Annotated in this window: 76 protein-coding genes and 2 pseudogenes (2 of these 78 only partly in view); 63 read left to right on the top strand and 15 right to left on the bottom strand. The window is 41.4% G+C overall.

Annotated features, from left to right (window positions below):
* Positions 1-105 carry the start of a hypothetical protein gene (locus OIK42_RS19475; RefSeq protein WP_273642841.1) on the bottom strand. It extends 393 nt beyond the left edge of the window, so 105 of the gene's 498 nt are visible here — the first part of the coding sequence; it begins with the start codon at positions 103-105; its stop codon lies beyond the left edge, outside the window.
* Between the two features lie 190 nt (positions 106-295).
* Between OIK42_RS19475 and OIK42_RS19470 the strand changes: the two genes are divergently transcribed.
* From OIK42_RS19470 to OIK42_RS19285, 40 genes and pseudogenes are all read left to right on the top strand, one after another.
* Entirely contained in the window at positions 296-487 is a 192-nt protein-coding gene (locus tag OIK42_RS19470; protein WP_273642840.1) for a hypothetical protein, read from the top strand.
* 506 nt (positions 488-993) lie between these two features.
* On the top strand, positions 994-1,143 hold the full coding sequence (locus OIK42_RS19465) for a hypothetical protein (RefSeq protein WP_273642839.1): 150 nt from the start codon (positions 994-996) through the stop codon (positions 1,141-1,143).
* A gap of 312 nt (positions 1,144-1,455) precedes the next feature.
* Positions 1,456-1,650, top strand: a complete 195-nt coding sequence (locus OIK42_RS19460) for a hypothetical protein (RefSeq protein ID WP_273642838.1) — start codon at positions 1,456-1,458, stop codon at positions 1,648-1,650.
* A 319-nt stretch (positions 1,651-1,969) separates the two neighbouring features.
* On the top strand, positions 1,970-2,506 hold the full coding sequence (locus tag OIK42_RS19455) for a hypothetical protein (protein WP_273642837.1): 537 nt from the start codon (positions 1,970-1,972) through the stop codon (positions 2,504-2,506).
* Between the two features lie 72 nt (positions 2,507-2,578).
* Positions 2,579-3,598, top strand: coding sequence for an AAA family ATPase (locus tag OIK42_RS19450; protein ID WP_273642836.1), 1,020 nt, complete (start codon positions 2,579-2,581; stop codon positions 3,596-3,598).
* Between the two features lie 176 nt (positions 3,599-3,774).
* Positions 3,775-4,131, top strand: coding sequence for a hypothetical protein (locus OIK42_RS19445; RefSeq protein ID WP_273642835.1), 357 nt, complete (start codon positions 3,775-3,777; stop codon positions 4,129-4,131).
* Between the two features lie 73 nt (positions 4,132-4,204).
* Positions 4,205-5,278: a DUF3150 domain-containing protein gene (locus OIK42_RS19440; RefSeq protein WP_273642834.1), complete on the top strand. Its 1,074-nt coding sequence runs from the start codon at positions 4,205-4,207 to the stop codon at positions 5,276-5,278.
* 174 nt (positions 5,279-5,452) lie between these two features.
* Entirely contained in the window at positions 5,453-6,550 is a 1,098-nt protein-coding gene (locus tag OIK42_RS19435) for a DUF7146 domain-containing protein (RefSeq protein ID WP_273642833.1), read from the top strand.
* Positions 6,551-6,552: 2 nt separating this feature from the next.
* A complete protein-coding gene (gene yfaE, locus OIK42_RS20430; RefSeq protein ID WP_374211885.1) occupies positions 6,553-6,801 on the top strand; it encodes a class I ribonucleotide reductase maintenance protein YfaE in 249 nt (82 codons plus the stop codon).
* Positions 6,802-7,103: 302 nt separating this feature from the next.
* On the top strand, positions 7,104-9,014 hold the full coding sequence (locus OIK42_RS19430) for a VWA domain-containing protein (RefSeq protein ID WP_273642832.1): 1,911 nt from the start codon (positions 7,104-7,106) through the stop codon (positions 9,012-9,014).
* A gap of 73 nt (positions 9,015-9,087) precedes the next feature.
* Positions 9,088-9,282, top strand: a complete 195-nt coding sequence (locus tag OIK42_RS19425) for a hypothetical protein (RefSeq protein WP_273642831.1) — start codon at positions 9,088-9,090, stop codon at positions 9,280-9,282.
* A 246-nt stretch (positions 9,283-9,528) separates the two neighbouring features.
* On the top strand, positions 9,529-9,783 hold the full coding sequence (locus OIK42_RS19420) for a hypothetical protein (protein WP_273642830.1): 255 nt from the start codon (positions 9,529-9,531) through the stop codon (positions 9,781-9,783).
* Between the two features lie 59 nt (positions 9,784-9,842).
* Entirely contained in the window at positions 9,843-10,235 is a 393-nt protein-coding gene (locus tag OIK42_RS19415; RefSeq protein WP_273642829.1) for a hypothetical protein, read from the top strand.
* 73 nt (positions 10,236-10,308) lie between these two features.
* The gene (locus tag OIK42_RS19410; RefSeq protein WP_273642828.1) at positions 10,309-10,563 is read left to right on the top strand and encodes a hypothetical protein; all 255 of its coding nucleotides are present in this window, start codon (positions 10,309-10,311) and stop codon (positions 10,561-10,563) included.
* A 100-nt stretch (positions 10,564-10,663) separates the two neighbouring features.
* Positions 10,664-10,993 carry a hypothetical protein gene (locus OIK42_RS19405; protein WP_273642827.1) on the top strand — a complete coding sequence of 110 codons (330 nt, stop codon included), beginning with the start codon at positions 10,664-10,666 and terminating at the stop codon, positions 10,991-10,993.
* A gap of 1 nt (position 10,994) precedes the next feature.
* Positions 10,995-11,228, top strand: coding sequence for a hypothetical protein (locus OIK42_RS19400; RefSeq protein ID WP_273642826.1), 234 nt, complete (start codon positions 10,995-10,997; stop codon positions 11,226-11,228).
* Positions 11,229-11,294: 66 nt separating this feature from the next.
* Positions 11,295-11,789: a hypothetical protein gene (locus OIK42_RS19395; RefSeq protein ID WP_273642825.1), complete on the top strand. Its 495-nt coding sequence runs from the start codon at positions 11,295-11,297 to the stop codon at positions 11,787-11,789.
* Complete coding sequence (locus OIK42_RS19390) at positions 11,789-11,941, top strand: hypothetical protein (protein WP_273642824.1); 153 nt, start codon at positions 11,789-11,791, stop codon at positions 11,939-11,941. Before OIK42_RS19395 ends, OIK42_RS19390 begins: the two co-directional genes overlap by 1 nt.
* Before the next feature lie 77 nt (positions 11,942-12,018).
* Positions 12,019-12,246, top strand: a complete 228-nt coding sequence (locus tag OIK42_RS19385; RefSeq protein ID WP_273642823.1) for a hypothetical protein — start codon at positions 12,019-12,021, stop codon at positions 12,244-12,246.
* A 5-nt stretch (positions 12,247-12,251) separates the two neighbouring features.
* A complete protein-coding gene (locus OIK42_RS19380) occupies positions 12,252-12,413 on the top strand; it encodes a hypothetical protein (protein WP_273642821.1) in 162 nt (53 codons plus the stop codon).
* A 109-nt stretch (positions 12,414-12,522) separates the two neighbouring features.
* A complete protein-coding gene (locus tag OIK42_RS19375; protein WP_273642820.1) occupies positions 12,523-12,876 on the top strand; it encodes a hypothetical protein in 354 nt (117 codons plus the stop codon).
* 129 nt (positions 12,877-13,005) lie between these two features.
* Positions 13,006-13,749, top strand: a complete 744-nt coding sequence (locus OIK42_RS19370) for a site-specific integrase (protein ID WP_273642819.1) — start codon at positions 13,006-13,008, stop codon at positions 13,747-13,749.
* Positions 13,746-14,084, top strand: a complete 339-nt coding sequence (locus OIK42_RS19365; protein ID WP_273642818.1) for a type II toxin-antitoxin system RelE/ParE family toxin — start codon at positions 13,746-13,748, stop codon at positions 14,082-14,084. Before OIK42_RS19370 ends, OIK42_RS19365 begins: the two co-directional genes overlap by 4 nt.
* Before the next feature lie 69 nt (positions 14,085-14,153).
* Positions 14,154-14,486 (top strand): helix-turn-helix domain-containing protein, encoded by a 333-nt coding sequence (locus OIK42_RS19360; protein WP_273642817.1) that lies wholly within the window; start codon positions 14,154-14,156, stop codon positions 14,484-14,486.
* Between the two features lie 20 nt (positions 14,487-14,506).
* Positions 14,507-14,908: a hypothetical protein gene (locus OIK42_RS19355; protein WP_273642816.1), complete on the top strand. Its 402-nt coding sequence runs from the start codon at positions 14,507-14,509 to the stop codon at positions 14,906-14,908.
* 61 nt (positions 14,909-14,969) lie between these two features.
* Entirely contained in the window at positions 14,970-15,296 is a 327-nt protein-coding gene (locus OIK42_RS19350; protein WP_273642814.1) for a hypothetical protein, read from the top strand.
* Positions 15,297-15,309: 13 nt separating this feature from the next.
* The gene (locus OIK42_RS19345) at positions 15,310-15,525 is read left to right on the top strand and encodes a hypothetical protein (protein ID WP_273642813.1); all 216 of its coding nucleotides are present in this window, start codon (positions 15,310-15,312) and stop codon (positions 15,523-15,525) included.
* Between the two features lie 16 nt (positions 15,526-15,541).
* Complete coding sequence (locus tag OIK42_RS19340; RefSeq protein ID WP_273642812.1) at positions 15,542-15,742, top strand: hypothetical protein; 201 nt, start codon at positions 15,542-15,544, stop codon at positions 15,740-15,742.
* 28 nt (positions 15,743-15,770) lie between these two features.
* Positions 15,771-15,851: pseudogene (locus OIK42_RS20425) on the top strand (DUF5763 domain-containing protein); the annotation flags it as partial.
* Positions 15,852-17,219, top strand: a complete 1,368-nt coding sequence (locus OIK42_RS19335) for a tetratricopeptide repeat protein (RefSeq protein WP_273642811.1) — start codon at positions 15,852-15,854, stop codon at positions 17,217-17,219.
* 16 nt (positions 17,220-17,235) lie between these two features.
* Positions 17,236-17,418 carry a hypothetical protein gene (locus OIK42_RS19330; protein WP_273642801.1) on the top strand — a complete coding sequence of 61 codons (183 nt, stop codon included), beginning with the start codon at positions 17,236-17,238 and terminating at the stop codon, positions 17,416-17,418.
* Positions 17,419-17,426: 8 nt separating this feature from the next.
* Complete coding sequence (locus OIK42_RS19325; protein WP_273642810.1) at positions 17,427-17,909, top strand: hypothetical protein; 483 nt, start codon at positions 17,427-17,429, stop codon at positions 17,907-17,909.
* Between the two features lie 8 nt (positions 17,910-17,917).
* Positions 17,918-18,181: a hypothetical protein gene (locus OIK42_RS19320; RefSeq protein WP_273642808.1), complete on the top strand. Its 264-nt coding sequence runs from the start codon at positions 17,918-17,920 to the stop codon at positions 18,179-18,181.
* Positions 18,182-18,197: 16 nt separating this feature from the next.
* Complete coding sequence (locus tag OIK42_RS19315) at positions 18,198-18,566, top strand: hypothetical protein (protein WP_273642806.1); 369 nt, start codon at positions 18,198-18,200, stop codon at positions 18,564-18,566.
* Between the two features lie 16 nt (positions 18,567-18,582).
* Complete coding sequence (locus OIK42_RS19310; protein WP_273642804.1) at positions 18,583-19,143, top strand: hypothetical protein; 561 nt, start codon at positions 18,583-18,585, stop codon at positions 19,141-19,143.
* A gap of 8 nt (positions 19,144-19,151) precedes the next feature.
* Positions 19,152-19,661, top strand: a complete 510-nt coding sequence (locus OIK42_RS19305; RefSeq protein WP_273642803.1) for a GNAT family N-acetyltransferase — start codon at positions 19,152-19,154, stop codon at positions 19,659-19,661.
* Between the two features lie 204 nt (positions 19,662-19,865).
* Positions 19,866-20,078, top strand: coding sequence for a hypothetical protein (locus OIK42_RS19300; RefSeq protein ID WP_273642802.1), 213 nt, complete (start codon positions 19,866-19,868; stop codon positions 20,076-20,078).
* A gap of 11 nt (positions 20,079-20,089) precedes the next feature.
* A complete protein-coding gene (locus OIK42_RS19295) occupies positions 20,090-20,272 on the top strand; it encodes a hypothetical protein (RefSeq protein WP_273642801.1) in 183 nt (60 codons plus the stop codon).
* Positions 20,273-20,519: 247 nt separating this feature from the next.
* Positions 20,520-20,750 carry a hypothetical protein gene (locus OIK42_RS19290; protein WP_273642800.1) on the top strand — a complete coding sequence of 77 codons (231 nt, stop codon included), beginning with the start codon at positions 20,520-20,522 and terminating at the stop codon, positions 20,748-20,750.
* 363 nt (positions 20,751-21,113) lie between these two features.
* Positions 21,114-21,422: a hypothetical protein gene (locus tag OIK42_RS19285; protein WP_273642799.1), complete on the top strand. Its 309-nt coding sequence runs from the start codon at positions 21,114-21,116 to the stop codon at positions 21,420-21,422.
* A 498-nt stretch (positions 21,423-21,920) separates the two neighbouring features.
* On the opposite strand, the gene OIK42_RS19280 is transcribed toward OIK42_RS19285, so the two are convergent.
* The 4 genes from OIK42_RS19280 to OIK42_RS19265 are packed head-to-tail and all read right to left on the bottom strand — an operon-like array spanning position 21,921 to position 25,727.
* Entirely contained in the window at positions 21,921-23,120 is a 1,200-nt protein-coding gene (locus tag OIK42_RS19280; RefSeq protein ID WP_273642798.1) for an ABC transporter permease, read from the bottom strand.
* Between the two features lie 16 nt (positions 23,121-23,136).
* Entirely contained in the window at positions 23,137-23,856 is a 720-nt protein-coding gene (locus tag OIK42_RS19275; protein WP_273642797.1) for an ABC transporter ATP-binding protein, read from the bottom strand.
* Positions 23,853-25,031 (bottom strand): efflux RND transporter periplasmic adaptor subunit, encoded by a 1,179-nt coding sequence (locus OIK42_RS19270; RefSeq protein WP_273642796.1) that lies wholly within the window; start codon positions 25,029-25,031, stop codon positions 23,853-23,855. The genes OIK42_RS19275 and OIK42_RS19270 overlap by 4 nt, the downstream gene beginning before the upstream one ends.
* A 6-nt stretch (positions 25,032-25,037) precedes the next feature.
* Positions 25,038-25,727: a YIP1 family protein gene (locus tag OIK42_RS19265; RefSeq protein WP_273642795.1), complete on the bottom strand. Its 690-nt coding sequence runs from the start codon at positions 25,725-25,727 to the stop codon at positions 25,038-25,040.
* A gap of 396 nt (positions 25,728-26,123) precedes the next feature.
* Here OIK42_RS19265 and OIK42_RS19260 point away from each other — a divergent pair, with 396 nt between their 5' ends.
* From OIK42_RS19260 to OIK42_RS19220, 9 genes and pseudogenes are all read left to right on the top strand, one after another.
* Positions 26,124-26,303 (top strand): hypothetical protein, encoded by a 180-nt coding sequence (locus tag OIK42_RS19260; RefSeq protein WP_273642794.1) that lies wholly within the window; start codon positions 26,124-26,126, stop codon positions 26,301-26,303.
* A 66-nt stretch (positions 26,304-26,369) separates the two neighbouring features.
* A complete protein-coding gene (locus tag OIK42_RS19255; RefSeq protein WP_273642793.1) occupies positions 26,370-27,332 on the top strand; it encodes a HEAT repeat domain-containing protein in 963 nt (320 codons plus the stop codon).
* Positions 27,322-28,215, top strand: coding sequence for a hypothetical protein (locus OIK42_RS19250; RefSeq protein ID WP_273642792.1), 894 nt, complete (start codon positions 27,322-27,324; stop codon positions 28,213-28,215). Before OIK42_RS19255 ends, OIK42_RS19250 begins: the two co-directional genes overlap by 11 nt.
* Entirely contained in the window at positions 28,209-28,964 is a 756-nt protein-coding gene (locus OIK42_RS19245) for an ABC transporter ATP-binding protein (protein WP_273642791.1), read from the top strand. The genes OIK42_RS19250 and OIK42_RS19245 overlap by 7 nt, the downstream gene beginning before the upstream one ends.
* Positions 28,965-28,973: 9 nt before the next feature.
* Positions 28,974-30,245, top strand: coding sequence for an ABC transporter permease (locus OIK42_RS19240; RefSeq protein ID WP_273642790.1), 1,272 nt, complete (start codon positions 28,974-28,976; stop codon positions 30,243-30,245).
* Positions 30,245-31,102, top strand: coding sequence for an SDR family NAD(P)-dependent oxidoreductase (locus OIK42_RS19235; RefSeq protein WP_273642789.1), 858 nt, complete (start codon positions 30,245-30,247; stop codon positions 31,100-31,102). The genes OIK42_RS19240 and OIK42_RS19235 overlap by 1 nt, the downstream gene beginning before the upstream one ends.
* A 103-nt stretch (positions 31,103-31,205) precedes the next feature.
* Positions 31,206-32,314 (top strand): IS3 family transposase gene (locus OIK42_RS19230; protein ID WP_273642788.1). Its coding sequence is split into 2 segments (ribosomal slippage): positions 31,206-31,458 and positions 31,458-32,314, totalling 1,110 coding nucleotides; the frame shifts between segments, so codons are not numbered across the junction.
* Between the two features lie 345 nt (positions 32,315-32,659).
* Complete coding sequence (locus OIK42_RS19225) at positions 32,660-33,073, top strand: helix-turn-helix domain-containing protein (RefSeq protein WP_273642787.1); 414 nt, start codon at positions 32,660-32,662, stop codon at positions 33,071-33,073.
* Positions 33,074-33,141: 68 nt separating this feature from the next.
* Positions 33,142-33,243: pseudogene (locus OIK42_RS19220) on the top strand (transposase); the annotation flags it as partial.
* A 152-nt stretch (positions 33,244-33,395) separates the two neighbouring features.
* Here OIK42_RS19220 and OIK42_RS19215 read toward each other — a convergent pair.
* Positions 33,396-34,355: a tyrosine-type recombinase/integrase gene (locus tag OIK42_RS19215; protein ID WP_273642786.1), complete on the bottom strand. Its 960-nt coding sequence runs from the start codon at positions 34,353-34,355 to the stop codon at positions 33,396-33,398.
* A 234-nt stretch (positions 34,356-34,589) separates the two neighbouring features.
* On the opposite strand from OIK42_RS19215, the gene OIK42_RS19210 reads away from it, so the two are divergent.
* The 4 genes from OIK42_RS19210 (at position 34,590) to OIK42_RS19195 (ending at position 37,744) form a co-directional block, all read left to right on the top strand.
* A complete protein-coding gene (locus tag OIK42_RS19210; protein ID WP_273642785.1) occupies positions 34,590-35,198 on the top strand; it encodes a hypothetical protein in 609 nt (202 codons plus the stop codon).
* Positions 35,199-35,254: 56 nt separating this feature from the next.
* Positions 35,255-35,977 (top strand): ankyrin repeat domain-containing protein, encoded by a 723-nt coding sequence (locus OIK42_RS19205; protein ID WP_273642783.1) that lies wholly within the window; start codon positions 35,255-35,257, stop codon positions 35,975-35,977.
* A gap of 59 nt (positions 35,978-36,036) precedes the next feature.
* Positions 36,037-36,429 (top strand): hypothetical protein, encoded by a 393-nt coding sequence (locus OIK42_RS19200; protein WP_273642782.1) that lies wholly within the window; start codon positions 36,037-36,039, stop codon positions 36,427-36,429.
* A 274-nt stretch (positions 36,430-36,703) separates the two neighbouring features.
* Positions 36,704-37,744: a hypothetical protein gene (locus OIK42_RS19195; RefSeq protein ID WP_273642781.1), complete on the top strand. Its 1,041-nt coding sequence runs from the start codon at positions 36,704-36,706 to the stop codon at positions 37,742-37,744.
* A gap of 165 nt (positions 37,745-37,909) precedes the next feature.
* Here OIK42_RS19195 and OIK42_RS19190 read toward each other — a convergent pair whose 3' ends face one another.
* Together OIK42_RS19190 and OIK42_RS19185 are read right to left on the bottom strand one after the other, a co-directional pair.
* Positions 37,910-38,536, bottom strand: coding sequence for a hypothetical protein (locus tag OIK42_RS19190; protein ID WP_273642780.1), 627 nt, complete (start codon positions 38,534-38,536; stop codon positions 37,910-37,912).
* A 430-nt stretch (positions 38,537-38,966) separates the two neighbouring features.
* Complete coding sequence (locus OIK42_RS19185) at positions 38,967-39,242, bottom strand: hypothetical protein (RefSeq protein WP_273642779.1); 276 nt, start codon at positions 39,240-39,242, stop codon at positions 38,967-38,969.
* Positions 39,243-39,506: 264 nt separating this feature from the next.
* On the opposite strand from OIK42_RS19185, the gene OIK42_RS19180 reads away from it, so the two are divergent.
* The 5 genes from OIK42_RS19180 to OIK42_RS19160 all read left to right on the top strand — a co-directional run bounded on the left by OIK42_RS19180 (position 39,507) and on the right by OIK42_RS19160 (position 43,415).
* Positions 39,507-39,944 carry an OmpA family protein gene (locus OIK42_RS19180; protein WP_273642778.1) on the top strand — a complete coding sequence of 146 codons (438 nt, stop codon included), beginning with the start codon at positions 39,507-39,509 and terminating at the stop codon, positions 39,942-39,944.
* Positions 39,945-39,957: 13 nt separating this feature from the next.
* Entirely contained in the window at positions 39,958-40,242 is a 285-nt protein-coding gene (locus OIK42_RS19175; RefSeq protein WP_273642777.1) for a hypothetical protein, read from the top strand.
* A gap of 44 nt (positions 40,243-40,286) precedes the next feature.
* Positions 40,287-41,216 (top strand): hypothetical protein, encoded by a 930-nt coding sequence (locus OIK42_RS19170; RefSeq protein WP_273642776.1) that lies wholly within the window; start codon positions 40,287-40,289, stop codon positions 41,214-41,216.
* A gap of 103 nt (positions 41,217-41,319) precedes the next feature.
* On the top strand, positions 41,320-41,955 hold the full coding sequence (locus OIK42_RS19165; RefSeq protein WP_273642775.1) for a hypothetical protein: 636 nt from the start codon (positions 41,320-41,322) through the stop codon (positions 41,953-41,955).
* Positions 41,956-42,188: 233 nt separating this feature from the next.
* Positions 42,189-43,415, top strand: coding sequence for a pentapeptide repeat-containing protein (locus tag OIK42_RS19160; protein WP_273642774.1), 1,227 nt, complete (start codon positions 42,189-42,191; stop codon positions 43,413-43,415).
* Positions 43,416-43,460: 45 nt separating this feature from the next.
* Here OIK42_RS19160 and OIK42_RS19155 read toward each other — a convergent pair whose 3' ends face one another.
* Both OIK42_RS19155 and OIK42_RS19150 read right to left on the bottom strand, forming a co-directional pair.
* Positions 43,461-43,976: a hypothetical protein gene (locus OIK42_RS19155; protein ID WP_273642773.1), complete on the bottom strand. Its 516-nt coding sequence runs from the start codon at positions 43,974-43,976 to the stop codon at positions 43,461-43,463.
* A 170-nt stretch (positions 43,977-44,146) separates the two neighbouring features.
* Entirely contained in the window at positions 44,147-44,809 is a 663-nt protein-coding gene (locus tag OIK42_RS19150; protein ID WP_273642772.1) for a hypothetical protein, read from the bottom strand.
* 559 nt (positions 44,810-45,368) lie between these two features.
* On the opposite strand from OIK42_RS19150, the gene OIK42_RS19145 reads away from it, so the two are divergent.
* From OIK42_RS19145 to OIK42_RS19135, 3 genes are all read left to right on the top strand, one after another.
* Complete coding sequence (locus OIK42_RS19145) at positions 45,369-46,268, top strand: DNA replication terminus site-binding protein (protein ID WP_273642771.1); 900 nt, start codon at positions 45,369-45,371, stop codon at positions 46,266-46,268.
* Between the two features lie 105 nt (positions 46,269-46,373).
* Positions 46,374-46,919, top strand: a complete 546-nt coding sequence (locus tag OIK42_RS19140; RefSeq protein WP_273642769.1) for a hypothetical protein — start codon at positions 46,374-46,376, stop codon at positions 46,917-46,919.
* Between the two features lie 124 nt (positions 46,920-47,043).
* Positions 47,044-47,340, top strand: a complete 297-nt coding sequence (locus OIK42_RS19135; RefSeq protein ID WP_273642768.1) for a hypothetical protein — start codon at positions 47,044-47,046, stop codon at positions 47,338-47,340.
* 46 nt (positions 47,341-47,386) lie between these two features.
* Here OIK42_RS19135 and OIK42_RS19130 read toward each other — a convergent pair whose 3' ends face one another.
* The 4 genes from OIK42_RS19130 to OIK42_RS19115 form a co-directional block, all read right to left on the bottom strand.
* Positions 47,387-48,280 carry a PrkA family serine protein kinase gene (locus tag OIK42_RS19130; RefSeq protein ID WP_273642766.1) on the bottom strand — a complete coding sequence of 298 codons (894 nt, stop codon included), beginning with the start codon at positions 48,278-48,280 and terminating at the stop codon, positions 47,387-47,389.
* A gap of 396 nt (positions 48,281-48,676) precedes the next feature.
* Entirely contained in the window at positions 48,677-49,435 is a 759-nt protein-coding gene (locus OIK42_RS19125; protein ID WP_273642764.1) for an EAL domain-containing protein, read from the bottom strand.
* 94 nt (positions 49,436-49,529) lie between these two features.
* Positions 49,530-49,970: a hypothetical protein gene (locus tag OIK42_RS19120; protein WP_273642762.1), complete on the bottom strand. Its 441-nt coding sequence runs from the start codon at positions 49,968-49,970 to the stop codon at positions 49,530-49,532.
* Between the two features lies 1 nt (position 49,971).
* Complete coding sequence (locus OIK42_RS19115; RefSeq protein ID WP_273642761.1) at positions 49,972-50,433, bottom strand: hypothetical protein; 462 nt, start codon at positions 50,431-50,433, stop codon at positions 49,972-49,974.
* Between the two features lie 184 nt (positions 50,434-50,617).
* Here OIK42_RS19115 and OIK42_RS19110 point away from each other — a divergent pair, with 184 nt between their 5' ends.
* On the top strand, positions 50,618-51,235 hold the full coding sequence (locus tag OIK42_RS19110) for a hypothetical protein (protein WP_273642759.1): 618 nt from the start codon (positions 50,618-50,620) through the stop codon (positions 51,233-51,235).
* A gap of 80 nt (positions 51,236-51,315) precedes the next feature.
* Positions 51,316-51,582, top strand: coding sequence for a hypothetical protein (locus OIK42_RS19105; RefSeq protein WP_273642757.1), 267 nt, complete (start codon positions 51,316-51,318; stop codon positions 51,580-51,582).
* A 69-nt stretch (positions 51,583-51,651) separates the two neighbouring features.
* Here OIK42_RS19105 and OIK42_RS19100 read toward each other — a convergent pair whose 3' ends face one another.
* Positions 51,652-54,849 carry the 3' portion of a conjugal transfer protein TraG N-terminal domain-containing protein gene (locus OIK42_RS19100; protein ID WP_273642756.1) on the bottom strand. The gene runs 438 nt beyond the window's last position, so the window shows 3,198 of its 3,636 coding nt (coding positions 439-3,636); its start codon lies beyond the right edge, outside the window — the gene reads right to left on this strand; the stop codon is at positions 51,652-51,654.

The raw sequence follows: 54,849 nt of genomic DNA, 5'->3' as shown, positions 1-54,849 counted from the left end.
GATACATGCTTCCGTCGTTTTATCGTCTTGAAGTCCCTCCTCTGAATGAGAAAATCCTGAATAGATTGATAGAACTCCAATAACTATAAAGATTGATGATTTCATTTGTACTTCCCTTAAGATTATGAGTTAGCTTCTAGTCTCTACCGATTTTGCATTGCTAAGGTTGAACTGACAACTTCGTATTTCCGTTTCCAAGCTTTATTATTAAATCAATTTAATAGTTCCCTTGTACAGGTTCCTTCTGGGTAATCATTCTTTATGATGGTACCCATATTTATTAGAGGGTGAGCCGATGACTACGGAATTGTTTTTACTGCTAAGAGAAATAAATACGACCTTGCCACCAAATCGATTTTTGGCTTATCAGGGGCAGGAAATTTTAGATTTTCATTTTGAGCCTGTTCTGTGTTTCGAGCTCAATAATGAAAAGTACGTAGGCACAAGCAGTATTGCGGTCCAGGATATTCAGTTGTTCACTGAGTAAATAATTTTGTACCGTAGGCAAGGCCAAAAAGGTAGCTCTATTGTCACTCAGTAACAATGCAGTGAATTAATATATAAGAGTCCAGAAATGGCAGCGCGATCTATCAGTGCTATGGCGAAAGCCTTCAATTAAATACGCGAAAGCGTCCAATCAAGTACAGCCAGGCTTAACTCTATTTAGTTAAGCGGTTCTTTTCCTTAAAGGGGATAGGTGCCACGGCTGATTTTTTCGATCCTGAAATATGTAGACTTAGCTATGGGCTTTATGAAGAGTTCATAGCTAAGTCTGTTCTTAGGCTAGTCGTTTTTTTAACTGATGGTTTTTTAACTATCGACCGCTTGCAAGCGGTATACAAACCTAGCGAGTTACATTCCCGTGTAACTGACAGCGATTGTTGCCTTCTGGTTTCAACGCTCTATTGCGAAAGCACCATTAACCCATAGTGGGGATATGTATTTATCCCCCGGGGAGATCTGCATGTTCCTGCGTCACTCTCAGGAGTAAACATGCAAACCATCAAAAAAAATACTTCAGCGATTGTAATCTCATCATTCATGGCTTTCAGCCTTGTTTTAATGGGAATGTATTGTGCGAAGATTATTGAGCCTAATAAGCATCATGAACAAGTTGCTTTTATCAAGGCTACGTATCAGTAATCAGCTGATTCGAATTTTAACCCAACCGGGACACAACATATCCCGTGTGGGTAGTCGTGTCCCTTTAACATTTAGGAACACGATTATGTCTATGATTATTTTTGCTTGCTGCGTTTTGGCCGGTTTACCTATCTATAAAACGATGGTTCGTCCATTTTGTGTTGTAGTAGGGATTGTTGATTAAATTCAAGTGCAGGGGTGCTTAGGCACCTCTTCTCCTTTTCATGTTGATGCTTGGGCATCACCACTTAAATGCATTTTCAATAATGCATTTAAGGGTGGTGCCCTTAACTAATCTTTAGAGGAAATAACATGAATACAACCGTTCACTTTTACGACCAATTTACTGCCCAACTGTACTTAGACAATGGTTGCGTTTTGCAAATTGGAGATCCAGACAAGTTCGAACATCATAACCATGACGCTGAGATCGCTAAGCTTGAAAGAGTATTAAAGGCGACTGGGCAAATTGGTTGTGAAGATTCAATCATGACATCGCTGCACTAATAGTGAAGCGTTTTGGAAGCGGGAGGTAAGCTGGCAACCCCAGTAAGCCCTTCCGCGTGCATATAATCAGTTTTGCTATGTGTGGAATTGCTACCTATAGCAAAGCATGATTTTTAGGTTTTTTAACTGATGGTTTTTTAACTATCGACCGCTTGCATGCGGTATACAAACTTAGCGGGTCATATTTCCGTATGACTGACAGCGCGTTCGTATTCTTCGTTCACGCTCCATAAACCATGCGAAAGCATATTTAACCCACAGGGGAATAACATTATTCCCTGTAGGGATTGGTGTTGTTCCCCATTCGAGGATCAACATCATGCAAACTATTACTCCACACCATAAGCGTGTGCAGATAGCTTATTACGCTCTGGAAAATGGTCAATTGACTCATAAGTACTTGGCAAAGAAATTTGGCACAACTGAGAAGGAAGTTTCCCTCGCGGTTGACCGGCTTTCTAAAGGCAGTCTGTTAAGTAAAAAAGGTAAGACTTGGAACCCTATTTGGGGTACTGAGGATTTCGTTTTCCATCCAACTGACAATTACATTAATCGGGATATCGAGAAAGGTGAAAAGGACTCTGTACTAACGTATGGCGTTTTTGACCCAGACTACGATCCGGTGAATGGTGGTTATCATTTGCGATGGACTGAAGATGAAGTCAACCAGTTGCTCTGCGACTTACCATATCGCGTACTTGAACTGATTAGAGACAGTGACCCTGGCTCTGAGATTTATCAGGAATGCATCTTATTTCTTGAGTCACCTTTGTTTCTTGCTATTTGCAAGAAGTGGGGGATGGACCAGGAAGAAATTTTGAAATCTGTTTTGGAAATCACCAAGGCAGAAATTTAACCCACCCGGGACACACGCATTGCTCCCGGTTGGGGCAGTGTGTTTGTCCTTTTTGAATTGAAGGTACACAACATGACACAGCTTAACGTTGTAGATAACACTGCAAATTTAGAGAAATTAATTGAAATAGATGCTTCCACTGTTTTTCCAGATGTTTTTTCACCTGGAGAGTCAAAAGTGAGGCAGCGGTATAGCCGTCATCCTGACTGTATTGTATCTAATCCGAACTATGTTCCGGATGAGGTCGTATTGCGCAGGGTTTTGGCATGGTGGCACGCTCCGCAGCGTCAGGCTTTGGGGTTGCATGGTGAGACTGGTACGGGCAAAACTGAGTTGTTGCTTTATATAGCGGATAAGCTCAATGAGCCTGTTTACATAGTCAAAACTCACGCAGCTCTGATGCCTGAAGAGTTAGAAGGTTCGAAAGAGCTGGAAAATGAAAATGGAAGTGTGATTACTAAAAGCCGTTTAGGGTTGGCTGCGAAAGCATACCAGCACGGTGGTTTGCTGATCTTGGATGAGGTGGATAAAGCGAATGAGGCTTTACAGTCTAGTTTGCACCCTCTTGTCGAAGGTAAGCCCTGGCCGATTGAACAGTTTGGAATGATCGTTAATAAGCATGCTATGTGCCGAATTAGCGCAACTGCCAACACAACCGGTGAAGGTGGCTCTGAGCGTTATCATACCAGTCAGAAGATGGACTCCGCTTTGCGTAGTCGATTTGGATGGCTGGAACTTGGTTACCCAGATCCTGCCACTGAAATTGAAATCATGACTCGCAACTATCCAAAGTTACCCCGCAATCTTCTTCATGAGATGGTGGGTTTTGGTGCGGCTATTCGAGAGCAAGTTTACGCTCCGGATGCTGATATGCAAGCCGTGTTTTCTACCCGAACCCTTGTGAACTGGGGCCACTATATGATGGCTTTTGGTTTGAAGGCTAAAGCGGTTGAATCTTTGAACTTTGCCTTTATGGGTTCCGTTGATCCGGAATCTAAAGATAAGGTGGATGATACGATTCAAAGACTATTTGATAAAAAGTTAGAGCAGCCACTTCAGGCGCTTTTAGCGGATTATCAGGTAAAAAAGTAGCTCCCCAAGCGCAGACGCTAACCAGCAAGCTTTCGAGCTATGTAGGGAAGACGTTTGAGGTTTGGGATACCACCAAAGGCAATGAAGTCATAAAAGTAGCTTATCCGGTTGGTCGGATAGCTGGCTTAAGAACCGTTCAAATTCTCGACTCGGTAAAACTGTTTGACACTCAGGATGTGTCTGCATCAGAGGTTAAATCCCCCGATGCGGAAAGTTATTTCCATGCAGTACTTACTTGCGATGAAAATGAACGTTATGAACTGGAAGTCATGCCTTATAGACCTGCTCCTTATCCCGAAACGGATATTAGCTCGCTTGTTTATTTAAAAAACAAAGCGGAAAACAAAGTATGGGCAATCAGCCAATGTGGCAAGTACTCATTTTATTCAAATGAGAATACGGGTCACATCTTGGTTTGCTCGGCGCTAACAGGCAATAAGTCTGTTCATCAGCGCATAATAGATAAAAAATCTAAAGGATACGAAGACGAAGGTTTCCGTGATTATGACGCGAGATCTAAATCACTTCGTTAATTCTCTTAACCCATAGGGGCAACAATAACCCCTTATGGGAGTTGTTGCCTCATTTTCCTTTTAAGGATAAATCATGAGTAACAACATAGCACATGCAAACCAAGCATCAGCCGACTTGGTAAACACTAACCCTTCATTGAAAGAGGGAGCGTGTTTATTGGCAGTAGAAGTTAAGGGAAGTTGTGGCGAAGCTACACTACCTAAAACACGTACAGTATTCGATGGTAATGAATTGAGCAGTGAACTTTTGAAGGGCACTACTTTGCAGTGGTTCCCCCGGGAGCATCTGCGATTCGTTAACAAGACTGTTCAGCGTGTTTCACGACTATTGAATAAGGAAGGCGTATCGTTTGGCAGAGGGCTCACCATGGTTCCTTTGGCGCAAATTGACGAAATACAGACCGAATTGGACAAAATGAAAATGGAGTTCACTGAGGAAGTAGAATCAATTTGTTCCGACTTTGAGAGCATTATTAATGCACACAAGGTGGACAACCATGAAGTAGCTCACTTGATTGAACGTTTCAAATTGGAGTGTGATGCATTTAAAGGTCGATTCATTTTCAAAGCTATACCGCCTATGGCAGTGCAGCCACTATTTGAAGATGATGAAGAAGATCTTAAAAATCAGATCACTTTGACGCTATGGGATGAAATTGCAGCTGACGCCGCCGCTCTAGCCAAGAACTCGTTTGTTGGCAAGGAGAAGTGTGGTCAGCGCGTTATTACGGCGATTAAAAAGCTTCGACGCAAGCTAGTTAATTTGTCGTTCCTGGATAAAGGTATTCTTTCGGTAGTTGACTCATTTGATGCAGCTCTGAATGGCCTTCCTAAAACTGGTGATGTGACAGGTGGTGAATTCCATCGTTTAGCTCACTATGTTGGGGATATATCTGACCCGGAAAACCTAAAAGGCATTGCCTCTGGTGAATTCGTAGAAGATGAACAGGAAGCAATTGAAACCGAAACACCTCAATCCCAACCGCTGGAAGGCACTGAGTCATTGAATGACTTGGAAGAAGTTGAGAAGACTGAATCGCAAGCGCCTGTCGCGACCGATGACGCTCAACAATATATTCCAGCGAACACCCACACACCAGAAATCGTTAGCCCTTCTATAGGGGAACTGGATTTTGGTGGTTTTTAACCCATAGGGGCGATGCATAGCAAATCCTCTAGGGGTTTTGTTGTTGTATTGCTCCGTTTAGAAACGGGCTGCCATTTGGCGGCCTGTTTTGCATCAGGGGGTTGTGGGTTCACCAATGTATCTGCGACCTGCGGGTGCATTGGGAACTCACAATTCCCATCTAGGAGAAAGATAATGCAACACAATAAAATTGCACAAGTAAAAGGTTTGGTCGCTCAAAGCGGTGGCTGGCCTGCAATATTTTGCCAATTCTCAGGGCTCAACGATGCTCTGACCAAAGGCACATCTCAACAGCCGTGCCCACTAAGTGGTGATGGCAAAACTAAATTCAGATTCTTTCGAGACTTTAAAGATACAGGAGGTGCATATCATAACGATGTAGGCGCAATGCCTGATGGTATTGAGTTGCTTTCATGGTATTTGAGTAAGTCAAAATCGGAAGTTCTGGATGAGATTGTCAGTATTTGTGGTGGAAAGTCGATGTTACATCAGGCTAAGCCCCTTCAAAGAAAGCAGTCAGAAAACTCCATATCTCAAAAAGAAGCTGAGCGTCGACAGGCTTCAATTAAACGAGTGTGGGATGGTTCGCAACCGATTGTAGATACCATTGCTGAAACGTATTTGCGTAACAGAGGGATAAAGTCGGACCTATCGCATCTTGGCAACAATTTGCGATTTCACCCCAAGCTTTCCTATAAAGAAAGCAAGGATAGTCCCTGGGTGCATTTCCCGGCACTGGTAGCAGTATATCGTGATAAACACGGTAAGCCGCTTACCCTTCATCGTACTTTTCTAAAGCCTGATGGCAGTGGGAAAGCGGATGTAAGTAATCCCAAAATGGTAATGGCTCCACCACGCGATATGCGAGGCGGGTACATTCTTTTGGATAAGCCAATAGATGCTCCTTTTGGTAAATATATAGGCATTGCTGAAGGAATCGAAAATGCACTTTCTGTGCGTGAAGGTGCTGGCGTAGCAATGTGGGTAGGGTATTCAGATCGTCTTATGGAGATGGTTGAGTATCCGAGTGACATACGTTCTTTATTGGTGTACGCAGATATTGAGCCTTCTGGTGCAGGTATGCGTGCGGCTGAAGCAATTAAAGCTAAGCATAAAGATAAAGATGTATTGATCATGAAGCCCAATAGCACAAAGGATAAAGTTGACTGGAACGATGTTTATAGAGAACACGGTCCTGACGCTTTTGAATTTGCTATGAAGCCTGAATACCAGGTACAGGGTATTGACGCAATTCCAGTGGAAGGGGAGTGATTATGATTACTGTCCACACCGCTGGTGTTCAACATCTTATACCGGTTGCTGGTTCTTTACTGGAGTCACTTGAGAAATCGAGTGTTCCGGTAGAGAGTCACTGTCGTTCAGGTTTTTGTGGCGCTTGTCGCGTGAAAGTCAAGAAAGGCTCTGTCGAATATTTCGACACTCCTCTTGGCTTTTGCGACGATGATGAGGTGCTACCTTGCGTTTGCAAACCAAGTAACAAGCTTGAGATAGAAGTTCGATAGGCCCGTGGCCTATCGGGCTTCGCCTCATTTTAATCAGTTGCGCTAACTGTAAGCCGTATTATCTTTGTCTTTGTTTTAAGGGCAAAGCTAAAACGGTTTTTTTAACTGATGGTTTTTTAACTATCGACCGCTTGCAAGCGGTATACAAACCTAGCGAGTTACATTCCCGTGTAACTGACAGCGATTCCGTATTCTTCGGATTTGCTACTAAAACTGCGAAAGCAAACTCAACCCATAGGGCATCAATTCATCGTATTCCCTTTGGGAGTAGTGCGTTGATGCCCGTTTCTTAGGAGATGGATATGAACGCACGTTCATTTATACAACGCGCCAAGGCACTCGCTACGCTTATGACTTCTCGTCAGGGAGTAGAGGTGACCATTGGTGGTAATCAAGCATTTAGCCAAGGCGGCAGAATCAATCTGCCAAATGGTGATTTCACTGACCCGGAATGGGTTGCCATGATTCAAGGTTGGATAGACCACGAGTTAGGGCATGAAAAACACACAGACCACAACATTTTTGCATCTTCCGGAACGATTGATCCTGCTTTACAGCGGATACTCAATCAGTTGGAAGATGCTCGAATGGAAAAGTGCGTAGGTGATGAATTTCCCGGTGCAAAAACCAACCTTAGCCAGCTGGTGGGATTGGCCATTAAGCGAGAGCTGTTTGGTAAACCTTCGGCTGAAAATGCTTCGCATGCACTTTCATGCTTTATTCTCTATCACGCAAGGCGTTATGTCGTAGGACAACATGCTTTGAATGATTATGCGAATGAAGCAGAGCGCATCTGTCGAGAGGTTATGGGTGATGATTTAGTGGATGCCATCAAGGCTGAAATTGAATCGACGGCGAAAGCTAAGAACACTCATGATGCATTTGAGATTTCCAAACGAATCTATGACTTGATCAAAGAGGAAGAGGAAAAGCCAGAAGACGATAGCGACGAATCTGACCAGCAGGACGACTCTAACGAGTCTGATAGCGATTCTGAAGATCAGGAAGGCTCGGATGAGTCTGAAGGTGATTCTGAAGGTCAGGGCGATTCTGGCGATTCTGGCGAGTCCGATGAGAACGAAGATGATACTGCATCCGGTGACGGTAGCGGCAAATCTGAGGAAGGTTCGGATGAGCAGGAAAGCGACAGTGGCTCTGGTGAGAATGAAGAAGGTGACAATGAGTCTGAAGAAACGGATACCGGCAACGGCGAAGCTTCTTCAGGTGATGAGTTAAATTCTGAAGAATCACAGGCTCCTGGTGACAGCGAAACGAGTGATGAGGGGCAATCTGGCCAAAAGTCAGAAGGTACAATGCAGCAACTTAAAGCAGCTCTGAAAGGGTTTCTGGAAGATACATCTACGGATGACTTTCATGAAAAACTGGCCGAGTTACTTGAAGTGGAAGCGAGTGAGGCAAGCGAAGAATGTAGAGAGTACGACGGATTTAATGTCGACGTGCGCAAGCAACTTCTTCCTTGCAACAACTACCCGCTACCGAAGGAACATAAGCAACTGGCAAATCGTTTTTATCAGACTTTGTACAAAGTCATCTTTGATAATAAGCGCTCTTTACCGGTTACTCGCACAGTGGGCTCTAAGCTCTTAAACAATAAATTGTCAGGCATTCCAGCCGGCAATTTAAGTGTGTTTAAGCAAGGTGCTTACCAGCGGGTTAAATCCTCTGCAATTTCTATATTGGTTGATGCTTCGGGCTCTATGAATACGAAGTTCACTGATAAGGAAAATATGTATCACGCAAACACTTCCGCACTTGCGTTGGCTACCACGTTCTCTCGGATGCAGATTGACTGCGAAGTCAATTATTTTGGCGTTTGGGATGAAAGTGACTATGCAAACTACATCTATAAGGCAAAGCCATTTGGTCAGCCTTTGACAGCCAAAAGATTTGGTGTGGCCCCAACCGGTGGTACCCCAACTCATGAAGGTATGTTGCATGCAATTCAGAGTCTTGCTCTCAAACGAGATGAACGCAAGATTTTGTTCATTATTACTGATGGCCAGGCGAACTCATCACGTCAAGTAGAAAAGATGGTTGAGGTTGCTAAACAGCTCAATATCAAGCTTATACCTATTGGTCTGGGTCAGACCAGTATAAGGGGGTTTGATGTTGAAGATTTTGTATCAGCGAGTGATATGAATGAAGTTAATGAGGCCTTGCGTAACGCGATAAAGCAAAAGCTTTTCGCATAATAAAACTTAACCCATAGGGGAAACATTATCCCCTATGGGGTTGGTGTTTCCCTATTTTTAGTAGGAAATACCAATGAAAAAAAATACCTTTGTTGAACTTAAGCTCAACAAGCAAGTGATTGTACGTGAAATAAACGTAAAGCGGGTGCAATACAAGTTGAAGCAATTACGTGTTGCTCACTTGTATAACCATCCAATGTCTAAGGTTTGTCACGTAGTCACAAATATGGATTTGGCAGTCGGAAACATATTTGAGGCTTCATTATGATGGAGTTACAAGTAGAACAGACTCGCCATTTCTCCCTTCTCATGTCAGAAATGGCAGGTGTTGGGGAGTCCATTCGGCATTTCAAAACGATTCAGAAAAACAGTCGTGAGGAAACGAAAGTATTCTATACGTCCACGAAGCTTTTTCTGGTCAGAATGAAAGACAATCAGCAAGTTGGCTTTGAGGTAAGGGAGCGTAGGTTAACCTCATCCCTTCTTGGAGCTACAGCCCATTTGGAGCATTGATATGAATTATATTCTAACAATGTTCCAGGGAAGCAAGATTGTCTATGACACTAAGGTAATTGGTAGCTATGACTTTGTTCACAAAGTTCAAAGCAACTGTGCGCCTGGTGTTTGTGCCTGGGCCGTATCGTATGCATATTTTGAAGGCCGCTTTGAGGATTATCCAAATCCTTACCCGGTTGGTTCTGAAGAGCATGCACACTTTGAAACAGGCAAACACCCAGAGCGCAAGCTAATGGAAGAATGTCGAATTTAACCCCCTTGAGCGGTCCTTCCATCCTGGGGGTTGCTCTATAACCCAAGTTAGGAGCATTTATGCTTAAAAAATACATATTGGTACCCTTGAGGCAAGCGCTTGCTGGAGTAATCCCTGCGGCATTTATAGTCGGTTTAATTGAACCAGAGAAGTTTGATGCAGCCATTGTAGCTGTGATTTTCGCATTTTTTATCGCGTGTGTTATTTGGGAGCGTTTTACTTCCAGTGCCACAGATAAAAAGGCGGAGCATATGAAGTTCTTTGATGAAGTGACGATGACCATAATCATTGGCTTTGCTACTACGGCTTTTGTTAGCCTCTTTGTAGACGACTCAAAAATGGTGTTGGTTGCTTGTGTATCAGCGTTGATAGTTGCGATTCCTTCCATCCCGTTGTTTCGGTATGGACTGGGAAAGTGGCTAGACAAATCATTGAGTGACCAAAACCAATAAAGCAATACTTAACCCAGTAGGGAGAATCACTCCCTGCTTGGGATGTTTCCCTCATTTAAACGGAGAGAAACGTATGAAAAATTTTGTTGTTAAATTGAATATTCAGACCGGCGAGTATGAGAAAAACTGTACCAAGCTTATTGTTGCTGACAATCAGGAGGATGCAGGTAATCAAGCTATGCTGAGTGAATGCCATGGTGATTTAGGTGAAAGTGCTGAATGGACTGAGTCTGGGATTTCCGATTTATTTTGGGAGTTTCACTACTCTGTTTATTCAGTAACTGAAGTGAAACCTGAGCATTATGAGATATTGAAGTTGTATATTTAACACATATCTACAGGCGCCCATGGCGCCATTATTTTTAACCCTATCGGGGAAATCTATTCCCGGTAAGGGTAGGTTTCCCTCATTAATTTGAGAGAACATTATGATGTTTAACTGTTGTACAGGTGGAGTTCTGCCTGATATGTCGGCTTTTGCCAATCTGGAAATCTCTGCAGTTTACGCTTATGACGCACCAGTTGGTGACGGTACCTTTTGCGAATCGTTACCTGGTGTTGCATCTGGCCAAGAGACTTTAGAAAACGCCCTGACTGATGGTGAAGATCCTGCAAAGGTCTTCTACACAGTGTATGGTCGTGACCAGCAAGGCTTTGCCGAGGCACTGCATGACGCAGATACTCTGGAAGATGCTAAAAAAATTGCTGATTTAATTATCAGTAAACAAAAACATCTATCAGAAACGGCGGTCATTTAAGATGGGAATTCAATTCGATCCATCACAACTGGCCACGGTTTCTCCAATACCCACTGATTATGAAATAGGTGACGAGGTTATCTTCACCAATGAATTCGGTGTGGTATTCGATGAGGGCTTCAGGGTTATTGGTTTTAGCAAGAAAGAAGATGTCTTTAATGGCAGATTCATTCATCTAGATACCGATGCACCTTGGTTCCCGGCTCGACCAGAAATGCTAACCAAGAAACATTAAATTAACCCCAAGGGGATATCTATTCCCTTACGGGGTAGGTATCTCCATTTTATTAGGAATATTAAGATGAGTTACTTACTCCCACGTATCCAGGGTTGTCAGGATATGACTTCAGCCGAGGCCATTCTTGCTACCTTGAATCTAAACCAGTTAGAGCACCTTGATGGTGAAATCTATGCCCATGAACATTGGTTCAGTATGGGTGCCAGCTTTATGCGTGATACTACGCAGGAGCAGGTGGATTTCTATCTTCTGGTGAGTGGCAAAATAAAAAACATGATCGCTAGCGATAATGTGACTCAGGAAGTGAATGAAAATGGCGTTGTTGTTCGACGCTCTACGTTCATCGGTGGTATGGGTGATTTTGAGCGCCTTATGCTAAACGATGAATATTGCTCATTCATTACTTTGGATTTTTGTCATGGCTATTGGGTAAATCGTGAATCTCTGAAAATTGTCTCGTTTTGCGAAGGTGACGTTGTTGAACGTTCCGCTGCGGATGCCGACATGCTTCAGCGTGATATTGACGGAATTACCACCTGGTATAAGGAGAACTACTGATGAGCAATCAAAATAAAACGTTTCGCATCGTCTATGACGATGGTTCATTGGTAGACGATACCTTAAAAGGCCTATCCCTTTTCCAAGCGGAAACAGCCCTGTGCAGACAGCTTAATCTTGATGTGGATTGTTACCTTCAAGAAGAAGACTGATTGCATCTAATTTAACCCACGGGGGAGTAAGAGCCCCTATGGGTTACTGCTCCCTATTTCATATAAGGAGCATTCTTATGAAAAAGAAGCTGTCAGACGTTGTACTTCTGCTTATGGAAGTACTTCTCCTGGCATTTGGAACCTCCCTCTTTCCAGGGGGATTGTTCTCACTGGTCTTTGGTGCTGGTTTATCTCCAGCTCAATTCTCATTTGCTGTAGTAGCGCTGGTGGTCGGATTCTTTATGATCCTGACCGGTGCTGTTCTTGCGGTGGTGAGGTTTGTTAAGTACACTAATACGAGGTAAATAATATGAGTGACATTATGTCGAAGTATGAAATCTGGTACGCAATAGGAGTGGTGGTTCCCATCGTTCTGGTCGTCGGGTTGAGTGCATTCTTCATGTTTGCTGATTTAGATGCTTTAGCGGAGAAATACTTTCCGGGTGTATTTGACACTAAGGCCAAACATTAAATAAAACCGGCAGCTCGATGAGCTGCCTACAACATGAACCCAAAGGGGCAATATCATTGTCCCGATTGGGAAGTGGTTTGCCCTTTTTTATGAAAGAGGAAACCACATTATGAGTGCTTCACATGTAGAAGCTATATCAGCTAAAATTTCGTTCAATTTTCCTTACAACGTCTTTGTTGATAATGATGAAATAAAGGAAGAAGTGTTTCAGGAAGAAAAAGTAAATTGGAAGCTGATAGATTTAGACGACTTTATTGATGATTTACTTGATTGGATTGGTGAGGCTGATAGAAATAGTTCTGACAGAACCCTTATGAAACAAGATCTCTTTATGTTGAACGAATGGGAAGACCAATTTATTTGGTCGAGTATAGAAACAAATGATTATGTTTCTCCTTCGCTTCATCCTGAAAGGTTTAATGATATTTGTAAGCAAGTTCTTGAAGCTAATTCAGCTCATTAAATGACATAAAAAACCGTCCTTGTGGCGGTTTTTTTATGTCTGGACGTTTCCCATTTGATAGGCAAAAGACCTTAATACATTTGTGCTACTGCGTTTTTAGGTTGCTGTATTAAAAATAAACTGTCACTATTGACGCAATTATTACTAAAAATTGCGTTAAAAGTGGAAGGTAGACCTTTATCAAATAGCGAGTTGTGGGATCAGCTTGTAAGCAGAAATTGTGGGCGAAACACGGAACTTAGGCACAGAAATAAATTATTGATTTTACTCGCAGCGGTTGCTGGCCTCAGAGAGATTGAATTAACGTTTGTGACAAATAGGTTGTTCATATCACCAGAGGGAGAATTAAACGAAATAGTGGTATTGCCCGAACAGATAGCAAGAGATGGTTTCGAGCGGCCAATTGTCCTTAGTCATCCAGAGTTGATGAAAGCCTTTGAAGCATACTTTAGGTGGTTGATTAAGAATAAAATTAACTGCTATCCACATAAGCATTACAACGGATTAGATCCAAATGCGCCTTTGTTTGTAGATGATAGTTTGAAGGCATTCAATACACAAAGTCGCGGAAATTCTATTAGCCCTCACTCGATGAATAAGCTACTTGATTCGTTTATCAAGAAAGCAAATCTTTGGGACAACGGAGTAAGGCGCATATCGCTCATAAGAACGTGTGTTGTTGAGATGTACCGCAATGGAGCTAGTACAACTGACATTATGATTATTACTGGTTTCAGTGAAGAGTCTATAAAGCATATCCTGACAATGGACTATGTTCAGTTAAGCCCTATATACGATTGGTTTGAGCAACGTGCAGAACTCAAGCTCAAGCGGTTAGAGAGCTTCAAGAAGAGAAGAAGATTTATGCTATGACGAAGAAGTTTAAATTTATTAATAACCAGTCAAAAAAAGAATTTCTTGCCTTGCCTGAAATTATTCAAAAACGTTTTGCCAACGACCTAAACGCTATTTGTCAGGATAAAGAGCCGTTCAGTAAATTTAAGCATTTGAAAGACAGCGTAGGGATTGGTGCTGTAGAGCTAATTGAAAATGGCAGGCCAGCTTACCGAACTGTCTATGTTGCTAAATTCGCTGATACAGTGTTCATACTTCATTCATTCACCAAGACCACCAACGGCGTTGATCGGAAGGCAATGGATACTGCCAAAAAACGCTACAAGCTAATGATGAAAGAAATTAACGGCTAATATATCAGAGCTTGTATAAATATCAGTATTGATATAAGCTGTTTATTAGTTAACCAAAGAGATCTAAACATGGCATTAGAATACAGCAATATTTTTGACGCCCTTACGGAAGATGCAGCAGAAGCGTCAGAGTTACAAACTCGCTCTGACCTTATGATTGCAATTCGAGACATTGTGAATGCTAAAGGGTGGGATCAGAAACAAGCTGCGACGGCAATGGGTATCACCCAACCAAGAGTAAGCGACCTTGTAAATGGCCGGATAGAAAAATTCTCTATCGATAAGTTAATGACCTGCTTATACAAGATTGGCTTTCGCTTCAAGCCACAGTTTGAAAACGGACAGCTTACGATGTCTGTCCAATCGGTTGCGCAAATGCAAAACCATGCTGTAATGGCATAAAGGCTAATAGAGGAAACATGATGGAAGACAAAGATATTCTAAAGCTAAACAAGCTTGTTAACCAATCAAGTGAAGAGTTTGGTCTTGATATGACTGTCGAGGTCGATTCCATTTCAGAGCCTTTAATGTTACAGGTGGGGGTTAGAGGAATTGGAGTCTTCAACTTCAAAGAAAAAGAAGCTCTACTGTTCATTCATGATCCAGCGTTGGCATTAGCAAGAAAGCACAATGTATCAAAGTCTCACCTGCTTGCTTTTTATTCTGCGAATAATAATGATTTAAATCGGTGTCAATCACTAACAAAGAAAGGGACGCGCTGCACTAGAGTTAGCAATGTTACTGTAAGCGGAATTAGTGATTATGTCCCACAAAAAGTGTACTTATGCCATCAGCATGAGGAACGTGCAATTTTATCTAAATAAATCAATTTATAAGTATAGGAAATAAAGCAGAAGTAACTCTTATTCAGTAGTAGGTAAAATTATGCCAACTGTAGAGCAAGTCATTAAAGCATTAAAAGGAAATGAACCATACGTAGAGAGCATATTTTTACGCGGTGGTTGCTATCAATTTCACCTGTTTTTACGAACTATATTTCCTGCGGCCTTGCCGCTAATCAGCAGTGCTGATGATCACGTTATTAGTTTAATTGATGGTATTGGCTACGATGTTACTGGGGTAGTAGAAACAGATGACTATAGGGAAATGACTGCCTCTGATGTTGCAATAGCTAGTGACTGGTCATTTAGTAAAACACAGGCACTTTCTTTGGGCGAATGTCGGTTCTGCGAAGAGCCAATCTTGATATAGGAATTAATAACTGATGTCTGAATTCACGTACAACGAAAGAAAAAACATTCGTACCAGCTATAGTGTAGAAAAAGTCTTTGCAACAGATAAAGGTTTTATAGGCCGCTTACCTGATGTTCAGTATGAACAAAATAATGGTTCGTGGGTGAGTCAAGGATCTCGTTGGTTGATTAACGAAGAAGATCCGCAGGCTATTATGGATTTTGGATTTAAAAGCACTGAGCTTTAGACAATAGGAAACAGAAATGTCTGATGTAAGTGAAGCTGTTGATGATGTTATCAGCGTTTTGGAAGCTAAATTCTCATCATCTGATGACTGTATGGAAAAAGTTTTGAAGACGTTAATGTTTGCGACAACCAATGCCTTGTTAGCTACCGAAAATGAAGAGTGTGGAATAGTTTTTAATGGCTATAAATCTACATTCAGTATTGAGCCAGTTGAATAGGAAGCAATGATCTAAAGGATGGATTCTAATGACAACTTCGACATGCCAAGGTACTACCGCTAAAGGAACACCTTGCCAAAATAAGGCAAGTGCTAGTGGATATTGCCATTTGCACTATTCTAAGAGTGCAGCCAAGGAACCGGTCTCGCAGATAGAGCATAATTCGCCTCCTTGGTGGCAAAAAGCAGGCGTGTTGCAAGGTTTGGCAGCGGCGATAATCACGGCCATTGTTGCGCTTGTGGTCGCTTACTATCCCAATAAAACACCATCGGTGATTGTGAGTAATAGCGACACCTCAACGTCGACCGTCCATACCGGCAGTGGTGATATCAACCAGCAGATTACGGTTGGGATTTCTTTAGCAGAGTATGAAACCCGCTTAAAACACAGAGAAGCAGAAATTACTCAGCAGCTGCACGACGCCCACCGTCAAGAGAAATCGATACTGGAAGTTCAGTTGCAGGAGTTGCAGAACAAACTGTTGGATAGCAAAGCGTCCTATGATGAATACGTTGCAGAATTAAAATCCCAAATAGTACGTTTAGAATCACTCAAAGGAGCCGTCAACTCAGCGTTATTAGAAAGCGCCAAGAAAGCCTTGCTCAATGCTGACAGTCAAGAAGCTGACAGGCTCTTTGCACAATTCGAAGTGAGTGAACAAGAAACCCTTGAGGCCATTGCTGAAGCGAGTTATCAACGGGGTGTCATTGCTAATAGCGATATTCGCTACGCTGATGCTTTTCAGCACTTTCAAAAAGCCGCCAGACTTTCACCAGACAACTCGCTTTACAGCAATGCTGCTGGATTAGTTGCTAATACGCTCAGCGATTACGACAAGGCCATTGGTTACTTTGAGCAGGCGCTGGCCAGTGACCTCAACACTTTCGGGGAAGACCACCCCAGCGTTGCTATTCGGCGCAATAATCTGGGCAGTGCCTGGGATAGCAAAGGCGATTACGACAAGGCCATTGGTTACTTTGAGCAGGCGCTGGCCAGTGGCCTCAACACTTTCGGGGAAGACCACCCCAGCGTTGCCACAACGCGCAATAATCTGGGCTTAGCATGGTATAGCAAAGGCGATTACGACAAGGCCATTGGTTACTTAGAGCAGGCGCTGGCCAGTGACCTCAACACTTTCGGGGAAGACCACCCTAGCGTTGCCACAACGCGCAGTAATCTGGGCTTAACCTGGGATAGGAAAGGCGATTACGACAAGGCCATTGGTTACTTTGAGCAGGCGCTGGCCATTGACCTCAACACTTTAGGGGAAGACCACCCCAGCGTTGCTATTCGGCGCAACAATCTGGGCAGTTCCTGGTATGGCAAAGGCGATTACGACAAGGCCATTGGTTACTATGAGCAGGCGCTGCAAACCTTAACAAAAGTGCTTGGTGATAATCACCCAAGTACCCAAACAATATACAAAAATATGGTTTTAGCAAAAGCCAAATTAGCGAGAATAAATCAAAAAGACTGATATGGGAAACACGAATATGAAGTTGAGTTTTGAAGAATTAGAGTTGATAAATCGATCACTTATGGCAAAACGCTGGCAAGTGGAAAAGGAGTCGGGGCAAGATCATCCAGATTTTACGGCGACAGCTCAATTGATGGATAAATTAGCAGTCAATAATAACGGTGCTGAATTGAAATTTATCTCTAAATCCGAGAAGTAGGAAACAGTATGTTTTCAAAGGTAAGGGCATTTATCCTGTCTATTGTTGCCCCTAGAACATTACCCTCAAGTTCTGAACAGGATGTTGTTGAAACAGCTTCTATCCATGAGTTAATTCCAGCGTACTTGAATAGTTCGCAAACCTTAGAACAGCTTCGAGAAAATGGTAAACCTATTCCAAAGTCGCTGAGGCTCGATGAAATTTTTCGCAGATTGGAAAATGCACCGCCTGCAGACTCTAGAGCATCAGCTCACAAGCTGGTTAGAGATACGTTAAATGAAGTGGAAGATGAGCTTACAGGCTTGCCGATGTATCACCAAAACAGGATGTCATTTTTCAGTCTAGAAATCGATGGGTGGAAGGATTTGAATAAGAACCCCTGTTCTATCCATTTAAACTGTCATGTAGCCTATTTGTACGATGATGGGTTCATCAAAATAGATAGAATCAATGACTCTGAATGCATATTTGAAAAGCCGGGTAAGGTATAGGAAACACGATGAGCAGTAGAATCGCAGAAATAATAGTAATAATAGGCGCATTTGTATCAGTTGTTGTAGCTTGTTTTTGGTTGTTTCCAGCAAACAATGGAATAAGTGGTGAGTGGTTTCAGGCCACAGCAGCAGGAACGCTTTCTTTTGAGGGGCTATGGCAAACCCTCCAATTACGCAAGAACAAAAAGCCTTGGTTAAGAACGGCAACAGTAACTGCACTTGGTATAGGGCTGTGTATTGCAGCTATTTACAATTTAATCCTAAGCTGAATTCATAGGAAAAACGATGCCGGAAAGTAAAGGATATAATTCAGCTCTCAGTGTTACAGCATTATTGGTATCAATTGTAGCAGGTGTTTTTTCTATCGTTGCATATTTGAAACCAGACGAATATATAGCGGAAGGAAAGTACAACAATAGTAATAATAAAGCTGGAAGGTTTGTTGAATGTGTAGATGGAGACACCATGCAAAGTTGTACTAATTCATATTTCAGTGACAAAACTGGTGAATTGGAAGCCTTCTCTTCTGATCGCTGCGACGTGGGGGATATTGATAGATCAAAGAGCAAACATCGATGTGAAATACCGAACAAAGTAGATGTTGATGATGGCCATAAGTGTCATGTGACCGCAGTTTGTAAACGAAATAATTAAATTGATAGGAAACACGATGCTTGCAACATGGAAGAAAAATCTCGGTGAAATCCCTATATCTAACCCACAAGAGTACAAAGCTAAAAAAGCATTCACATATGTTTTGAGCTGGGTTCATGAAAATGGTTACAAGGGGGCTTGTCATGACATTTCCGCTGTCTTATATCTGGTCTTGTCAGAGCTTGGGTACGATTGTGAAATTAAAATTGGTGAAATACAGCTCGAAACTGGTGCTGTGACAGACCATTCATGGGTTCAGAGCAATCAACTTGTTACTGATATAGCTATTTCATTGCCTAATTACCCTGGGCATATTCATTCACCAATATTTCAAGGTGTTGCGTTAGACAATAACTCAGAAATCACCTGTAAATATGGCATTGCTTATGAGGGGCTGAGTCAGGAAGGAAAGTTTGTTTTGGGGGCAACATTGATTGAATACTGCAACGATCATCCAAATGGCGTTGATTTTGTTTTTAAGCTTGCTAGTCGGACTTTAAAGGAAGCGGGTGTAAGAGTATCTGCTCTAAAGCTTAAAAATGACTACTCACATATAAAGCGCGTATTGGTCCAATAGGAGACAACATGCCTTCTGAAATGGTAAACCCGCATGATAGTCTAGTGTCCTTTCAAGAGTGTATTTTGCAGGGGATGATTCCTTTAGCAAAAGTACCCGGTTATTCAAATTTGTATAGTTATGTTGATGAAGCTTCGCCTGGTGTAATGCGATTTACATATGCGCGTATGACTGATGACAGACGCACAGTTAAAGCTTTTTGCTCCTGCGTAAAGAATGGGTTTCATGACGGCCATCCATGTATTTCTATCGGCTATGCAGTTCCAGAGCAATATCGAAATCGAGGATATGGGACAGCAATAGTGAAAGAAGCTGTAAATGACCTTTTATCGCAAGCTCATAAAGGTGGAATACCGCATATAGTTATAGATTCTGTGGTCAGCAAGGAAAACGTGGCTTCTCAACGAGTCACCGAGAGTGCACTACAAGTTATTAGAGAGTCAATAATTGACACAGAATCTGGGCAGCCTGCCTTTCAATACACAGCTGTATACAGCACCGTAGAGTCTATTCTTTAAATTTTTAATGTAGGAAACATAGATGTTACTCGGGTGGCTAAAGAAATACATATCCATTGGAAAGGTTGAAAAGCCCGAAGATTGTCAGAATGATGATGACCACTATGTATTCACGTTCAGCTCTACCCAGTTAGTGATCTGCTTTGCTGTGTTATGCATGGTTATTTGGGCGATTTTTGTCAAATATATTCAATAGGAAAAACGATGGCCGTTACTAAACAGCAGGTATTAGATTTGGAGCGCTGCAACATTAACCTTGCTGCGCTGGGGAATATCAGGGAACAGTTGGAAAAAGTACGTCCATCGGACGACGAATCTTTTGCCGGACACGTTTCTAAAATTCATTCACTGATAGACGAAATGAGCGCTGATGAAATCTCTCTAAGGGACGCCTTTTTCGAAGAATTAACGCGATAGGAAAAACGAATATGAAGTTGAGTTTTGAAGAATTAGAGTTGATAAATCGATCACTTATGGCAAAACGCTGGCAAGTGGAAAAGGAGTCGGGGCAAGATCATCCAGATTTTACGGCGACAGCTCAATTGATGGATAAATTAGCAGTCAATAATAACGGTGCTGAATTGAAATTTATCTCTAAATCCGAGAAGTAGGAAACAAGGTATACTCTGTAGATCGCGTTCTGGAACGTTAGACTGTAGTTAATCTTTCTCTGGAAAATGCTCTGTGACCGCATTTGTAGCGCGATTCGTCAGATATGAGACTCTGGAATTATCCAGAGAAACAGCACCAGTACGGTGTGTTTATTAACGATAAGGAAGAATTCTGGAAAACCGCTCTACTGACCAATCCGAGTGGCTTTCCAGAGTTCTTCCAGACAACCAACTAAAGAGTAACGATGTGGCTGAAAATATGCGTTTGAAAGCTGTAATACGAATCGTATGTGCCATAGCGAGCATCTACTTGTTTATAGCTTTTTATGATAATAGGGATTGGTTTATTTTGGTCATGGGAATTGCATTTGCTTATAGCGCCATCAGGCCTTGGAAAAAATCTAAAGCAAAAGAACCCGGCACAAGTTGGGATAATCCAAGTAAAACCGTAGCCGGTAAATCTGTGGACGATAGATAGTAGGGGAATAACGAATGGATAGTTTAAAATCGATCTTAAGCAAACGGCTTGTGCTAGCTACGCCTGCGTTCATCGCGAGTTTATTTTTGCACATAGCTGTGATTAAGGAAATTGAAACATCTGGTTATGGAATGATTATATCTAATTGTCTGTTAGTGATGGGAGCAATTATCTTTGTCTCTGGGTTCATATCATATTCCTTAGATAAAAATAGTAGTAAGCATGAAGGGAATTAAATATGAATGCTATTGATACCGCTCTTGGAGTGATATTGCATACGCCGTTTTATTAGTGGCAATGGCTCTTATAGGTTTCATCGTTTCGCTGGTACGGTCTGAGAAAGATATATCTAAGAAGGAATAAATGATGCCTTTTATAAACGATTTTGACAGGCTTAAAGCGGACAAAGCGTATAGGGCCAGAGAAGCTAGGAAAGCGGAAGTTTGGGTTTTTATGACTGGAGTATTGATGCTTCCAGCGCTGTTCTACATTTTGTTCAGCGAGAGTGCGTCGATGCTTTTTGCGCTACTTCCGTTGGTTGTTTTTTTCTTTGTTGTCTCAGGGCAAAACCCTATTAAAACAGTACGCTCAGGTGCAGGTAACTTCATTGCTGGCTTTATGGCATGTAAAACGGCCATCAGTGAAATCGTTGAAGGAATTAAACATGATTAAAGAAAAATTCTGGCAAAAAGCAATTGCGATAGCAATAGCTGTGCATCTAGCTTTCAGAGCTGCTATTCGCATCTTCATCAGGTTTAGAAGCTCATATCTCAGAAATAAACAAAAACTTGTTGTGGTCACACAGACAAAAACGACCGTATGTAGGTTTAACATCCGAGTCAAACCAAGGCTTTCGAACAACTCTGAATCAAAATAGAATATTAAATTTAATTCTAAATGTATACCCAAGCAAACCAGCAATACAATAGCGTAAGTATTGGCAACTATCTTTTTTTGTAGCTTTAATTCATTTAATATTTACGATATCATTTCGAAATTCTTGAATGTTTTTGGGCCAACATTTATGTTTGGTTTTACGGAAAAATGGTAGAGATCTTAATAATAAACTTTTGTTTTCTCTGTTCCTACGTTTTTCATTTCAGTTAAATTTTATTATGCATATGAATTTTGCCATTTACCTCCAGTTTTGATTTATAGGTACAGCAATATTCATTCATATTTTAATGCGTCTATTGGATTCAAATTAGCTGCTTTGAAGGCAGGAACAATCCCGAAAAAAATCCCTATAGTTATCGAGAACCCCGATGCAAGCATTACAGACCATAAAGGAACTTCGGAAGGTGGAAAGCCAGGGATAAACAACGAAGTTGTAGCACTTATAAAATAACCGAGACAAATTCCTATAAATCCTCCGGCACCTGAAATAATGATGGCTTCCATAAGAAACTGTAGTAGAATATCGGACCTTCTAGCGCCAATCGCCTTACATATACCAATTTCTCGAGTCCTTTCAGTGACAGATAGGAGCATTATGTTCATAATACCAACTCCACCTACCAGCAATGAAATAGCAACGATGCCCCCTAACACAACCGTTAAAATACTTAAAATATTAGAAATTCCTGAAGTTAGTTGCTCGGATGTTTCAATTTTAAAATCGTCCTGCTCGTCAACAATGTTGTGCTGTTTCCTGAGTATAGTCTGCAACGCCAGTTTAACTGAGTCGAGATCATTGATGTCTTTTAGCTCTAATTGCAAGAAAATATCAGGAATCCAGCCTTGACCATTCAGGCCTTTCATGGTCTCGTAGGGTATGATTAGATAATTGTCTTGTTCAATACCAAAAAATGTCCCTTTGGGTTTGGCAACGCCAATAACTTTGAACCATTCATCTCTGTATTTTATAAATTCTCCGTCTGGAATTTCAGGTAAATTAAGTTTTAACCTTAATTCATCACCTATAAACGCAACCTTTCTCCTAGTGTTATTGTCGTTATAAGATAGAAACCGACCACTTTTCAACTCAATATTTTGTATGTCTTTATACGTATATGTGGTTCCATAGACTTGTCCAAATGTTTGTAAGTTTTTAAATGAAATTGCGCTTTCGCCACTTCTAGATATCAGAGTTGGCGTTATGAACTCTACACCTTTAACCTTCCCTTTGATTTCATCAACATCTTGGGCAGTAATTTTTGCGAATTTTCCTTGCAACTGGTCACTTGGTGATGTGTATGATCTTAAAGTTAAAGAGTTAGAACCAAAACCCTCAAATTGCTCATATATGCTATTACCAAATCCCTCGATTACTGAGATTATAGCAATTGTAGATGCAACCCCTATAATTATGCCTAACATTGTAAGAAAACTCTTCAAGCCGTGTGACCAAACAGAAATAAATGCTGCCATTAGTATTTCTTTTAGTCTAAGCATGGACTTCACTTGCTGATGTTTTTGTGACGTCACTGATAATCACACCGTCACTCAATACAATCCTTCTTTTGCAAAGTTCAGCTATCTCTTCTTCATGTGTAACAACTATAATTGTGTGACCTAGCTTATTTAGCTCTTGAAAAATTTTCATTATTTCGTGAGTAGTTTTGGTATCCAAATTCCCTGTTGGCTCATCGGCTAACAGAATGGATGGTGAGGTGATAATAGCTCGCGCAATAGCTATCCTTTGCCGCTGACCACCAGAGAGTTCGCTCGGTAAATGCAGAAGCCTATCCTTTAAACCTACGTGAGTTAATGCATTTGTCGCAGCAATTTTTCTTTCTCTTAACCCCACACCACGGTACAGAAGGGGCTGCATTGTATTTTGAAGAGCGTTGAGCTTAGTTAGCAAATTAAAGTTTTGGAAAATAAAGCCAATTTTTTTATTGCGGACGAGCGCTAATTCATTCTCGGTTTTTAGAGAAACATTTTCACCACTCAAGTAATAGTCACCTGACCAGGCGGCATCTAAACATCCCAAAATATTCATCAAGGTTGTTTTGCCAGATCCCGAGGATCCAGTTATGGCAACAAAATCAGCTTTGTAAATTTTCAGACTGATATCTTTTAACGCTAAAACGTCCTGCTGACCCATACTATAACTTTTCGATATGGTATCTAAATTAATAATAGGATGAGATAATTGAGTCATAACTCTATCTCTAAGATATTAACATCAATTTGTTCCTTACCTTTAAATTGTTTAAAAACGCTATTAGGTCCGATCACTATTACAGAGTTCTCTTCTAGCCCACTAGTAACATGTTGAAACTTGTCATCTGCTATACCAGTCTTGATGACAACACGTTCTGCGACTTTATTTTTTATGACATAAACAAATCTTTCCACATTCTCGCCAGTTCCAAGGTTTTCAGATATTTGAACAGCATTAATTGGTACCGCTAAAACCGAATTTTCCATTTGTGAGTAAATTTCGACTCTACAGCTCATACCCGACCTCAGAGTGACCGCTTCGGGTGCGGCAAACTGTATGTTCACCTTGAAACTAATGTTTTGCCTACGGCCATATAACTTAGCAGTGTTAGAAATGAATTTTACAGTGCCTTCAATAACTGAATCAGGGTATGCGACAGAAACTATGTCGACACCCTGGCCTAGCCTAATTTTTGAAAAGTCGGCTTCATCGGCTTTAATTTCAGCGATTAGTGTAGATGTGTCTGAAATGACCATCAATGAGGATCCTGCTATGTTAGTCGTTCCCGAAATAGCTGTCTCACCTTCTTTGATTGTAAGATTTGTGATTTTTCCGCTTATAGGTGATCGGATTTTGGTCTTTGACAGCTGTTCTTGGGAAAATTTCAACCTTGCTTTGGCCTGTTTAATCTGCTCTTTACTTTCATTTAAGTCGATTTCAGCCACTTTGAGCTTATAATAAATCTCTTCGTATTGCTCCTCACTAACTACATTTTGATAAAGCATCTCTTTTTTTCTCAGCCATTGGCCATTTAGATTTGCTAATATAATTTTTTGTTTCTCTATTAAGATTTCATACTGCTTAACTGATGATATATTCTCTTCAACAATTGATTTATATGCCCGATCATCTATCTCTATCAGCAATTGTTCTTCGATTACATTTTGGCCTTCTTGCACGTGCAGGCGCTTCACCACACCTATAAGTTCAGATGTTAGGTTAACTTCTTTTTCGTAGACAAAGTTTCCCGAAGCAATAATTGAGCTCTTAATGGTCTGTCGGCTTAACGTTGCAGAGTCCACATCCGTCGATTGCTGAATAGCAAATTTCTTTTGTATGATCGGGACTAACAATGCAGCAACGATAACGGCTATTACCAATATTTTTTTCATGCCTTTCTAAGACAGCAAATATTGTGAAATAAAAAATATGGCGAATGGCAAGCACACAATAACCACTGACTTTAATCGGTCGATGTTAACCCAACTGCTGAAACCTATTACCATAAGTGTAATGGTCCATAATAGAGTTAAGTCAACGGTGTTAAAAAACGAGCTTAACTTCGAATCTAAGGGTAGATTAAAAAATAGCGAGTTCAGTGATAAAGGATTGGCAGTGTCCGGTAAATACCGTCCGTAGTCAGATATTAAAACCATAACTATGGAAGAGAAAACTCCCAATAAAGATGGGATATAACTCCATGCCACTAAGGTCAACCACTGTCGAAACTCATGATGTGCATGTAACATCTTAGAGGCCATATAAAAATATAAACTTATCAAGCAGAACGCAGCCGGCAATAAAAAGGCGGCGGTTATCATGCTTGTAATTCCAAGTTGGGTTGGAGAAAGCATTGAATATATTTCAGTAATTTGCTGTTTTTCAGCATTAGACGCGTTAATTGTTTTGACTTCGATTAAATTATCTATGTACCAATCGTGGTCTATATTGCCAAACACAAACGCTAACATAACCACATTACATAATATAATAATCAAAATGGGTGCGATGAAATTTTTCCCAGAATGGAGTCTTGGCAAGCCGTTTTTTGGTGTCGATAAGAATTCAACGAGTAATAATGTTCGCATTTACAATCCCTGTAATATTGCAGTTAAAAGACGCTATCAAATAAACATAAATCATTTTTTTACGAAATACAACCGATAAAAAACGCAGAATAAAAAATACATTTTATTAATTTTAATGAGCTAGCGGCGTAAAAATTAAACTTAGCAGTCGAAAAAATAAAGTTGACACGAAAGAAAAAGTGGTGTTAATAGTATTTAAGTCGGCAGGGAGTAGTTGACTTTGCAAATTAAGATAAAAGGATTTATCGCTCTTCAGATATGTTCAAATGTAGACCCGTTATTTCATCTTATCTCAAATTTCAAACATGCCCTGCTGATTAAATATGACAGGTATTTTGCCATAAACGGTAGATGCTTAGCGCATATTTAAAAACAATAGAAACTAGAGAGAAAAAAATGCAAACATTCCCTTCTTTGGAATACCCAGTAGCATTTGTCGGAAGTCAATATCAAGAAGAAACTCTTGCTGTAGCAATTGCTGTTGGAATCGGTGTTGCCATAGGTATCGGTGTTGGTGTAGGCGTTGCCGTTGCTGTGCATGAAGGTCCAGTAGTGGAAGTTGAAGAAATAAACTAAGAGGAAGTGCTATGCACATCCTAAGATAAGTTTTTAGGGTGTGCTTTTATGGCTAGGAGAAAATGCATGCCAATGACAAAGAATCAATATATCGAGCGGATGATTTCTACTCAACAAGAAACGCTCGAAAAAATAAAAGCACATCCATCTATGGCACCGATTCGCGCAAAGTTGGAATGCGATAAAGATTTTAAATTTTCAGAATACGTGCCTCTCTTCGAAAATATGTTGAAATCTGGGTTCCTTCAACATGTTATAGATGTAGAGTTGAATAATCTCAAAAACTTTCCTGATTATCAGCTGAGAAATTTTTCATCAGAAACAAGAACTAAAGGATGGCAAGTACTCGAAACTAAAGACTTTGTCATAAATGTTGGAATTGGAACGAGAACTCCAGAAGAAGTAAGCTATATCGAATGGCACAAAAGCCAAAATCCTGGAGAGTTTCAAAGCAAACTTACAGTTACACCAAAACATTTTTATATGGGTTTTGCGCTAATTCCCTATGGTTCTAATCACATTGAGTTTGTTGTTCCTGAATGGGATGAAAATAATCCGCCTTCGCCGAATGAAAAATTAAAGTTTGTGCGCGAAAGACAGCTTCAAAATGGAGACTCTATTTACCTTAAATCTGGCGAAGGCATACCAGCCGTGACTTATACGGGAAAAATCGTTTATCTCGAAGTTGCTGGTAAAAATGATTTCTCGTTTTCTCCCGTGTATTGTCTTGAAACCTTAAAACTTGATATGTTGGTAGGAACAGACGAGCAAGCCTCTAGAATAGAGCTATTAACGAGGCACTTGATCAATGTGGAAGCTGAAGAATCAATTGAAACAGTGGAAAAGGCTTCAAAGGAGCATTCTCATCACCATATAAGATGGTCTTTAATGGAATGTCTTTATAAGTTGAGCCCTGAAAAAGGAATTCAACGGCTAAAAGACGGATTGACAGACCCTCATATACATATCCGTAATGCTTCAGCATTGGCCCTCAATACTATTAGTCAGGAAAAGCAAAATGCCAATTAAATTAAGGTCCTCAGTTAAGAGAAGCATAACGGTAGAAGATTACGTTGAGTATGTTGAACAGCACGTTGATTTAGCAGATCCGGACAGCATCATTGAGTCAGCAGACATGCTCAAAGCGTTGAGTAACAATCGGACGTTTATCGCAGATCAAATTACTCGCGAGCTAAAAGACTGTACATCGCTGCAAGAAAATAATAAGTATTCTCCTCAAGTTTTAATGATTGCTAATGGGAAGAATTTTTTTGTAAGAGCAAATTTTTGGCCATCTTTAGATGACGCTATTGTAAAATCAAATGGTCCCGAAAGTTTTTTTTACAACAGAGCTCATGACCATAATTTTGATTTTTTGACAATTGGTCATTATGGTCCTGGATATGATTCTGACTTTTATGAATATGATCATACAAATGTGATTGGATACCCAGGTGAAAAAGTAGATATTAAATTTAAGGGTCGAGATAGTTTAGCTAAGGACGAAATTATTTTTTACAGAAAATCATTTGATATTCATTCGCAATTACCCCCTGAATCCTTTTCAATGTCGCTGAACCTGATGACAGATTTCCAAACAACTATATTTAAAACGAACCAATATTTTTTTGATATAAATAATAGTTCTATAATTGGTTTAGCGAACAGAGCCTCTGGGCCTCTAATTATAGATGTAGCCGCAGAAGTTGGAGATGAAAACACGTTAGATGTATTGTTCGAAATACTTAACAGTAATAAACAAACATCGAGAGTAAGGGTTCAGACAATGGCCTCCTTATGCAAAGTGTTTCCTGAAAAAGAAGCGTCAATATTGCAACACATCAGCTTATCAGAAGATACTATTTTAGCCAATAACGCGAAGGTCAGAATTGAGAGGCTAAGCAAATGTTAGATGTTATAGGAGTTGGCAAAACATTTAAGAACTCAAAGAACAGTCGAAAAAATGATTGTCGTATCGACGGGGATAATTTCCATGCTCTCAGAGACATAAGTTTCAGTTGCAGTTCTCGAGAAATTGTAGGCATCCTTGGGGCCAACGGCGCGGGAAAAACAACGTTACTTAGGATTCTTTGCTCTGTCCTATCAAAGAGCAAAGGAATCATAAAACTCAACGGCAATGCAATTGATTCAACGTCGCAAATGAAAAAGAATTTTGGCCTTCTATCTGGCACAAAAGGACTTTATGCCAATATGACAGCGAGAGAAATCTTAGAGTTTTATGGAACTCTATATGAAATCGATGAAGACTCATTTAATTGTAGAATTACCAAAATAAGCGAAAAACTTAGTATTCAAAATTTCCTCGATGTACAAATTAAAAGATTTTCTCAAGGAATGAAACAGAGAGTCGCATTTGCTAGAGCATTAATACATGACCCAAATATACTTATCTTGGATGAACCGACAACAGGAATGGATGTTCCTTCTGCTAGAAACGTTATTAACTTCATTAACAACTGTCAAGAAGATGGGAAACTTGTTCTGGTATCAACGCACAATATGTCAGAAGTTGAGAAGTTATGCACCAAAGTAGTACTTTTACACGATGGACTTGTAAAATTTCAAGGGACAACCGAACAGATGAAAGCTACGGGCAAATCGGACCAATTGGATGACGCATTCACTAACTTATGTATGTAAAAGATTACAATGAATAAAATAATCAAAGCTGTATTCAAAAAAGAGTTATTGTTGGCATTGAGAGATAAGAGAGGAATGATTGCAATATTATTTGTCCCTTTATTCTTGATGCCTATGATGACCTTTATCGGGACGTTTGTAGGCTTGCAAGCTGCCCCGTCTAAACAAGAAAGCAAGTCATTCAAAATTGGCATTCAGCAGCATAAAGATCTAGAAAGTTTGGGCCAAATCATGAAGGACACAAAATTCAAAAAGGTTGGGTCTACCATAGCCTTTAAGGATGCCTTAGCTATAAAGAATAGCGTTCGTGATGGTCAGCTTAATATAGGTATTATCGTTGGTGATGGTGATGGTGATGGTGATGATATCCACTCGAAAAGTTTAAAAGTTTTTTATAATAGAAGCATAGGTAATTCAGAGACGGAATTATTGAGACAAGTGTTTACCAATTATGAGAGAGAAATTGTGGAAGCGGCGTTACAAAAGTACGATTTAGATATGCCGACCAAGTTGACATTGCTGAGCCCATTAAACGTAAAAATGGAGAAGCTAAAAATTACTGATGAACGCGACATTAGAAAACAGTTTGGAATTCCGTTTTCGACTGGTGTTTTAATTTTTATGATGATTTTTTGCTTTTTAGGTGCATCCTCTTACTGTTTTGACGTCACAGTTGTTGAGCGCCAAACTGGTTCACTAGAAACTATGCTAATGGTTCCACAGAAACCGTCAGACATCGTTTTTGGGAAACTAATTTTTATTTGTTCAACTGGTTTCGTTAGTATTTTCGCTGGCCTGGTCGGAATGTCCGGCTTCGGTTTATTAACAAGTTTATTAGCGAGTAGTAGTAAAGTGACATCTAATGAAAATATGCATTCGCAAGTACTCGAATTCTTCATTTTTTTGAATTCTATAAGTTTGTGGGATATTTCTATATTGTTTATATATGCGATACCACTTTTCGTATTGATTTGCACAACCTTAATGGCGATCGGTGCTTTTGTAAAATCCGGAAAAGAAGGGAAAGCGCTAACATTTCCATTGCTAATCATTGTAATTGCTTCAAATACTATCGCTCAACTACCCATCGATAATGTTTCTGGTGTGTTAGCCTTTGTTCCATTCGTAAACGCCGCATTGGGCATGAAAATTCATTTTATGGGAAATGATGGTCTATATTGGTTGTTAACAACAAGTGCCGTAAACATATCTTTAACAGCAATCTTTATCACGTATTGTGGCAGCATGTTTAGTAATGTCCGAATTTTGAGGACACAATAATGATGGAGGATAGTAATGTGAATGGAAACAATATAGTTATAACTGGCGGAACTAGAGGTATAGGTAAGAATGTTTCTCTAAAACTGGCTGCCTACTCGACCAAAATAATTATTGTTGGTAGTGATCCCCTCGCAGGTGATAATGCTGTAACCGATATAAAAAATTCTAGTGATAATGAAAACGTTGATTTTATAAAATGCGATTTTTCTTCGCTCAAACAAGTAGAACAGTTGTCCAAAGATATCTCCAAAAAAATGCCAACAGTTGATATACTTGTGAATAACGCTGGAATAGTGTCTCCAAAACATCAATTGAGTGATGACCGTATAGAAAAAACTCTGGCGGTAAATTACTTTAGCCACGTTTTGTTAACTACATCTTTACTAGAAAATATTAAGACCAGTAAAAATGGTCTTATAGTTAATGTAACTTCTGATTGTCACAAACTTAGAACTTTTGACTTTACCGACTTTGACAACTCAAAGGATTATCATTGGATGCTGGCTTATAATCGTTCTAAGTTAGCAAATGTGCTCTTTAACCATGAATTGGCTGATAGGCTTATTGATACTAATATTAAAGTTAATTCGATAAGCCCAGGGGGAGTTCGTACAGGTATTTATGATGAGCTCCAGTTTTTTGTTAGACTAGCCAGCAAGCTAACTTGCAGCTCTGTAGATAAAGGAGCAAATTATATTTGTAATTTGATTTTTCAAAACTTAACTAAAGGTGGGAGTGGGCTGTATTATTCTAAAAGTAAATTAAAAAAATCATGTGATGCGACATATGATAAAAACCTAAAAACTTCATTGTGGGATTTGACAGAAAAAATGATTTCGATGAAGCTAAATAAATAACACTGTTTAAATACGATCTACATAATTATCATATTGTCCACTTCCCCTAAACTGAGACAGACATAATTAGAGTTTTCTGCAATGATTAACGCAGGTGACGACTATGAAAAAATCACGCTATACAGAATCTCAGATCATCGCAGTATTGAAAGAAGTTGATGCGGGTAGGAAAGTTGAGGAAGTGTGCCGCCAACACGGTATTAGCAGTGCCACTTATTACAACTGGAAGTCTAAATACGGTGGTATGGAAGCGTCCGACGTCAAGCGATTGAAAGAGCTTGAAGAGGAAAATGCAAAGCTTAAGAAAATGTTTGCAGATGTCAGCCTGGAAAATAACGCGATTAAGGAGCTTGTCGCAAAAAAGGGTTGGTGACATCAGAGAAACGAGAGTGCGTCAGCATACTGGTTGATGCGGGGCTAAGTATCGTGAAGGCCTGCCTGTATGTTGGTATAGGCCGTTCGACCTTCTATCGTCCCGAGCGAGACTGGCGCAAAGTAAATGCTGCTGTCATTGATGCAATCAATGCGGTACTAGAGAAGTCGCCACGAGCAGGCTTCTGGAAGTGTTTTGGCCGAATGCGGTTCAAAGGCTTTCCGTTTAATCATAAACGTGTTTATCGCGTGTATTGTCAGATGGGGTTGAACTTAAAGCGCAGAACTAAACGGGTGCTTCCTAAACGAATAGCACAGCCGCTGGAAGTCATGGAGCAGGCGAACCACCAATGGGCGTTGGACTTTATGCATGACACTTTATACTGCGGTAAACGATTCAGAACACTAAATGTAGTGGATGAAGGCACGCGCGAATGCTTAGCCATTGAAGTTGACACCTCATTACCTGCGGGCCGTGTCGTGCGCGTCTTAGAACAACTTAAAGCTGAGCGTGGATTACCAACTCAGCTGCGCATGGATAATGGCCCGGAGCTAATTTCGGCGACGCTGACAGATTGGTGTGAAACCAATAATATTGAACTGATATATATCCAGCCAGGTAAGCCACAACAAAATGGTTTTGTTGAACGCTTTAACGGTTCATTTCGCAGAGAGTTTCTGGATGCCTACTTGTTTGAGAATCTCAATCAGGTAAGAGAAATGGCCTGGTTCTGGCGACTGGATTATAACGAAGAAAGAACCCATGAAAGTCTGGGTAACCTGCCTCCGGCAGCTTACCGACAGAAATTGGAAAACTCTAGTTTAGAACTGTGTCATTAACGGGGAAGTGGACAATATGATTTCCTGCAGCAGTAATCTAATCTAGGTTCTTATCTGGATAACAGAGTGCAGCGGGAGAGGTATGATGAGGTTATTAAAAATAAAAGAATTAAACAGTGAGCATGCTAATGGAAATATTCGAAACGTTTGTGCGAAAACAAAACCCGAAGCTCTAACTATATCAAGAATTGAAAACTAAGCCGATGCAGTAATACATGCTAAACACAAAAGTTCAAAGATCGCATTAAAGTCATGTGACATCGTATAAATGTCGTAGATAAAACATGTTTTTTTAGAGTATTATCATAATGTCTAAAAAGTGGAGGACGAGGTATGGAAATGAATGTGAATATAGAAGTATTAAAAAACCAAAGAATTAAAAATAACTGGACTCAACAACATCTTGCTAAGATCTGTGGCTTAAGTCTCAGGACCATTCAGCGAGTAGAAAAAACTGGCATAACTTCGGCTGAGACGGTGGGAGCATTATGCGCAGTTTTTAAGATCAATCAGAAGGAAATTGTAGTTCAAGCAACAAATACGTCAATGTGTTCCAAGGTCTATCACGAATATAAGGCTGCGCTTTATATTTTATTGATTTCACAGTTCGTTGGTATCTTTGGGGTTTTCTATTCGATAAACTCATTATCAGAAATCCAGTTTCAAATTGCCATAGCAAGTGTTTGTATTTTTTGTTTTTTGTCTTTTTTTACTCTAGCGGTAAGTGCTCACAAGAAGGGGATGCTAAAGGAATTGTAACCCTCCCCTAAAATCAGAATAGCCTTAATAGAGTTTTCCATTTACAGTAAACCTAATGGAGAACCAAGATGAAAAAAACACGTTTTAGCGAGAGCCAAATAATTAATATTTTAAAAGAAGGCGAATCTGGCGCGGTTAGTGTGCCTGATTTATGCCGATTACACGGCGTGGTAACTGGTATGATAGTAACGGTATCAAATATAAGGGCTGACACTATCAATAAGTTGTTTTTGTTAAATGCCTTTCTGGTTAGCTTGTGTAGCAATGAAAGGCCGATAAGTGGCCCATTTACTATAATCCATTAACAGGCATGATTCAGGTGTTAAAGGATTCCCGCCATACCGCCTTTCGCAACGTTTGAGCGTTCGCCGTAACGTACAGCCATTCTTTCAGATTTCCAGTTTCCAGCCTGGATAATTTGTATAAGAGGTCTGTTTTTCTCGGTCATGCTGACTGTTGCTCCCACTCTCGTTGAGTGGCAACTAAACTCTTGGCCATTATTGAGCCGGGCCCCAAAGGTCTTGAACGTTTTATACATCGCCTGGTAGCCCATACTACTATCCTGCAGCGTATGTTTGGGTGATAGATTCCTGAATACCATGCCTTCAGTGATGCCGGTAGCATTTAGCCACATATCCAGCAGTGCTAACGTTCGTGGTGAGATATAGCCATAGATACCATGGCCTTCCTGATCTGTTTTCGAATAAGGCGCAAATACAGAATTTGAGGCGCGATGAATATGGTGAAGCTGTATTCCGGTAAGGTTCGATGCTCGAAACAAGGTGTCAAAAGCCAGGTTAACGAGCAGCTTGTTGCGAATATCTAACAATGAGTTTGGATTGAAAGTATCATTCAGTTCTTTTAGCACTTCTGCCGTAATTGGCTCTGCCTGGTCTTGCGCTGCCGGCTTCTTTTTAAGCTTGTTGGCCACAAAGTCACGGAGTAACTTTGAGTGCTTAAAGGGGTCAGGTAATTCCGCAATGCCGATGAAGAATTTTATCGCGCTCAACTTCCGCTTAATTGAGGCATTTTTAATCTCCGAGTCCATTAACGTTAAAAAATACGCTTTGATGGAGTCCTTGGTGACTTTCCAGTCATCGGACATGGCCGGGCATTGATGGATGTCACAGAATGACAAATATTGCTCGAAATCTGAAAGGTAGGCCTTTTTGGTATTGTCGGCCATATCATCGAGCACATCCCGACGAAATTCATTCAGGTTATCTAGGACCATCTTTTTGGTCACGCTATCTCGTATAGATAAATTCGTCAGCCTGGTCATACATAGACCCCGTATTTTATTATTCTAGATAATTACAGTTATCTAGAATAATAGAGCAGGGGAGTGAGTTGGTCAATTATATTTGTTACCTGTAACAATTTTAGGCTTTGCCTGTAGCTGCCTTCCTATCTTTTATATAATTAAGCGTTACAGGTAACAAAAAGTTATCTCTTTATTCTTAGCTGAGGTACGATAGCCCTCTTTATTAATGAGAGCCCTTTAAGGTAATTGCGAATGGCAACACAAAATGATCAGCAACCGGATGAATGTTGGCAGCAGTTCGTTGCCAGTGGGTTGGTTGAAAAAGGACTTCGCGTCGAGGACTTTACTTCTCCAGAGGAAAGAAATGTTGAGTACAGTAAAGACTCGCCCAAACTGGCCCTCAAAGCGCTTAGATCCGTACTGACTCCGGATGCACATCGACGGTTAAGTGGCCGGTGGCGAAAGTATAAATACAATGCGAAGAACAATACGACGACATTAACCATCCGCAAGGAAACCCTGAGCAAACTGAAAGCAATGGCTCAAAGGACCGGCTTGGCAGAAGATAACTACGAGCTATTGTTTGAATACCTTTTAGATCCCAATGAAGACTTAGAGCCATCAAAACAGGAAGTAAGCACGCTCGATATCGAATCTGGGCTGGACTTTGAAGCACGTTCCGAAAAATTAAGAGCCAAGCTTCGATTTCGCCCTCATTCCTGGAAGCACATTCTGGATGTCTATGAGTATGCGTTTAAAATGGGGTGGGCTGCATGCAAGGCGTTGCACGCAAAGAAACGTACCGTAGAGGCACGGGACGAAGCAGCGAAAGCGTTTGCCGATAAACTCAATGGTTTTTGAAATATACTATTATTTGAGAAAAGATATTAAATAATTGTAGGTTCAAGAAGAAACAAATGCATATTGTAATAGCCATAGTCGTTTTATTTTTTTACCTCTACAGTCAATCGTTTAGAAGATTAATCAATGCAACCTTGATTTCTCTGGCTTTGGCCATGTTGTTGGGTGGACTGGTAGGGAAAGTTATTAATTCAACCGCTGGAATTATCATAGGTATAGTTACTTTTCTTTTTTCTGTGTCTATGCTGTTCAAGGCGCTCAGATTTATGTCTCAGGTAATAGCACAAAGCGGATTAAAAGGAGTAACGAAGTATACGGGTGAAAGGGCTAAAGGGGAAAAACACGATAAAGCTATAGTCGACGGCGGGATTGAGGCGTTTGATGCTGCTTTGAGCTTATGTAAATCTGCAGACAATGCCGCTAAGTTTGAACGTTCTGGATTGAAAGTGCCTAGCCAAAATTATTCAGACGTGACTGTTGCCAATTTTTTTCATGCTGTTGAGAATTCAGATGTTGAAACTTTATCAGCAATTAAAAAAGAGTTATCACCCTCTGAGTTACATGTTCTTATTAACTCAGAAGACGAAATTCAAGATAGACCACTACATGTTGCCGTAAGAAAGGACTCTCCGGATATTATTTACTGGCTTCTATCAAACGGAGCAGATCGAGAGTTGAAGAATTATTGGGAGCATACAGCACTAGAACTCGCAATAAAGCTCAGGCAAGAGAAGTGTGTTGAACGGTTAAGTTTGTCTCTTGAACAGAGCGCAGTGTAATTTAGGTGGACTAGCCATCATTTTAGCTGCAAAACTCAATTACTCGAAAGGAAAGTACAATGAAAAAATTTATATTTGTCATTGGCTTTGGTCTGATTGTTTCGTTTCTTGGATTCAATTTGGATTCTTGGTTCTATCAAGGCGACAATTTTTGGGACAGAACAATGCGTTTTATCATTTGTGGGATAGGTGCTGGCATCACGTCATCTGCGGTGCGATTATTGTTGGATCTATATCATTTAACGCATAAAGGAAAGCCGATGACGATCTTAGGAGTTGGTATTATTTTGGGTGGGGCTGTTGGGTATGGCTTTGCATCGAACGTAATACAATATTATGTTCCATTTGCTTCACCAGATAGTACAGGTGGTGATGTTGTGATATTTACTTCTCTTGTTGTTGGCTGTTCAGCTTTAGGTATTCAAGGCTTTTTTGCTAGGGTTACATCATAATCCACATATTAAGCCATTACAGTAACGTCACTTCGACAAAGTGCAGACATTTGTCTCAAGCTGTCTCTGACGCTTTTGGGCTGCTCAATACGTTGTGTAGTCCTTCGAGCCGACACATATTGCATGCATTCCCTTTATATTTTTCTTACGTGCTTTGTGAACGCATAAGTGTATGACTTGTTGGCGTAAAGCTGTAATATTTCAATAATGAGTTGTTTTATTTGTGACTCAAAAGGACCGTATCATTTCAATGTTATAAGTTAAAGGATAAATTGTGCAAATTAAAGAGCTGTTAAATCTTTCATTTTGGATAGATGAAAATATAAAAGAGCTGCAAGTATCCCAAAAATACCAGCAACTTCACAAAGCTATGCAGCAGAATGTAAATGCTCATCATAACCAACCAATGCAGCCTTTCGAAGCCCAAAAAGAGGCTGTTATTAATACTATTGAGGATATTTCGGTTTCAGATCTTACGAATGAGCAGGAAAAAATGCTATCGAGGCTCGAAATATCACAATACATAGGCTCCGAGGGCGTTACGAATTTAGAAAATTTGCTTTTTAGGAACTCGTTAGATATCGCTACTGCAACAACTGAAGTAAAATCTATACACGACAAGCTCAGTCAAGCAATTCAGAAGTCTGATCAATTAAGAGCCAACCTTATCACTTTAGTCGATGATGACGACGAAGATTCTGATGAAGGTGAACAAGTTATTATGCGTGTTCATTTTCAGAATGATGTTTCACTCAATAATCTCACAGACCTAAAGAAGTTAAGTACTACTTGGTGGGAAATAGGCCGGGGAATTGCTATGGCGCATGATGGTGCGCCTGAAGATGTTAAAATTGTTGGCGCTCAGAAAGGTTCCATTATAATTGAGCTTGCAGTGCTAGCAGCGATTGCCGCAACAACTAGCCGAATCATACTTTCGGCACTTAAGGTAGCTGACAGAGTGCTAACTATTAGAAAGAAATCTGAAGAGATCAAAGCGCTTAAACTTGGAAATCAGAAATTAGAGGCTGAATTGGCAAAGGAAGCTGATAAGGAAAAAAGGGAAGGACTTGAATCTATTACAAAAGAAATCTCAGTAAATCTTAACGTTAATCAAAATGGTGATGGTGAAAAGTTCAAGGTTCTTGAGAAATCGGTTAAAAATCTAATAGAGTTTGTTGAAAAAGGTGGCGAAGTCGATTTTTATAGCCCTGAAGAAAACGAAGATAATCCAGATATAGAGCAAATGAGATTAAACTTCGAAGAAATAAAAAAGCTAGAGAAACGAGTGCTCGCTATCGAGAGTAAAAGTTCATAACGATTAATTCTAGTGACCGCCTCGGCGGCGCTTGGATATGGCGTTGAACGCCTGTTCTTTGTCCAAAAAAGAGGACGTGCTGGTATTTGTTCATCCCTGCCTGGCCGACGTGGCCAAGACTTGCCATAAATAGTGTAAGTTCGAGTATGAGCAACAATAATGCAATTAAGTGTTCACCTGAGTTTCATTAAACACATTTGACCAACGAGAAGATTCATAGGCGCTTGAAGGGTGGTTGATTCCAAGTACCTTCACTTCACGCCCTTCAAATGGGTACGTGTAAAAGCAGTCGCTATGAACGTCATTAGCGATATAACATCCGGAGCCGAAATCTTCTGGTATTGCATCCCAAACCTTATTACCCCAGCTGATTATTATATCCGGTGCGTATTCTCTAATAACCTCTAAAAATGCCTTTCTATCAGTGTCTTCGTTATAGTTATAATGCTGAGTGAGTCTGGGATTTGAACCTGCTGGGATCTGCAAGTAGTTATAAAACATTACGGAGTTCCACAGTTGCTCTCGAAGGCATTCTTCATGAGCTGTTCCTTGCACGAAGCTGTTCATGAACTTAGTAAAAGTGGATTTCCAATTACCTTTGATACTCTCATCTAAATAGTCTGTCATCACACCCGTTGTGAAATCACTGGATTGTTTTTGAGAGTCCAATTCTCCAATTTCTGACTCATCTGTATAGTGTGAATCACCGAGAATTAAAATTTTGTTGCTAAAAACTGAATTAGGCTGTCCATACTGGCTTCCGACCCAAGGTCTAAAAAATACATTGTTCATAGGTAATCCCTTTTATATTCCGTTAAGCTAACTAACCTTTATTAGCTAACTTGCCCAGCATAGTCCCATACGTCAACATCTTCTGGTTTTAATTCTTTAATCGCCCAATGCCCTGTTACATGAAAAACACCGTCCCTGAATACAGCGTTGAACTTTGCGGTCGGTGATTTACTATAGAGTACTAGCTGGCAGTTTTCCTCTGGTAAGTCTAGTGGCTGTGTGGGCATTGGTTGGTAGTCGCGCTGTGAATATTGCTACGAAGATACTGTTTTGCCGGCCACCACACTGTTCATCTTGAAAGTCATTGCGGTTACATAGCTTTGGGGCCAGTTCAAGCCAGCAACGTACCACAAGGTTGGGAGTCTTGTCATCGAGAGAGTAGACTGCCCCGGGGCAATGACTAAATAAAATGAGCGCTTCGAAAGAACGCTCAGAAACGAAACTGAAGTGTTGCCGTTACAATAATCTTCTTTCGGATGTCATGTTCAGTTGTTTCCGATTCGCACACCTTGTCTGCAGAGGTTGCTTCAATCTGTATAGCCCATCGCTTATTGAGCCGGTAGTCGACTGTTACAGCGTCATTGGAAGTTAAAAGCACTACCTCCCTTCGATTTACTCTGATTACCCGCTCTTCTTGCTCGTGGCTCGCATTTGAAGGTGAGGTCATCACAGCCAGGGTAGCAGCAGTCAGGCACGTTAGTTTCATCAAGCTTCACCTCGAACACATTTATTTCAATACTGATTCAAGCTACAGCGAAGTTGGATTGGCGCAATAAACTGACCTGCGCTCTGATTGTCAGTCTCTGACATTTGATGGTTTGGCAAGGTCAGGCACTTTCAAATGGAGCTAAAATTGGCCACAAGAAGCCGTGCGGTTGTCCATAGAGTGGCGGAAAAACCCGCCCCTACTGCAAGGGAAGACAAAGACAATCTGTAGAATGCCTGTATCCAAGTTATTGTGGTACCGAATATGAAAATTGCTTTAAAGATAGCTGTGCCGGCAGTGATGCTGTTCCTAAGTGGGTGTACATCCATGAATGACGAAAACGTTGGCCAACACCAGGCAAATGCTGGCCCTTATGAAGACACTCACCGAAGTACTCAACGGGTGTCTCATACTGTTGAGTTTGAGAATGACTCTGCAGAACTTCCCTTTAACGCTGCTGAGGTGGTAGAGCCTCACGCCAGGTACTTAATCGCTAACCCTGACATCCGTGTTGGTATTCAAGGCAATGCCAGCGAATCGGGTACAGAGCAGTACAATTACAATCTGGCCATGGGCCGGGCTAAAGCCGTAAAGAAACTATTCCTTGAGCTTGGCGTCGACGAATCTCAACTGGTCACGCTATCAGTGGGTGAAACCCGCTCAAAAACGACACCAAACCGCTCGGTTGTACTGGCATATTAATCTGGGGAACCAAATGGACTTACTTCGAAGGTTTAACGAACAATTCAGCCGGCAATCCATCGGTATCATTGATCGAATTGGCGCATACGTTGTCAGTGACATTGCGCTGTCATTAGGTCAGGGCGCCACTAAAGAGCGGGTCATCAATGTGCTGCGTGACAAGAATTCGTTAATAGCGCTGCATGACGATATAACTGATGATGTGCTAAAAACTCGACTTAGCACATACATAAATAGTGATGAGAGCTACTTTAAACAGGTTACTGCACTGCCTGTGGCAGTGTTGAAACAAATATAGGTTTACTAAATTAAAAGTGGAACCACATATTAAGAGAGGAAAAAATGACTATCAAAGGCTATACCCGATTATTAGTGACAGTACTTTTTGCAGTGGCTTCTGCCAATGTCTCCGCATCCATCTTCTTTAACATAAACCTGGGGCCCGGAAATAACATCTATCGAGAACTAGGGATAGAGCCGGATGACTTCAATTTTGATAACCATTTTGTAGAGCATAATCAGATGGAATGCTCAACGCCAAAGCAATTGGGATCGCGAGGTCTTATGGAGAAAGTTTTTGCTTCTCATATTGATTCAAATAAACAGGTAGCTGATAACATTGTTTTGTTTAGAAACAAAATGTCTGAAGTTATGGTCGAGGCCTTTAGTGATGCAATCACAGAATTCAGGCAAAGAGACAGGTATGCTAAATGTAGTTATAGTGTTGCTTCATTTAGCAACAACTTTAGCAGCTTAAACGACTTTTTAAAAAACGGCCCGAAGGTTGTTCTAAAACTTATCGAGAAATCAGGCATTAGAACATTCTCAAGTGTTAACATAGATTTAAACGTAGATACTGGCGAAGTTATCCAGCTTACTGTTCAGCAGGTATCGCCCCCTATGACTGCAGCTCAAATTAAAGCTACTCTTTCAAATGTAGAAAAAAAGCACGGTGTTACGATGAAGCAGGCTCACAATACACCTCGACTATCTAGCTATACGTTTCAAAAGGAAGATATTTATTGCGGGATTGCATTTAAGGAAGATTTATATCCATCTCCAATCTACAAAACATTGTATGGCCTCAGTGAATACAGAAATATTAATTCCGGATGTAGCTTTACTGAGCTCAAAAAGAACAGCGTTTATGAATACGCTATATCAAAAAGTGAGACATTGTTCAGGGAGAGAGCTGAAGGCGTAATACAAATGTTTATAGAGGAATATGCTGACCAGTTTAATCAGGAAACGGATGTTTCACCGGTGTTCTAGTCTTATAAGCGGGATTTCATGACATCCTTATAGAATATACACCAGCGAAGTGGCACTATGTTCAGAGCCTATACACTGGAATATTTGAAAAGGATGTCTTGATATGAAGCTAGTGATAATTTTATCAGCCGTTTTGCTTATAAGCGGCTGCGAAACACAAGCCGACAATCGTGAAGATGAGGCAATTCTAGCCGCTCTTCAAGAAGTCAGTGATATAGTTACTGGTGTCACCTGGAGCAAGTGTGTCGATGTTCCTGGAAAAAATATCAAGAATTGCGCGTTTACCTACACATTTAAAAGCGCTAAATATACCTCTGCTGAAGCCGTTTCGGACTTCACGATTTTAGAGTCATCCTGGGCGCTTACTGAAAACCCAGAAATCATCAAAAGACACCAGAGCGACAGGTATAAAGCGTTTCTTTTATCAGGCACGTCAAGGCTGTTAAAAGATGCTGAATTCGGGCTCGGAGGTATAAAATCTGCAGTAGAAATTTGTGCTTATATGAATCCCAATAGTCCTGAGCAATGCGCTTCAGGAGTTAATGGTGTACCGAAATACCCGAATAAGAACAATGTCACCATCAACGTCATTGATGCTAAGGTAATCGTGAAATATGAACAACCGCCCATTCCCGATACGACTCCAACTCAAATTATCTATTCTCTAGAAAGTATAAAGCCTATTCGTTGGAAAGCTGAATGTAGCGAATACAAGGATTGCGAGGATTTTGTTTTATAGCAAATTCATGGCATAAAAGTGGAAAGCTGAGCCTTTTAGTCAGAGAGAAGCATTCAATCAATATTTTTGTCATAGTCGCAAGCTTACCCGGCTTTTTGTAAAACCTTTAATGAGCTTAAGTATGGATACACCAAACAAACCAAGAGTAACTTTGGAAGGCGATGATGCCGTCGACCTTTGGTTGGCAGGTCGTGATGCATGGAATCGGTGGGTTGATAATAACCCGGACGCAAATGTCAGCTTTGCTAGAGTGGATTTTTCGAAATATCTTGAAGAAAGCGCTCCAGAAATATCATTTGAACAATATTTATTCCCAAATGGGGAAGTCTCGTTTAGTTACGCTACATTTGGCGATGGGGGGGGTTATATTTTATGGTGCTACCTTTGGCGATGGAGATGCTATATTTTTTTCTGCCGACTTTGGCAGAGGGTATGTTTCGTTTCGAGATGCCACCTTTGGCGATGGCAATGTTTCGTTTAGTCACGCCAATTTTGGCGATGGTACTGTTTCGTTTATTCACACCAACTTTGGCAATGGGGATGTTTGGTTTAATGACGTTACTTTTGGCGATGTCGCTGTTTCGTTTAGCCACGCCAATTTTGGCGATGGCAATGTTACGTTTAGCCATGCCACCTTTGGTGAAGGGGATGTTTCGTTTAATGATGCCACCTTTGGCGATGGTCGCTTATTCTTTAATGTTAAAGCATATGGCGTTGGAGCTTTATCATTTGAACATATCACTTGTACTTCCATTTCGTTCGAAAGTACGGAAGAAGCATCATCTGTCAGAAACTTAACCGACTTTTCGTTGAGAGGCGCAACTATCGATGGCCCGTTGATACTGAACAACCTGAAATTTAACTGTATTCCTGACCTACGTAGCACCAAACTGTCACATCATGTGGATATGGATGGCCTTGACGTAAACCTCGTTCGGGAAAGAGGCAATTGGAGAACTTGCTGGCATCGGCATGCAACGGATAAAACCGCCCAATCAAAACTCGGCCGACTTAAGGAAATCGCAGAGCAATTTAAGCATCACCATGAAGCGTTAAAGTTCAACGCTATGGAGAATCAGGCAAAACGCTGGGTTAATGAACCCTCTTTCATAAAAAATGTTATGGATATGCTGTATTTCCGTTTATCAGACTATGGCCGCTCATACGTGTGGCCAATGGTTGGGTTAGCATTTTCATGGTTGTATTTTGCGATCTCTTACACGCTTATAGCGTTTATCGCGTCGGGAAAATTACCAAATCTGTTGCATATGCTGGGCTTTACGGTCGTCAATAGCCTGCCCTTTATCCCAATCGGACGCTCTATACGCACTAAAGCAGAAGCTTTATATTTCAGCGGCTCAGTAGATTGGGTCTATGGGGTTATTACTGTGCAGAGCGTTGTATCCCTAATACTCATCTTTTTAATTGGCCTTGGGCTAAGGAATCAATTTAGACTGTGAAAGAGACAAACCTGGTTTAAGCCAGAGGGGGGGGGCAACGGCAGTTTAATTATTTCGCCTAATTTCATCCATCATAGCGCGTATACGAGCTTGTGGTGATGATGCTTCGATTAAGGCGTAGGCAATATGCTGTATCCGCCCTTTCGATGACTCAGGCGCCGTAGACAGCGCTTGATGTACCATCTCACCCACTTCAGTAACTAATGGGTCAGAGCTAATGACCACCAAATCAAACGAACTGTCCGAATAAAGGGTATTCAAGTGAGCACACATCTCAGCGGAGCGAGCAACAAGTGTTTTGCATAAACTGTACAGCTCAGCGTGATGATTCCCCAGATAGGTTTCGGTACCCGGGTGAAGCAGGTATTCGGCCAGGTTCCTGGTACAAGTCATATAAGCCAGTGGGTTTTCAGACTCATGGGTTTGTTTCGAATAGCAATACAGGTAGGCGTAAAGGCCACACAGCAGCTCTTCACCTTTCGAGTTAAAAATGATGTCAGCATACCCGGTTAGGTTGCTGAAGTGTTTGTTTACCCAGTTCATGGGCACGTATTTGGCCATAACCGGGCTTGGATTACCATGTATTCAGAGATAAATGGTTTCAAATCGCATACTTTTAGGTTAAACGCGCTGCATATCGACGAGGGCAAGGTAGTGGGCGAGTCGACAGGAATACCCCCTGTCAAACCGCCCATATGTAGAGAAATCAGGAAATGGAGAGTCGTGTCTCTTTAAACCACTCTGTTTGCGATATACCTCAAACGGGCCATACCGGCTAACCCTGCCAGCATTAACAGTGTTGAACCAGGTGCGGGGATGTTGGCCTCTGAGACTGATGTGGTCACGCCAACCATTTCGTATCGTACTTGGGTGCGACCGGACGCTCTAACAGTAAAAAAATTCCAAATCCGAGCAGGCGATGACGGGTAGTCAATGGGGAGGGCTGTGCCAGAACTAAGCCCATTCGGACCATAATTTTGCATAGTCGAAAGAGAAAAATCAGATAGTGCCGAGGTGGGAATATTGGAATTTGTCTCTCGCACACTATTGAAAACAATATAGTCAGTGGCGTCACTATATATATCAATCCAGCCTTCATCATCAGTTATCGAAGTGTTGCCCCATGTAGAGCTAGTAAAAAATCTAAACTCAAGTATAGCCTCATATTGATATGTGTTTGTTGGAACTATTCGTGAAAGCGGCGTATCAGCATCATAAACAATCGTTGCTAGAGCGCTATCGCCAAAATATTGAGCAAGAAACGCATCGGTATAGTCATCTGATTCGCGGAAATCGAGCTCTAGCTCGTAATTAACTGTCACAATAGCGGCGTTGGCCATGCTTGCATAAATTAATGCGACGGTGGCCAGTATGATTTTTTTCAGGTATTTCATTATATCTTCCTTCATAGATTGAGTTATTTGCTTTCGCAAAAATAAACGCAGCGCTACGTAAAAACTCCCCCAGCCTAGTGATTGCCGAGCAGGAAGATAAATCCCAGTTGCGTAAGTGATTAAAAGCAGAGGTGAAGTGAGGTTGCGGGTTATCTTTTGACATCAATCCCTCCTGGATTCAGTGCGCTCAACATGCGCATTAAGGTCAATTCCTGCACTTACCATACCCAATTGGCTGTTCAATATCCATACAACCCAAGATAAAAAACACGAAGAAAAGCATACTAACTCAAGATTAACTATATCATACCAATAGAACCCCCCTGCTAAACCTGCCAGCTTCGCTGGCATAACGCACTTCGACTCCACCTGCCGGGGGCAAACCCGAGGGGGCGCGAGGAGGGGGCGAAAAGAAGTCGAGCAAGAAAGAGAGATACGCGATACGGCTTTGGGCTTTCGGTGCTACCCAGGGTCGGCCGGCCTCTGACGGTGGTGCGAGTGGTGGTATAGTGTATATTTATGGTATGATATAGTTATTATATTGATGAGGCAGATTTCAATGACAATCCCTGACAATGGAACCCCAGATGCTGATGCCGTGGCCATCGTGCGCCGGGAGTACTGGCACCTCGTTGAGCACATTAAATTGCTCATTGATTGCCTGAAAATGGGCACTGTGACCAAAGCACAGTTATATGCCCTCCCTTATGGTGAGCTCGATGATGTCGGTGTCGACGAAGTCATGATTGACGTTAGCCGGCTATCCGGTGATGCCGCCATAGAAAAAGCGTTGCTGCATTTGCTGGACTTTGAACTGCGCCATGAAAATCAGGCCGGCGTCATGGCACAGCGATTACCTGGTGTTATCTGTATACGCCATCCGGATGAAGATGAACTACGTCGACGTGTCACTGAAATCAATCGCCTCAAGAAAGCCTTCGAACGAACAATACTGCAGTTGGCCAATCACACAGACACACGATTTGAACTGGTGAGTAAAGCCGTACCTAACCTTATTCGTAAAGCGTTCACACGGCAAATTATGATAGGTGAGCCCGGTTATTCCCGCATTGGGTTTTCCTGGGTTCGGCTGCACTCCCAAAGCAAAGCGCAAAACAAACAATTCTGGATCGACAAATTAGAGCTGGCCAAGAGTGCGAATAAACATTCCGCCAGCCATGCAGACTGGGTAAAGTCCATCGACATGGAAAAACGCCAGCTGATGAATGCAAATGATGCAGAGCTATTTCGGATACGTCGCCCTTTACGCATTACACCAATGATGAACATCCGTGATGAGAATAAGAAAAGCCGGCAAACTACCAAAATTGCCCACTCCCCTATTTGGTTTATTAACCAGGATGTCACCATCGGAGAATTAGGCCCTTACATTGGCCAGGCTAAAGCTGATGCGGCTGCACCGGTTATTGAGCGGCTGCACTTGTATAAGGTGCTCTAGGCACGGCTGTAACCTATTTTTTCTCCTCGACCGTTTATACAACACATGTCCCAATGGGTTTGGTATAGTTAAGTTGTTGATATTAAATCGAAGGAATAGGCATTCATGAAAGCGCATTGGTTAGTTGCATTCAGTGCATTATCAATCGGAACTTCAGCTATAGCTGCTGAAAACCTACCACTGGAAGTGACTGAGCATTTTGATAAGGAATGGCGCTGTACAACAAGTGCAAACGTCATGATCATCGAGGATGGCACGGTAAGTACCCTACCCGGCTTTTCTTTCACTCTTACCTTAAAACAAGCTACGTTGAAAACACGCGTTGAAGCCCACTTCGATAAACATCCCGTACTAGGTCAGTATCTTTTGAGTAGTTCAATCCCTGATTTTAAATACACTCAACCAAGATATAGAGGAGATGTAATTGTCATACCTGGTTTTACTACAGGTCGACTGATGAGCAAATTTGAACACCTCTCGCAAGGAAAAAATAGTTACAACACGGAACTCCACAATGTTGTTTTGGATTTACATATCAAAGAAGACACGCTCAATTACACAGTTTATACGCCGTCACTAACCATGCGAGCTGAGGGTCAAAAGGTATCTTTATACACTGAAAAAGGTGCTTGTCATTCTGATAAGAAATAATTACCCAACCAAGCTGGCAACAATCGATAGGGAGCTATCGGATGCTACGATATTTATGGGTTATTGCGTTTCGATTTCGAAACCTTGAATATGGTAGGTAAAAGCCATCACCGTAGGAGGATGCATGAAGGTTTACAAAGGAACTGTAGTATTCGCAGTGCTCGCATATTCATCTGTTGCTTTGGCTCTGAGTAATGGCGGAGGAAATGAGCCGCCTGGCAAATCAGAACAGCAGTGCGTCGAGTTTATTATATCTGAGCTGGACAGGTTAGATATTACCTTTGCCAATTTATCAAACAAACAATACTTAGAGATGGCCAAAAGATTTTTGCCGACTTTAATGACAGAGGAAGAATTTGAAAGCTGTATACAACGAGTTCGTTTAGCCGAGGTAAAAGACAGCCTTATCCTTAGATATTGAACCACAGCGATATAATAATACATTTTTCTTTCAGTAGCACTCGCACCTAAAGTAACGCCGCCAGAATTAAGCCGGCAGCCAAGTTAGCCAATATGGCCATTCCGATTTGCTTAGGCGTCTTCCCAAATCCAGCCACCACCGGTAAACCATTGATAAATTTCGTATAATGTTGCCGGGCATTAAAACTCTCTTCATATCCAAGAAATACTTTTCGTACCGGTAAGGTAGTTCCTAATGAGCATGAATCTAAACTCACACCAGACATGTAAAACGGGGCATGACACTGACGCCTAGCGCTGGCCATCACCCACTTAACCGGCTCACCATCAACACAATAGGCCAGCTCAGGAATTCCCCACAGTTCAGAGCCAGAAACATCCTCAGGATAGAGCTCTTCAACCTCGAAATCATCAGGCTTCATCCCACTCTTCACTCTCTCAACCAACCAACTTGAACAAACCTGCCCAGAGCGCTTAAGCGGAATGCCATAATGCTCCTCAAGCCACAAGCCCTCATCAAACCTGGTAAACAAGCTCAAAGGAGAATCCAGCGCCGGAGAACCGGCAATCACAAAACGCGGGATTGTTCTGGCTAATCGGTGCAACCGGTACAAAAGCGCTTGTGATACTTCACAGGGTGCAACGAAGTACAAAGGCTGCCGGCCATTCGATGCCAATATTGCACTGTATATCCGGTCAACGATCTCTCTGTGATTAGGAAAATCCACAAAAGCTGATCTCAACTGAAACTCTTCGACAGCATGTTTGGCGCTAAAATCGTGCGGATAGACAGCCTCTAGAGCCCCAAATGCTAATGACAAATTCGCTACTAATGGCTGGTAAACCCTTGGCTCAGATTTACAAAGCTTCAAATACTCAACCACCGACAAATTGCCCTGACGCGATATGTATCTCTGTTTATAATGCTCGAAAATGCCCATACCCCCCCCCTGTATAGAAAACGGTCTCCCATATTTCCAGCATAGACCTATATTTTTTGGAATCATAAGGTTTGGGTCTTGTTTGTTTAACTTTATTTAATAATTACTTTCGAATCATTGACTTAAAATCACGATTAAACTGGACTAGTGTGATTACCAATATCTCAATTTTTATACATTGATTAGCAACATAATCCATGGATGTTGGACATTGTATGATTCACTAAAATTTTCATTCTTGGCTCAGCACCTATGTGTTTGACTTAGAAAAAGCACTTATTGAACCGTCAGACCACTCCGTGAATATCGTACAACCAACACGCCACTCACATACTTTTACTACATTTGTCATTTTATCCTCTCCGGTAATTTAATTGCCGATTGGCCACCGGCCTTTCAAATATTGTCGGAGTTCACTACAGCCAACTTAAACTGCCTCGCCTGCATCATGTCGATGATGTTGGGGCAATCTATTTTGCTCAGTTCAGGCTTAGCAAAGTAATAGCCTTGTGCAAAGTCAGCGTCACAAAACTGAGCCACGTTAAATTGCTCTTCGGTTTCGACGCCTTCGATGATAACCCGTGCTTCCATGTCATGGATGTATCGCACCAAGGCCTTAAGGGCTTTCTTATGCCACGGATCACGCGCTGCGCTCTGAATTAGCTCTTTATCCGTTTTTACAATGGAAGGCCTTATTGTGGTCACATGCTGAAAGTTGGAAATGCCGCAGCCAAAGTCGTCAACCACAATAGGGTGACCGTTACGTCTGGCATAACCCAGATGATTGTAAAATCGCTCTTTATCGGAAGGATCTATGTGCTCCGTTACTTCGATGGCAACCGTCGAGGGGGCAATTCCATTCTCATAGAAAGTATTCAAAGCACGGACAAACAGTTGACTTGATATCTGATCAGGGGTGAAGTTAACAAACAACGTTTTTACACCGCCATTCATCATCAGTGCTTTCAATGTCAGCGCTTTGGATTCAGCAAGTCCCACAAGATGCTCTAAGAACAAATTTGAGTCATTTAGAAACGCTTCAGTGTCCTTACCTTCATATTCACGCAAAAGTAGCTCATGGGCCACTACAGAGCCAGAATTGACCTTAACAATGGGTTGATGCGCAAATTGGAAAGCTCGCTCAGATTTCCGCATAAATAAATTCCTCAAAAAACGCTCTTATATCGGTGATGAGTATAGCCGGGCACAAATACAGCGCATGTCTATACACATCCGTAAAAATCAATGCCTACTGACCATTTTCTGCCATTGCTGATTGAACCCTTGCAATCAACGACCGCTCATTTTCAATTGCGTCCATTAACAGGACGATATCCGTGACGCTGGTTCCACCTTCATGGTGAAGCTCGAGTGCACCATATTTTTTTTCTTGGTGAATCGAGATTGAGTCAACGGGAAGAATTTTCTTCTTCCAGAGATCCTGGCGGATGTAAGTTAAGCCGCCTTTCTCATCAACATTGAGCGAACGTCTGAAGAACGGCGCCACCGGCAAAGCCAAAGCGGGTATAAGCAACCAAATCGTAGGTAGACCACTATAACCGATTGCATGGTAAGTGGTTAAAAGGGCATACCCGAACAACACGGCCCCGGCAAGATATGAAAAAGCCAAGTAAATGGGATGCGAGAGCAGCAGGTAATAATCAAATCGATATTTGTAGGCGATGCTCATTTTAATGCACTGCCGGTGTTTTCGATTTAACAAAGCTGCGCATATTGCCAACCATCTCATTAAACTCTAGTTGTTCTGAAGCACTCTTCTCCACGAGGCTTAGAAACTCTACATTGTTAGAAAAGATATACAGCTGTTTAAAGGCCTGATTCGATAAATCCACTAATAAACTCTCACTATCTGCTATACTTGAATTGAGCAAGGATTTTTTGTTTTTAATTTGTAAGTGAATTCGGAGTAGATCCAGAGGCAGAGCTAAATCTGACTCTACATTTGATGTGTTTTGTGCAAATACAAGCTCATTCCTTTCGTTGCAGCGGTAGAAGTACCCACACAATTCAGGGAGATCATAATTCCCAGAATGCGAAGAAATTTGCTGTATGGCAGTAAGATTTTCCAAAAACAAAGCGCCAAGAAACGCAGAAGACTTCAACTGTGTATCAGATGCAAATGCTAGTTCCATAATTTCTCTTCCGAATTTAGATTTTAAAATAGTATCACCAACAGACTTCCTTGCTATCGTTTAGACATGGCCAAAATGGCATGTCTGTGGAAGGCTTTAACGGACCTAAAGTGCTGTAATAAACACATACAATGAGCAGTAGATGAATATCTACCTCTGAAATCTTACGTATTAAGAAGATTGAATGAGCGATAAAAAAGTAAATACCAGGTCCGTACCGAAGCTTCCCTACCATGAAGCTGCATCCCTTCTTTACTCAATGGGAGTGAGGAAAATCAAAGACCTTCAAGCGTTAAACAAAAACGCGGAGCGCCCTCCAGAGATCCCTCAACGCCCGGGTGAATACTACAGTGAATACTCCGGTTGGAAGCAGTTCATCGAAGACGGGCGGCGTTATTTCGAAGAACACGGTATGCCGGCTAATGAAGTGCCTTCATATACGCAATTGAAAGGCACGATTAGAAAATTGGGCATTCGTACTCAAACAGAATTCAAGAGTGCATTGAAAGCCGGGATGTTTGGACAGCATGTGCCGTCCAATATTGAAGTGTTTTATGGTGAAGAATTTGAGGGGTGGGATACCCTACTATGCTCTCACAGTAATTTCATGCCGTTCGAAGAAGCTAGGGAAATGGCGAGAACCTTTGGCCTGAAAACGTCCTATGAGTGGGTGAAGTTCAGCCGAGAAGGTAATAGACCAAATAACATTCCAGCATGGCCACAAAGAGTGTACGAAGGTGAGTTCATTTCCTGGGATGATTTCCTAATAGACCCCAGAGACAAAGAATACCTGGATAAATAACAACAAGCCTGTTCAAACGGTAGCGTGTTTCCCGTAATGCTTTATCATTGTAGTTAATTGTGGAGTACTAAGAGACCGCTATGTTGAATTTATTATTAGCTTTAGTGTTAATGCCAGTTGTTATATTGGCTGCATTAGGAAGTGATGTAACCTTATCAGCATTGTTTGCCGGTGAAGCTGTTGTTATCGCCATGTATTTCATTTTGAGAAAGAAATACAAAAACAAGCCTTATCGTACATCATATAGAAATACAGGAACCAGCAAAGATGAAGAATGTGGTTTGGATGAAGAAACTACTTACCACATGCGCAAACACTCATCTATGTTTGATGACCGATTTTTATAAGGCCCTCCAAATTAAATGGAAGGCCTTTTTGGTCTGTTATCCGCGCCGGATACTTTATTTACGGTTGCATCAAAAACTGTTCTTAGTCGGATCATCCATACCCATGTCAACAAATTGGCCGTACTGATAAGCATAATAATTACCAACTGAATCTCTGTAGCCTTCACCAATATACTCACCCTCCGCACTTACTATATCACCTACCGGTTCGTATGAACTGCCATCAGATGCCGTAAAATTTCCGTATGGATCTTTTTCAAGGCGAGCGTATCCATTTTCATCCTGGGTTACTGATGTTCTTGCCGACTCCTGTGCAGCCTCTATCCCAAATAATTGTTCTTGTCCCGTTTTAGCAATGGTATTTTCCAAGTTGGTCTGAGATGGCAATGCAGTTACACCAGAATTCTGTTGAATGCCGGCTCCTTCTGCTATCTCTGGAGAGATATCAGGCCCAGCACCCTCTGAGACATCTTCGGAGGGAGATGCAGTTACACCAGGGTTTTGTTGAATGCCGGCGCCCTCTGCTGGTGCAGTGGTGCTTCCTTCTCCGAAAAATTGTGAATTAGGTCGAGTAAGTGAGTCTGTTGGCAAATCAACTCCGGTAGGTAGTTCTGACGATAAGTTAATCCGTTGAAGACCATCAGATGCTAAATTAATTGGAGCAGGACTTTCTGCTAATGGAAAAGCCTGGGTTGGAACGTTAGGTGATTGACTCACTGTATCAGGCTGATTAGGAATAACCGAAAGCCAATCATTAGAGTTAATACCAGGTGTTTTAAAGTCAGGGAGGTTTATCCTGGCTGGATATTCAGCTGGTTGTTCTTCATCAGCAACGATTTGCTTGATCTTGTTAACGCCATCATTCATATTGTCAATTACCTTACCAGCAAGATCTCTAGCAGCACCAACTGGTGTGTACGCGGCGTATTTTTCTGCGTCTTTCAAGCCGCTAGTAATTTCAGCACCTGTTGATGCAACATTACCCTCGACATCCCTACCGGTTTCTTCTGATGCGTTAGCCTGCATGTTACTTACTATTTCGTCAACGGGCTTGCCGCTTGTAGTATTTTCAAGTGGCGTTGTATCAACTTGCCGCATCTTCTCGAAGGGCACCTTAGTATCAGTTAAGGATTTTAGGTTTTCGTTCTCAGTTGCAATATCGCCTATTTTGGCTGCCCTTTCGTTTAGCGAGTTTGCAGCCAAGTTAAAGCCATTATCGTCTTCACCAGACATTTTACTGCCGACAAATTGATACATTGAGGCTGCAAGCGCTAAATCTGTTTGCTGCCGGCCTAAGTCTTCGCCTCCATCATTAGCCAAAAGCTTCTTAATTGCCGTTTGAAATGCGCCAGCGTCGGATCCATAATCACCCCTAAAATTACCGCCATCAGCCTGCTCTCCGAGCGCCCTAAACTCCGTGGCACTCTGAACGCCAAGCGTATCTTTCAACATATCTCCATATGTTTCACCCGAACCGTTTGGCACCTTCATATTCCAATAGTCATCTGTTTGCAGATTTTCATTACTGCTGGCTTTATTCCATTGGATATTTTGTGTAGATGTAAACCCACTACTATCGCTAACTACGTCCTGAATAGCAGCTTGACGGTTTATTGAGGTCTGCAGAGCCCTAGCTTGCTTTTCAAGCTCGGAGTTTGATTCGCTATTAGAGAATCTTTGGGTATTTGAATATTGTTCCATGAGACTATCTTTTTCAGAACCTTCAAATTTTGATGTGATTGAACTCTGCCAATTCGTGGCAAAAGATTTCATATCTGCCCACTTTTCCTCGAAAGTAGTCCCTGTTTCATTTCCGGCTGATACTGATACCTTACCAGACAGAGGGGTAAGAAATTCGGCAGCTTTTGGTACACCTATACCCATCTCCCCGCCCAAGCGAATAGCTGTTTTAGTTGCATCCGTCGATGACATTCCAAACTCCTTTTTTAGAGCCTCTGAGAGCCCCTTGACCCTTTGATCGATACTTGAGTTTGCTATTTCTTGAGCCGATGACTCTTGGTTAATAGCCTGAACGTCTTTACCTGTATTAACCTGCTTAGCAAATGATTCTTCGAAGTTTTGGGCGTTTGTTTGCACTTGTGAAGCCGCTGCAGTAGTAGTTGCACTGCTGGCTGTACTGCCAACAGAAGACAGCGTTTCAGTCCCTAAACCACTGTTAGTTAGGTTCGAATGCCCTACGCTATATCCTCCGGTTGTTGAAGTCATTTGTTGCGTTGCATCAGCAAAGGTTCTAGTACCTGCATTCATACTTGTTGCAACCGTAGGTGCTCCCATATTTCCATCTACTTTTGCTTGCGTCATTCCTTTCATTGTTCCCATCAATGAATGCACACCACCAAATAGCAAGAACATACAGATCATTGGTATGGTAGTTGTCAGCATGCTTGCCGTGGCTAAATAACCCTCGACTTCAAGTATGGTGGAAGGTAATGCATCAAACGAGAGTGGGCTGAATGTTGCAGATGCCTCAAATGCCTGTTCAACTGATATTGCGGTATAAAAATCGACGAAAACTTTGACGAAACCCCATAGGTTAATAAAAAGCAGCAGGGTCATGTATTTACCGATATGTTTAACACCCATTCCACCAAGAACTATCAACACGGCATAAAGCGGGTAGATAAAAAACGTCAATGATTCTAGCGCTGTGATGACCGGTGTAGAGATTTGTGAAAATACTTCTCTTTCGCCGGCTTTTTCATAGACTCTTGACCGCATTGCCTGGAAAACCATGGCATCAACTTCTGTTTCATAGGAAGTACCAACTAGGCCATCCCTGACTAAGTACGATTGGAGTAATCCAATCTGTAGGTCATAGGATGTAACACCAGAACCAAAACTTCCCTGAATTAAAGCAATCGAATCTCTTACAGCAGCTTGACGAACACCTTTGTCTTCGAAATAGTCTTCGAGTAAATTTTGAGTAGTTGCGCTCTGTAAAGTTAACTTTATTGCGTTAAACGCATCTGGGCATGAAACCCTAGTGCCAAATGAGCTTCCATTTTCATCCAAGTAAATATCTGTTGGAAGCCCATTGTAACTTACTCGGATAGCATCTATAAAATCCTCCGTTAACTCAGTATTACGCATTTTAACAATCGGAGACTCGGGCTCTCTGCCATCTAATTCATGATCAGCTATGTAGCAGTCTTTAATGTAGTTATTCATTGTTTTTTGAAGGTCATAACCTTCGGATGCAGTTGAGCCATATATGATGCGACTTGGTGGAGGCGAATTGTACATTTT

This window comes from Alteromonas gilva, assembly GCF_028595265.1.
GTDB classification, from domain to species: domain Bacteria; phylum Pseudomonadota; class Gammaproteobacteria; order Enterobacterales; family Alteromonadaceae; genus Alteromonas; species Alteromonas gilva.
Note: the sequence above shows the minus strand (reverse complement) of the source record. Positions and strands in the feature narration are given on the sequence as shown.

Coding starts and splice junctions, on each gene's coding strand:
- OIK42_RS19470 (WP_273642840.1), top strand. CDS start 296: ATGACTACGGAATTGTTTTTACTGCTAAGAGAAATAAATACGACCTTG.
- OIK42_RS19350 (WP_273642814.1), top strand. CDS start 14,970: ATGCCAACTGTAGAGCAAGTCATTAAAGCATTAAAAGGAAATGAACCA.
- OIK42_RS19365 (WP_273642818.1), top strand. CDS start 13,746: ATGACGAAGAAGTTTAAATTTATTAATAACCAGTCAAAAAAAGAATTT.
- OIK42_RS19390 (WP_273642824.1), top strand. CDS start 11,789: ATGAGCAATCAAAATAAAACGTTTCGCATCGTCTATGACGATGGTTCA.
- OIK42_RS19200 (WP_273642782.1), top strand. CDS start 36,037: ATGAAAAAATTTATATTTGTCATTGGCTTTGGTCTGATTGTTTCGTTT.
- OIK42_RS19295 (WP_273642801.1), top strand. CDS start 20,090: ATGAAGTTGAGTTTTGAAGAATTAGAGTTGATAAATCGATCACTTATG.
- OIK42_RS19415 (WP_273642829.1), top strand. CDS start 9,843: ATGCTTAAAAAATACATATTGGTACCCTTGAGGCAAGCGCTTGCTGGA.
- OIK42_RS19130 (WP_273642766.1), bottom strand. CDS start 48,280: ATGGGCATTTTCGAGCATTATAAACAGAGATACATATCGCGTCAGGGC.
- OIK42_RS19160 (WP_273642774.1), top strand. CDS start 42,189: ATGTCAGCTTTGCTAGAGTGGATTTTTCGAAATATCTTGAAGAAAGCG.
- OIK42_RS19360 (WP_273642817.1), top strand. CDS start 14,154: ATGGCATTAGAATACAGCAATATTTTTGACGCCCTTACGGAAGATGCA.
- OIK42_RS19110 (WP_273642759.1), top strand. CDS start 50,618: ATGAGCGATAAAAAAGTAAATACCAGGTCCGTACCGAAGCTTCCCTAC.
- OIK42_RS19395 (WP_273642825.1), top strand. CDS start 11,295: ATGAGTTACTTACTCCCACGTATCCAGGGTTGTCAGGATATGACTTCA.
- OIK42_RS19280 (WP_273642798.1), bottom strand. CDS start 23,120: ATGGCAGCATTTATTTCTGTTTGGTCACACGGCTTGAAGAGTTTTCTT.
- OIK42_RS19215 (WP_273642786.1), bottom strand. CDS start 34,355: ATGACCAGGCTGACGAATTTATCTATACGAGATAGCGTGACCAAAAAG.
- OIK42_RS19155 (WP_273642773.1), bottom strand. CDS start 43,976: ATGGCCAAATACGTGCCCATGAACTGGGTAAACAAACACTTCAGCAAC.
- OIK42_RS19400 (WP_273642826.1), top strand. CDS start 10,995: ATGGGAATTCAATTCGATCCATCACAACTGGCCACGGTTTCTCCAATA.
- OIK42_RS19165 (WP_273642775.1), top strand. CDS start 41,320: ATGAAGCTAGTGATAATTTTATCAGCCGTTTTGCTTATAAGCGGCTGC.
- OIK42_RS19185 (WP_273642779.1), bottom strand. CDS start 39,242: ATGAAACTAACGTGCCTGACTGCTGCTACCCTGGCTGTGATGACCTCA.
- OIK42_RS19260 (WP_273642794.1), top strand. CDS start 26,124: ATGCAAACATTCCCTTCTTTGGAATACCCAGTAGCATTTGTCGGAAGT.
- OIK42_RS19465 (WP_273642839.1), top strand. CDS start 994: ATGCAAACCATCAAAAAAAATACTTCAGCGATTGTAATCTCATCATTC.
- OIK42_RS19435 (WP_273642833.1), top strand. CDS start 5,453: ATGCAACACAATAAAATTGCACAAGTAAAAGGTTTGGTCGCTCAAAGC.
- OIK42_RS19235 (WP_273642789.1), top strand. CDS start 30,245: ATGATGGAGGATAGTAATGTGAATGGAAACAATATAGTTATAACTGGC.
- OIK42_RS19300 (WP_273642802.1), top strand. CDS start 19,866: ATGGCCGTTACTAAACAGCAGGTATTAGATTTGGAGCGCTGCAACATT.
- OIK42_RS19455 (WP_273642837.1), top strand. CDS start 1,970: ATGCAAACTATTACTCCACACCATAAGCGTGTGCAGATAGCTTATTAC.
- OIK42_RS19205 (WP_273642783.1), top strand. CDS start 35,255: ATGCATATTGTAATAGCCATAGTCGTTTTATTTTTTTACCTCTACAGT.
- OIK42_RS19265 (WP_273642795.1), bottom strand. CDS start 25,727: ATGCGAACATTATTACTCGTTGAATTCTTATCGACACCAAAAAACGGC.
- yfaE (WP_374211885.1), top strand. CDS start 6,553: ATGATTACTGTCCACACCGCTGGTGTTCAACATCTTATACCGGTTGCT.
- OIK42_RS19375 (WP_273642820.1), top strand. CDS start 12,523: ATGAGTGCTTCACATGTAGAAGCTATATCAGCTAAAATTTCGTTCAAT.
- OIK42_RS19175 (WP_273642777.1), top strand. CDS start 39,958: ATGGACTTACTTCGAAGGTTTAACGAACAATTCAGCCGGCAATCCATC.
- OIK42_RS19315 (WP_273642806.1), top strand. CDS start 18,198: ATGCCGGAAAGTAAAGGATATAATTCAGCTCTCAGTGTTACAGCATTA.
- OIK42_RS19430 (WP_273642832.1), top strand. CDS start 7,104: ATGAACGCACGTTCATTTATACAACGCGCCAAGGCACTCGCTACGCTT.
- OIK42_RS19460 (WP_273642838.1), top strand. CDS start 1,456: ATGAATACAACCGTTCACTTTTACGACCAATTTACTGCCCAACTGTAC.
- OIK42_RS19310 (WP_273642804.1), top strand. CDS start 18,583: ATGCTTGCAACATGGAAGAAAAATCTCGGTGAAATCCCTATATCTAAC.
- OIK42_RS19210 (WP_273642785.1), top strand. CDS start 34,590: ATGGCAACACAAAATGATCAGCAACCGGATGAATGTTGGCAGCAGTTC.
- OIK42_RS19115 (WP_273642761.1), bottom strand. CDS start 50,433: ATGGAACTAGCATTTGCATCTGATACACAGTTGAAGTCTTCTGCGTTT.
- OIK42_RS19380 (WP_273642821.1), top strand. CDS start 12,252: ATGAGTGACATTATGTCGAAGTATGAAATCTGGTACGCAATAGGAGTG.
- OIK42_RS19125 (WP_273642764.1), bottom strand. CDS start 49,435: ATGCGGAAATCTGAGCGAGCTTTCCAATTTGCGCATCAACCCATTGTT.
- OIK42_RS19120 (WP_273642762.1), bottom strand. CDS start 49,970: ATGAGCATCGCCTACAAATATCGATTTGATTATTACCTGCTGCTCTCG.
- OIK42_RS19410 (WP_273642828.1), top strand. CDS start 10,309: ATGAAAAATTTTGTTGTTAAATTGAATATTCAGACCGGCGAGTATGAG.
- OIK42_RS19345 (WP_273642813.1), top strand. CDS start 15,310: ATGTCTGAATTCACGTACAACGAAAGAAAAAACATTCGTACCAGCTAT.
- OIK42_RS19305 (WP_273642803.1), top strand. CDS start 19,152: ATGCCTTCTGAAATGGTAAACCCGCATGATAGTCTAGTGTCCTTTCAA.
- OIK42_RS19140 (WP_273642769.1), top strand. CDS start 46,374: ATGAAAGCGCATTGGTTAGTTGCATTCAGTGCATTATCAATCGGAACT.
- OIK42_RS19450 (WP_273642836.1), top strand. CDS start 2,579: ATGACACAGCTTAACGTTGTAGATAACACTGCAAATTTAGAGAAATTA.
- OIK42_RS19145 (WP_273642771.1), top strand. CDS start 45,369: ATGACAATCCCTGACAATGGAACCCCAGATGCTGATGCCGTGGCCATC.
- OIK42_RS19340 (WP_273642812.1), top strand. CDS start 15,542: ATGTCTGATGTAAGTGAAGCTGTTGATGATGTTATCAGCGTTTTGGAA.
- OIK42_RS19325 (WP_273642810.1), top strand. CDS start 17,427: ATGTTTTCAAAGGTAAGGGCATTTATCCTGTCTATTGTTGCCCCTAGA.
- OIK42_RS19105 (WP_273642757.1), top strand. CDS start 51,316: ATGTTGAATTTATTATTAGCTTTAGTGTTAATGCCAGTTGTTATATTG.
- OIK42_RS19405 (WP_273642827.1), top strand. CDS start 10,664: ATGATGTTTAACTGTTGTACAGGTGGAGTTCTGCCTGATATGTCGGCT.
- OIK42_RS19150 (WP_273642772.1), bottom strand. CDS start 44,809: ATGAAATACCTGAAAAAAATCATACTGGCCACCGTCGCATTAATTTAT.
- OIK42_RS19240 (WP_273642790.1), top strand. CDS start 28,974: ATGAATAAAATAATCAAAGCTGTATTCAAAAAAGAGTTATTGTTGGCA.
- OIK42_RS19190 (WP_273642780.1), bottom strand. CDS start 38,536: ATGAACAATGTATTTTTTAGACCTTGGGTCGGAAGCCAGTATGGACAG.
- OIK42_RS19420 (WP_273642830.1), top strand. CDS start 9,529: ATGAATTATATTCTAACAATGTTCCAGGGAAGCAAGATTGTCTATGAC.
- OIK42_RS19275 (WP_273642797.1), bottom strand. CDS start 23,856: ATGACTCAATTATCTCATCCTATTATTAATTTAGATACCATATCGAAA.
- OIK42_RS19135 (WP_273642768.1), top strand. CDS start 47,044: ATGAAGGTTTACAAAGGAACTGTAGTATTCGCAGTGCTCGCATATTCA.
- OIK42_RS19170 (WP_273642776.1), top strand. CDS start 40,287: ATGACTATCAAAGGCTATACCCGATTATTAGTGACAGTACTTTTTGCA.
- OIK42_RS19425 (WP_273642831.1), top strand. CDS start 9,088: ATGAAAAAAAATACCTTTGTTGAACTTAAGCTCAACAAGCAAGTGATT.
- OIK42_RS19320 (WP_273642808.1), top strand. CDS start 17,918: ATGAGCAGTAGAATCGCAGAAATAATAGTAATAATAGGCGCATTTGTA.
- OIK42_RS19440 (WP_273642834.1), top strand. CDS start 4,205: ATGAGTAACAACATAGCACATGCAAACCAAGCATCAGCCGACTTGGTA.
- OIK42_RS19250 (WP_273642792.1), top strand. CDS start 27,322: ATGCCAATTAAATTAAGGTCCTCAGTTAAGAGAAGCATAACGGTAGAA.
- OIK42_RS19180 (WP_273642778.1), top strand. CDS start 39,507: ATGAAAATTGCTTTAAAGATAGCTGTGCCGGCAGTGATGCTGTTCCTA.
- OIK42_RS19285 (WP_273642799.1), top strand. CDS start 21,114: ATGATGCCTTTTATAAACGATTTTGACAGGCTTAAAGCGGACAAAGCG.
- OIK42_RS19355 (WP_273642816.1), top strand. CDS start 14,507: ATGGAAGACAAAGATATTCTAAAGCTAAACAAGCTTGTTAACCAATCA.
- OIK42_RS19255 (WP_273642793.1), top strand. CDS start 26,370: ATGCCAATGACAAAGAATCAATATATCGAGCGGATGATTTCTACTCAA.
- OIK42_RS19330 (WP_273642801.1), top strand. CDS start 17,236: ATGAAGTTGAGTTTTGAAGAATTAGAGTTGATAAATCGATCACTTATG.
- OIK42_RS19385 (WP_273642823.1), top strand. CDS start 12,019: ATGAAAAAGAAGCTGTCAGACGTTGTACTTCTGCTTATGGAAGTACTT.
- OIK42_RS19245 (WP_273642791.1), top strand. CDS start 28,209: ATGTTAGATGTTATAGGAGTTGGCAAAACATTTAAGAACTCAAAGAAC.
- OIK42_RS19270 (WP_273642796.1), bottom strand. CDS start 25,031: ATGAAAAAAATATTGGTAATAGCCGTTATCGTTGCTGCATTGTTAGTC.